Below are 52,653 nucleotides of genomic sequence, written 5' to 3' on the forward strand. Positions count from 1 at the left end.
GACGGAAGTGGTCGTCCGCGCAGGATCGACGGAGTTCCACTGCCTCTTCCGCGAGCGCCTCTGCCTTAAGCCTGGCGAGACGATCCGCGTTCAGCCCGAGCCGGGCTCGGTCCACCTTTTCGACAAGAAGGACGGCCGGCGGTTGAGCTGATCGCCGGCACCATAGCGATGCATCAACACCGGAGGATAGCAATGCAGTCTAACAGAAATACCTATACGCGGCGGACGATGGCCAAGCTGGCTGCCGCGGCGATCGCGCTCACGGCTTTCGGTCCACTGACAATGGCCGCGTCATCTGCCGAGACGCTGGTGATCAACACAGATCGCAGCGGCGCAGGGCAGAAGGAGGCGATGAACAAGATCGCCAAGGATTTCGAAGCCGCCAACCCGGGCGTCAGCGTCACCATCAATTACAGCGACGTCGAATCCTACAAGACCTCGATCCGGAACTTCCTCGTGGCGAGCCCGCCCGACATCGCCTTTTGGTTCACGGGCGCTCGCATGCGGGCCTTCACCCAGCGCGGCCTGTTCGAAGACCTAACAACGTTCTTCGAGCAGAACGGCCTCAAGGAACCGATGGGGCCGTTCATCGAGGCAGTCACGGACGACGGCAAGCAGTACATGATGCCGACGAACTTCAACATCTGGGGCTTCTTCTACAACAAGTCCGTATTCGAGCAGCATGGGCTGCAGCCGCCGAAGACCTGGGACGAGCTGATGTCGGCCTCGGCGAAGCTCAAGGAGAACGGTGTCGTCCCGTTTGCGATCGGCACCCGCGATCTCTGGGCGAACGCCCTGTGGTTCGACTTCATCACCAAGCGGACCGCTGGGCTCGACTTCTACATGGAACTGATGAACGGCAAGGCAAGCTACACCGATGACCGCATCAAGCGCGTTTTCGAAATCTGGAAGGAGCCTATCGACAAGGGCTATTTCCTGGAGAACGCCTCGTCATACGGCTGGCAGGAGGCAATCCCGTTCCTGAACCAGGGCAGGGCGGGAATGTATCTGCTCGGCCCCTACGTACTTACGTCGCTTCCGGCCGAAGCCCGGGACAACATGGGCTTCTTCCCCTTCCCGACCATCGATGCCGAAGTGCCTGACTATGAGCAGGTTTCGATCAACGGGGTCGGCATCCCGAAGGGAGCCAAGAACAAGGAGCTCGCGAAGAAGTTCCTGGCGTTTCTGGCGCAGCCCGACCAGCTCGATGCCTTCGCAAAGGGCGGCTCCGTCGTTCCGGCGCGAACCGATGCCACGCTCGACCCGAACGACTTCGCTTCGGTCCAGCTCGAACTCGTGCGCGCATCCGCCGGTTCCTCGCAGTTCTATGACCGGGACACCAACCCCGACATGGCGCAGCAGGGGATGAAGGGCTTCCAGGAGTTCCTCGCTAGGCCGGATCGGGCAGATTCGATCCTCGAGCGGCTCGAAGCGACACGTAAGCGCATCTTCAAGTAGCGTTTCCAGCGGGCGCGCCGGCCTTGCTGCCGGCGCGCCCAGACCTTCGACCAGCGATCCACGCCTGGCCCAATTCGAGGAAGCGATGCCGAAACTCTGGCAAAGAAACCAAAGCTGGCTGACGCCGGTGATCCTTTTGCTGCTCCCTGTCGGCCTCTTTGCTCTGATGATCGTCATTCCTATCGTGCAGAGTATCTGGACCAGCTTCTATGACTGGGACGGGACCGGCGAAGCGACGTGGATCGGCCTGGCGAATTACCAGGAACTCTTCGATGATCCGCAGTTCTTCGTCTCCTTGAAAAACAACGTCATCTGGATTTTGATGTTCCTGCTGGCGCCGGTATTCGGGCTTGCGCTGGCCCTTTTCCTCAATCAGCCGCTCAAGGAGCTCCGTTTCATCAAGGCGGTGTTCTTTCTGCCGCTGGTCCTGGCCCCCGTCATCATCGGTGTCGTATTCACCTGGTTCTACGATCCGACCTTCGGGATCCTCGCAATCGTGTTCCGCTTCTTCGGCTTCGAGCCGATCGCGATTTTGTCCGATGAAAATTTCGTTACCTTCGGCATCATCGCAGCCGCCCTGTGGGCGCAAATCGCGTTCTGCCTCGTCCTCTTCTTGGCGGGGCTGTCGCAACTGGACGCAGAACTTATTGCGGCCGGCCGGATCGACGGAGCGTCGGGCTGGAGCCTGCTGCGGTATGTGGTGCTGCCCCAACTGCGCTCGGTCTCCTTCGTCGCGACAATCATCACGGTCATCGGATCGCTCCGAAATTTCGACCTCATCTCGGTTATGACGCAGGGAGGGCCTTACGGCAGCTCTACCGTGCTCGCCTATCAGATGTTCGACGCGACGATCTTCAGCTACCGCGCCGGGTATGGCGCGGCGATCGCGACGGTCCTTTTCCTCATCATGACAGTCTGGATTGCAGTGTTCCTCTGGTACACGCTGCGCAAAGAAGCGAAGGTGGGCTGATGTATCCCGCGCCTGTCACCGAACGCGCCTTCGGAATCCGCCTAGGCTACCGCGTCGCCATCTACATCGCCATGCTGCTCTGGATGGCACCTCTCATCGCCATCATGATGACCGCAATCCGTTCGCAGGGCGATCTTCTTGACGGCAACTATTGGGGGGCACCTGAAACGTTCAGCCTCTTTGCCAATTATCGCGAGGTTTTTGCGACCTCTCCGATGTGGACGTTTTTCCTCAATAGCCTGACGGTTACCGGCGTGACGGTCGTGCTGGTGCTAGCGCTGAGCACCATGGCCGCCGTGGCTATTGCGAAGTATCGTCTGCCCGGCGCGACCATCCTTTTCGCGATGTTTATCGCTGGGAACTTTATCCCCTACCAGATCCTGATGATTCCAGTTCGCAACATGGTCTTGGATGTCGGGCTCTATGATACGGTCTGGGGGCTCATCCTCTTTCATACGGCTTTCCAGACAGGCTTCGCGACGCTGTTCCTGCGCAACTTCATCATCACGCTACCCAACGAACTGTTCGAGGCTGCGCGCGTCGAAGGCGCCAGCGAGTTTCAGATCATAAGGAAGATCATCATTCCGCTGCTGCGCCCGGCCCTGGCTGGCCTGTCGGTCCTGGTCTTCACATTCGTCTGGAACGATTACTTCTGGGCGTTGGTACTCGTCCAGAGCGACGAAGCTAAGCCGCTCACGCTCGGCATTGCCGGGCTCAAAGGCGAGTGGCTGACGGCTTGGAATCTGATCTCGGCCGGCGCGCTCTTTGCCGCCTTGCCTCCGGTCTGCCTGTTCTTCCTCATGCAGAAGCATTTCGTGGCGGGCCTTACCGCCGGCGCCGTGAAGGGCTAAGCGGGCGGCTCCTGGTCTGCGCTGAACGGTTGGTTGGAAAACCGCCGCGACGACTGACGGCCTTTTCTACGGGGTGTCTGGACTGCGCCCGATTTCGGCCGTTCGTCAGCCTTCCACGAGTTCCTAAAAGCGGAAATAGCGATCGCTTCGTCGCTCGCTGGCGACATCCCTCCCGCGCACTCGGGCCAGACGGGCACTACCCGTCCGGCAGTGCCGCAATCCAATCGCGGACTTGCCCGGCCGGTCGCCCGGGGTACAGCCTCCATCGCGGACCGCAACACTGCCTTGGTCCTCCCCCAACGTGTGCGGTCAAATTCGCCATAATGTTCGGCGAGCGCCGCTGGAAGCGGATCTCCACGCAGCAGAAATGTTGCTGAGGCGTCCAAGTGACAGCTCGCCGCGATAGCGGAATGTGGACCTAAAAGGCTGATGGGAGAAATGCCATGCAGCAAGGCGGGTGTTCCCCGGAAATGGCACCCGTTTCAGTGCCAAGTCATCGCCACGCGCACGATCAGGACAGCGTCGACGCTTGGGCGCAGCCCCAAGTTTCTTCGCCACGCGTAGCGCCTCTGCAAGTTGTTTCACCGCGGACAGGATGGTAGCCTGTCGTCGTTGGGGGAAGCCATTCGTAGGGACAACCCCGTGAGCCCCAGGCAGACGGCGGCCGAAAGTCAAAAGGTTGAATCCGCTTTCGCACGCCCTATCGAGCGCCTGGTCGAACCACACGTCCTGGGGCCGGCCGTCGGAGCCTTAGCGGTCGCAATCGCCCTCTACGTTATTCACCAGATTACTGCCCATCTTCACCTCAATGACATCGTCACTGCCGTTTCGTCGGCAACCGCGAAGACGATACTGCCGGCGCTGGGCTTTACCGCAATAAGTTTCCTCGCGATGTCGCTCTACGACGTGCTGGCCGTTCGTCGCGTGGCTCCTGGCCGCATCCCCCTTCAGCTGGCGGTATTCGCGGGCATGGTGGGCTACGGGTTCTCGACAGCGATCGGGTTTCACGTCTTCGTCGGCGGGCTGGTGCGATATCGGATATACCAGACAGCGGGTCTCGACGCGGCCGATGTCGGTCGCATTGTCGGCATCTCGCTGCTTACTTTTTCCGGAGGCCTGGCAGCAATCCTCGGCATCACATTGCTTCTCGACCCTACCGGCGTTCGGGCACTCCAGTTCCTTTCGCCGGCCGACGACCGCATCGTCGGTGTTGCTATCCTCGCGCTGCTGCTTGCAGCCATCTTGTGGCTGCGGCGCGGGAACCGGATCATCGTTCTTGGCTGGACATTCCTCCTGCCAGCGGCCCCGAGCGCGGCCGCTCAGTTGGTCATAGGGGCGGTAGACATCGGCGCGGCGGCAGCTGCGCTTTATGTCCTCCTTCCTCCCGATATCGCGCCCGGCTTTGCTTCATTTCTGATCCTCTTTGTTGCTGCGATCATCGCGAGCGTCGTCAGTCATGCACCCGGCGGGCTCGGCGTTCTGGAGGCGACCATCCTGTACGGCCTCGGCGCTGGTACCCGCCCCGACGTTGTAGCGGCACTGGTGCTGTTCCGCCTGATCTACTATGCGCTGCCGCTCGGGGTTGCGGTGCTGGGACTGGGGGCATTCGAGATTTACCGCGTCCGCATGGCGGTCGCAGGCATGGCAGCGCGCACGCTTGTTGTCGTACGACGCATGGTTCCCCCGGTTGCGAGTGTTCTGGTGTTTGGTGGCGGGCTCGTCCTAGTCCTCTCGAGCAATACGCCAACCGACAGTTCCAGGATGGCGTGGCTGGAGGACGTCCTTCCACTTCCTTTCGCGGAAGCCTCTCATCTTCTCGCGAGCATCACCGGCGTGCTGCTGATCGTGATTGCGCGGGGCCTCTACCGCCGCATCGCGTCGGCACGCATAGGTGCGATCCTGCTGCTTCTCTCGGGAGCAACCTTCTCGCTCCTGAAAGGCATCGACTGGGAGGAAGCGCTGCTGCTCACCGTCCTTGCCGGCGCCTTGGCGACATCAGGCCCCGCCTTCTACCGCAAGGGCGATTGGCGCTCCTTCCGCCCCGACCTGAAGTGGATCAGCCTGATGGCGATTGCCCTCGCTTCGCTGACCTTGGTCGGCTTCCTTGCTTTTCGCCATGTGGAATATCAGTCCAGCCTCTGGTGGGAGTTCGCCTGGGACGGCGATGCGCCCCGCTTCCTACGCGCGACGCTGGCATTGACCATCGTGGCCGGGGCCATTGCCGCGGACGCGGTGATCAACCGCCCGATGCCAATGCCCCCGAGGGCAGGGGACCCGATCCCGGCTGCGGTGCGGACAATCCTTGATACCTCGACGGGCACACAGCCGTGTATCGCCCTGCTTGGGGACAAGTTCTTCCTTGTTTCCGACGATGGCAAGGCATTTCTCATGTATGCCGTTTCGGGATCGAGCTGGATCGCGATGGGCGACCCGGTGGGCGATCCCCAGTCCGGCATAAGGCTGATCTGGCGCTTCGCCGAGGCGGCGGACCGCGCCGGCGCGAGATCGGTCTACTACGCCGTGCAACCTGAATTCCTCACTCACTATCTCGACATGGGACTGGCGCTTCTCAAGATCGGCGAGGTGGCGCGCGTTCCGCTCGCCGGATTTTCGCTCGCAGGCCCCGCTCGCCAGCCGCTGCGATACGCCGAGAAGAGGGGCGCGAGAGAGGGACTCGTCTTTTCTGTCGTTTCGAAAGCCAATGTGCCGGCAATACTGGAGGACCTACGGGCGGTATCGGACGCTTGGCTGGAAGAAAAGCACCACAGGGAAAAGGGCTTTTCGCTCGGCTTTTTCGATGACCGCTATATGGGCGAGTTCGATTGTGCGGTCATGCGCAAGGAGGGCGTGATCATCGGTTTTGCCAATCTCTGGCGCAGCGGCGACCACGTGGAGCTCTCGATCGATCTGATGCGCTACCGGCCCGGGGTTTCGCGCGTCCTGATGGATGCACTCTTCGTCCATCTGTTGCTCTACGGTCGTGACCAAGGCTATCAATGGTTCAACCTTGGCGCGGCGCCCTTGGCAGGTCTCGCCGACCATCCGCTTGCCTCGACCTGGAACCGGGTCGGAACGTTCATTTTCCGTCGCGGCGACGAGTTCTACAATTTCGAGGGTTTGCGTGACTTCAAGCAGAAGTTCGACCCCGTCTGGACCCCTCAATACTTGGCCTGTCCAGGCGGCCTTGGGATACCGCAGGTGCTTCTTGACGTGACTACATTGATATCGCGGGGCCCGTTGGGCTTGTCAAAGAGATGAGCCGGGTTCTTGCCTGCTGGCTTGCCGTCATGGCTCTCACCACCACGTTGTGCGCTTCGCCGCCGCAGACGCTCAGCGTAGAGCGGCTGCAGAACATCCGGTTGCTCGTCCCTGAGAAACAACCCAAGGCCGTGATTGTCTACCTGTCAGATCGATCGGGCTGGAGTGCGACCGACGAGGCCTTCGCCCGAGCACTGCGAGAAGATGGTTCGGTCGTCCTCTCGGTTGACCTCTCGATATATGCAAAGGCGCTCGATGCGTCATCGGGCGAATGTCTCTACGTCGTCGGCGAGATCACTGATCTTGCCCAGACAACGCAGAGGGAACTTGGTGTTCAGACCTATCTTCCGCCCATCGTCATAGGGCGCGGCGAGGGCGCGACATTCGCCTATGCTGCGCTTGCGGATGCGCCGGCAAATACTCTGGGCGGGGCGGTGGCCATGGACTTTGCCGACCGTCTGTCGCTAAGGCTGCCCTTCTGCCCCGGCGCGACCGCGACAAAGATGCCCGATGGTGGAGCTTATCGGTATGCCTTCGACAGATCCATGCCAGGCCCCGCTACGATCTTCGTCCGTGAAAATGCTCTGGATGACATCGCCCAGCGGGCAGCGCCGCAGCCCTCTGTCACCGTTGAAGCCATCGATCAGAAAAACCCCGTAGCCCAAGTTGTCGAGGCAGTGTCGACATTGACGGCCACGATCGAGCCTTTCGGTACCCTGCCCGCTGTGGATTTGCCCTCCACGACGACTCCGCGCGCCGTGGCCATCTTCGTGTCGGGAGACGGGGGTTGGCGCGACCTCGACAAGAGCATAGGTGAATGGCTCTCAACCCAAGCCATTCATGTCATCGGCCTGGATGCGCTACATTACTTCTGGTCGAAGCGCACTCCCGAAGAGCTTGCCGACGATGTCTCCAGCCTGATCCACGACGCAGACCCGGACGGCAGCCTTCCCGTTCTGCTGCTGGGATACTCGTTCGGCGCCGACACGTTGCCCTTCGCATTTCCATATTTGCCCTCGACACTCCGCGGTCGCACAAGGCTGATCGCCCTGCTCGGTCCCGGCAAAACGACCTCGTTCCAGGTCACAATCTCGGGCTGGCTGGGGATTGACGAAGGCGGTTATGACGTGACGGGCGCGATCGCAAGGCTTCCGCCGGAACTGACCTTGTGCGTTTACGGCAAAGCCGATGCCGAAACCAGTTGTAATGACCCGAAGCTTACAGGCATCACATTGATCGAGACCGAGGGGGGACATCATTTCGACGCTGACTACATTGGGCTGGCTCGCAGGATACTCGATCGGACATCTCTGCCGTAGCGTAACGCTACCCTCTAGTGGAGCGAAGCAAGGTGCTTTACCGCCCAGAGCGGCGCCAGTGGAATCAGCTGTTGTTTTTCTGATGGGACAGCGTTGTTCTGGAAATTAGACGATAGAAATGACCCAAAGCGGCGAAGAACCGCAATGACCATCGGTGATGGCGCCGAAGGCCGCCCGGCTGCTCATGGCGAGCGACAGCATCACCGCGAGCGACATCAGGCAAGTGATACGACAGGCGCGCGCGAGGATAATCGCCGCCGAGAACCGCGCCAAGGCGGGTCCTGGCCCGTCCCGCGGCAATTCGAGTTCGGTTGCCCCGTGCCATCGCAAAACCTGGAATGATCCTCAGAGCAGCATCCCAGACAGCGACCGCATCGATCGTGCGACCCACCATATGGAGGAGGTTCGCGTGGTTAGTGAGAATCTGGCATTGGCGGACCTTATCGAGGCTCGCGAAGCCGGGATGGTTTGAGGCACGCGACAACGCGAGCAGTTCCGCCTGCCGCTCGGGCGCCTCCCAGGACCAGGATAGTCGAACGTTCGCGATATGCGACCGTGCTGCCCAAACATTGGCTCGGAAATACTCGATCAGCGCGCCATCGGTGTCGGCGAGATCACGCTTTGACAATTCGTCGAGCAGATGGAGCGCGCGCTTAGCGCCGCGCTCGAAGGACGCGTCGAAGGCATCGTCGATCAATTGCCCGATGTGTGCTAGCGCCTCGGCATCGCTCAGTTTTGTGATGCTGCGTTCGCACTGCTTGTTGAGCTCTTCGAAGCCAGGATTCGTGATCATCGCCTTCATCGTTTCATCGACGGGCGGGGAGACTGGCATTTAGGGCGAGAGCACGACCCGGAACTTCGCCTGGGTCGTCTTGAGCAGATAGAGTTCGGTCGTTGCCAGCAGTCGCAAAGCGTCATTAGTGATGGAAGAAACCGATCCGCCCGGCTGGACAAGGATCATCTCGAACTCGAGTCTCGCGCGGCGCGACTTTTCCTTGAAGTAGGAGAGATCTTTGATTTCGCCCTTCAGGAAGCGATTGTGGCCTTCGCGGGCCCAGGTTTCCTGCCGCCTTTTCAGGTCGTGATAGAGTGTCGGAAGGCCGGCATGCTTTGCTACAACGCTCTTCTGAGCTTGGCCGCAGACAATGTAAAAGTTCCGGATGTCCTGTGACACCCGCGCCTCATGGGCGCCCTTGCAGTGGACGAGGCATAGCCGGATTGTGTTGTCGTTGAGGTCCTTCAGGCACACGAGGTCAGCGGCCTCTCCGTGACCGTCATCGTTGAAGATGACGTCGAACTCGCCCTTGAGCTGCTCGAACGTCCGGTACTGAATAGTCTTCTGGTCGCCTGCCTTGTGCATCGACTCCTTGTTCAACTCGATGCCATCCCAGTTCCACGCCTCCAGCTTGTCACGCTGGTAGAGACCGGCGTCCAGCTTCACTGGAATGTGGTAGCAGTTGTACGAGTAAGTCCCGTCTGCATAGCGAACGATGAAGGGATCCTTCTGTAGGTACTCCTCCAGCGGCACCGCCGGCAGTGTGCCGTGCCGGAACGTGATAGCAGGACCGGAGACGTGGTCATGGCGGTATCCGCCTGGAATCTTCTCACTGATGACAAGGGCGTATTCGGACATCGCGCCGTCACTTTCGACACGGAAGACGATTTCGCCGTTCGGTCCGACATCACTGAGATTCACATCGACGGCAAATACCGGGACTTCTGACGAACCAAAGATGACGAACTGCCGGTCGTTGAAGCGCATTTGTGCCTGCTCGCCCCATTGGGCCGATATCGGCCATGCGGAATGCGGCTCCGCCAGTTTCTCCGGGCGAAGGAAGTCGCGGACGATGTTGCTCTCGCTTTCAACTTCGGACGAGACCTTTGCCCACGTCGCGGCGGTCCACTCGATCCAGTCCGATATCGTCCCGGATTTTTGCTGCCAGACCTTGCCGCGGCGCTGGGTTCCCCCCCAGAGGACGCGCTCTCCGTTCTCGTACCCGAGGCAGGCAAGATTGTTCAGCGAGGACTCGGCCTTTTCGATGCTGGCGAGTCCTTCGGTGACATTAGGCCCGAAATACGAGGTGAAGCTAATCGCACCGATACGGGACGACCCAAGGCTCTTCACCAGTGGCAGTTCGACATTGTTCAGAATGTTGAAGATAGGCGTGCCCGATACCAGCGTGGTGTCGTCGTTCGTGACCGCCTTAGCGAGCTTCTCTGACCGTAACGCATCGTAGTCGCTCGCATAGAGGCAGAGCGCTCCAGCAGACTTGTCCCACTTGAGGATCAGGAGGTCGTAGATCGTGTCGTACACGTTCTGGTAGTTGCCCCAGGCCACATCGCTAGAACGGCACACTACGGCGACCAGAACGCCGTCCTGTTCACTGATCGCGTACCAGCTCTCTGAGTCTTTCTGAAGCACCGACTCGAAGGCGAAAGGGTTCCAGTCCTCGCTTTTCGTCCGGAAGAGCTGCGCTGAAAGTGCCGGCCGGAGGTTCCAAAGCGAAAGGTTCGCATGGAGATCGCCGGACTCTTTAAGCGCAAGCACCACGTCCTGCAGGCGCAGTTCCTGCGCAATTCTTTCCTCGCTCAAGCGCTTGATGAGAAGATCCCAGTCGGCTCCTTCTGCGTAGAGGTCGGCGAGTTTCGCCTCGGCATCAGGGTCGGCAATGTTGGTGACAACTGTGGCCTCGCCGATTTTGTCGGCGGGGCCTTTGCGGGTGAAGCGGCCGATGAACTGAAGTGTCACGGCCAGCGACTTGTGCGTGTCGTGAAGGGCCGCGACCTTGAGGTACGGCAGGTCGAATCCTTCGCCCAGCATGTCGACGCAGATGACAATCCGGGCTCCATCGGCTCCTCGATCGAAGATCTGGGTCATAGCCTCGCGATTGATCATGGTGCGGCCGGGACCAGAGTAGACGATCACCGGTTTGAGGTCCGGCGCGAGGCGCTGGTAGATTCGGCCCACGGCTTCAGCTCGGTCCTTTGACGACGTCCGCGCCATCAGAAGGTGATCGAGCTTCAGGTCGTGCCGGTCATGTCGAAGCGTTGCAATGGCTTCCTTGGCAATCGCGACATCGCGGGCTTCCTCGTCCCCGTATTCTTCGATCGTTCGGAGGTTGATAGGGCGGTAGTAGCCGGCGGCCTGGGCATCACCGAGCTTGTAGTTGAAGATGATCTTGCCATCGACGCGCTTGCCGTCGCGCCGGAACGGCGTTGCGGTGAATTGAAGAATACGTTTTGCAGCGAAGTGCTCCCGGACGCCCTGCCACGTTCTGGCAGTGATGTGGTGGGCCTCATCTACAATGAGATCGGAGCATGCGTCTGCGAGACGGCGGACAACTTCGGCGTCCGAGGCCTCGAGGACGTTCGGAAGGGCAACGATTACGTTTGCGTTCCGGATCAGCGACTCCAGTTCGTCCGTTGACCTAATGCCGGTCGTGATGATCGCGACGCGGGGCCTGGCGAGGTCGTGGGTGATGACTTGGGCCTCAGGCAGGACGCCGAGGCTGATGAACTTGCCGGCTATCTGGCTTCGCAGTGTATCGCTGGGAACGAGGACGAGTGTGTGTCCAAGCCGCCGATAGACGAGCGTTGCCAGCATGGTTTCTGTTTTGCCGGTGCCGGTCGGAAGGACGACGGTGGCAGGTTCAAAGGTGGAGCCGACTGCAAAGTGGGCGGAGATCGCGTGCAGCGCGCCGATCTGCGGGGTGCGCAGGCCCGGAAGGTCCTGCTCTTCGTCCTCGGTTCGAAAGTCGAACCTGTTGATCCATGACTGCAGGACCTTTTCCGGCGTGTCGGCGTAGGTCGCCAATTCGCCTTGGGAATCCCATTGAACTACAAAGGTTTCAGGAAGGTTGTCGGGGTCGTCGACGCCTGGCGCCACGACCACGGGTAGCGGCGTGGATATTCGGCGTGCCCCCTTTCGGCGAAGGAGAATCTCGCGGTACGGAGGACTGAGCTCCGTGGTGATGAGATCGTGCCCCTTCATCTGTGAGGATGAGATTCGGGCCCTGGTGGAAGCGCCGCCGAAGATGCGCTGGACGATGCGATTTCCGCCGACCTTCAGGCCGCGCTCTGGAAGTGCTGGGAGATCAAGAATGCCCCTCCAGGTAACGAACAGGCTCATGTCGCAGTGTACAGAGTTGCACAGTGGGTGCAATCCTTCTCCAAGCGTTCAAGTTCGCCCGAAACCTTTGTCCTTATATCCTCCGTGGCAATGCCCCCCGCTCGTGCTTTGTGTCTACACATTTTTGCTTCGAACTGGAACCAGGGCTCGTGGCGATACACAAGATTCACCTTCGCGGACACTTTCGGCAGTTTCCCCATTTGAACGCATCTAGCTGGAAACCGCGTCTTTCATGGAAATGACTGCTGACGAGCCACGGAGCAGGTCGCAGAACGTTTGGAAGGGTGATGGGCGGGATACCTCGACGCCCAATGGCCGCTATGGCGCTGGGCGGCTGCCGCGCCCTGGTCGAAATGGGGATACAGCCGGGCAAGGACGTGGCGGTCGTCGTCATCGTCCACACGGCGCTATGCCGGTATTACTCGCCGCGGCTGACCAGCTTCCGTCCGGCGCTGGAGCCGCTTGGCCAGCGGCTTGCGGAAATGTTGTTAAAGTCCATGCCCGCCTTCGCGGGACCTGAAGGCGCGAAGGTCATCCGCGAGGTCTGGCCGCCGGAACTCGTTGTCCGCGACAGCGACTAGGCTTGTCTCGGTGGCCGAACATAGGCCCGCCGCGACGCGCGGTTCCCAGTCCGCCGGCGGCTTCTTCATGCACCATTGGTTGCCGTGGGCGCCCCAAAGCTGAATGCCGACGAGATCGCTTCCGTCGAAATTGACCGTGGCATTATCCAGCGGGAAATGCAGATCGCGGGCCTCGTACCAGAGGGCCTCGATCTTGTGCTCGCCGGATCCCTTCTCCAGGGCAGCCATTCGCGCATCGGGCGTTGGAATAGCCATGCTGTTGAAGTCGAGCGGGGATCCGTCGGCGATTTCCCGCAAAGATCGTGGCTCATGCGCAAGTAACTTTCACATGTAACTCCGGGGTTGCAAGGCTTTGCTACGGAGAGATGATCAGTTGTGAGATGCGCCTGAGAGATGGCAGCTCTGCGACAGGCTGGAAAGAGCTATCGGTGCGGCTGGACTACCGCCGAGGCTTTGGACGGGTTCTTGGCAGCGTCCAGACCAACCAAATCCCGACAAGTGGACCGGGACCGATACGGTCGGGTCGTAGCTGACTGCTGGCGTGCTGATGGCAGCAACGTCAATGTCTGGCTTCTCCGGAGAGGTCACGCTCTCGACTGGCCCAGATACAGCCGCGGGAAATACGCGACGGAACAAGCGGCCGCTCGACGTGAGAAGGCCGGGGTTTGGCAGGGCGATTTCATCGAGCCCTGGGAGGCGAGGAAAGCCAGATCGCAGTAGCCCCGGCTGCGGCGTCTAAAGCGCCGGGTATTAGGAGGGGGGAAGCAATGGGAGTGATTTTCGTAGTTCTATCGGCATCGTTGTCGCTGTTCAGCGTCAGCAGCGACGTCCCTTGGACAGAGCGGCCGACTGAGACGGCGCAGTCATGGTCTTGCTCGCCGCGTCGAACCTGCAAACAGATCGCCTCATGTGACGAGGCGTATTGGTACCTGCAGAACTGTTCCTGGGGTGGACGGCTGGACCGTGACGGTGACGGTCGCCCGTGTGAGAGCCTCTGCTAGACGACAGGCTCGGTAGGGCCGCTACCGGCCGTTAAGTAGCCTCGTGCAAACTGTGATCGCGATATTGGCGGGGGAGGGCAGGAATGCGGAAATTCAGGAAGGCAGCCGCATACTTAGTGGTCATTGCAAGTGTCGCAGTTGCGACGTCGCCGAGCTTTGCGCAAGCAACGATCCGATCAGTGGATCCAGGACCTCGACTGCTGGAATCCTACATCGCCTATATCGGCCCACAGGATCTCTACAACTCACGAGGCATTCGGCTTACGGAACCTTGCAAATCCTGCGGCAGGACCGAGCGAATTTTCATCGATATGGCAAAGCTGACCGAGCCGACCAATACGACCTCCTTCTTCGCGGATGAACGAAACCGCGCAGCTATGGAGGTCATGCTGATGCGGGGCACCATCCAGGCACGCGCTGCCCGTGATCTCGTGAGCGGCGGCGCGATGATTCTGGTCGAAATCTATGGCCGAGGATCAGTAGGCGAGTACATCGACGTCTCGGTAATGCGGTGATCGCCGGCTGGAAGCTACAGGAACCCATCCCCAGCATGATCGCTGTAGCGATCGGCGCGCCTTACATAGGTCTCGACCGATCGAGGATCCCGATGTCGGCTCACCTCCATGATCCGTCTGATCGAGGCGCGGTTGTCGGCGGCCGAGGTTATGACCCCGGCCCGCAGCGAATGCCCTGACAGCTTGTCGATGTCGAGCCCCGCCGCGTCGGCATAGTGCTTCACGATTAGCGCTCCGATTGAGCGTTGAGTTGTTCCGGCTTCAGGCGGTCGCCACGGCCGACGCCGCGGAAGACCGGTCCTTCGATGATCCCGGCTGCGGAAAGCCACTCCTGCAGCCTCTGGAGGGGGAGCAGAGCCTTTCCGTTCAGGATGGCCACTGACTGCCCCTTGCCCTCCCGGTCGGTCTTGGAGCGGCCCAGGAAGACATCCACGCCTTTCTCATTAGACGTCAGATCCTCGACCTTAATCCCGACGAGCTCGGAGCGGCGGAAGGCGCCGGCGAAGCCCAGCAGTAACAGGGCCCGATCGCGTTTGCCCTTAAGCGGCGCCGGTGGCGCTTTTCGACGAGCAGTCGCGCTTCGTCGGGGCGATCGGCATACGCGACGTGCTTTCGGCGGTCCTGCGGAGGGTCGCCGCCACCTCATGCTCAGATGTCCCGTTCGAAGCCGAGAAGACGCGAGTAGGCCTGATGTGACGCATTGTCGCCAAGCTTTGACGCGGATGGAGGATAATGGCGCTTTCCACTATCGCCGAAGGGTCACGAGAATGTCAGCTTACCTGTCCGCCTTGCCTGAAACCGGACAGTCTGAAGCCGGCCCGTTCACGTCACTCATTTCTCTCCATCGCATGGGCGCTGGGGTACCTGACCGTCACCTGAAGTTCCTTGGCTTGACCTCCAGCCTGTCGATGTGAAGGTCGGCAATGTAGATGTCTCGCATCGGCAGTCCTTTCGGAGGCAAGCCACGCGGATCCAGCGCCGGGCTGCCGCCATGGAACTAGTCGCCCCGGCCGTGCGGAAGCGGGAAGGGCGCACCCCGCTTCCTGATGCTCACCAGTTCCGCGAACAGGTCGGTCAGATGGTGAGCAACAAGGTGCACGACCTCGCCCTCGCGCTGCACGCGTCCTTTGACCGAGACCATGCCGGCCCCAGAATGATGCGCCGATGCCGCTCGAACACCTTCGGCCAGACGACCAGGTTGGCGATCCCGGCCTCGTCCTCGATGGTGATGAACATCACCCCCTTCGCGCTCCCCGGGGGTAGGCTGCCCTGAGGCTGCAGAAGCAAGCCAAGGCGGTACGATATCCCTTGGCGAAGCAGGGGGTCGAGCCAAGCTTCAGGGGGACGGGCGGCAACTGGTTTTATGACCGGAGGGAGTTCGACCGGATGCTGGAGAGGCTACCGACGCGCCGGCGATCCTTGCGCCGCGGCGGAGGGGGCGGGAACGAGTGCAGTAAGGCTGCCCGGCCCCCTTAGGAGAGGGCATGGCAGCTTCCGTTCAGGCGGGTGTTTCCGAACATTGGGTCAACAGCTTGTGGCAACGCTCGGGGCGGGGCGGAAATCCCATGGTCGCGATGCGGCGTCTTCCGATGGCCTCGTTCCGAAGGTTAGCTCGGCGGGGTCGTTCAATGGCATCCTGGCTGGCGCGGCTGGGAGAGGTCTACCGCCACCGAGTTGCGACAGCCGACGCGACTGAATGATCAAATAGTTCAGATCAGGAACTGCGTGCGTATCCCTCGTTTGATTGCAATCGAGCAGAAATAGTGTTCTGAGCGGCTATTAATTCCTTTGACGAAACTGTTTTATTGTTGCCTTTGCGCGATAGCCAGCCTTCGTGATCTCCGCCGTAGCCTAGCTACGAACAATTTGGCATTGCGGGGTCGGATGTGACACAGGCAATGTTTCCCAACCACATCGGGCAGCCGGGGTCCAACTCCGCGGCAAAGGCATCAGACCTCCGCCCCCCTTCCGCCTCTGAATGCAGCGTGGAGCAGCGCACCGTCGCGACGCAGAGGCTGGCCGCGCTGGGCGAACTTACGGAGGGAATAGCACACGATTTCAGAAACCTGCTGACAGCAATCGGATCGGGGCTAAGGCTGGCGGAGACGAACTCGGACGAGCCCGGGAAAGTGCGCGCATACCTTACGGAGGCGAGAGGGGCGATCGACCGTGGGATCGAGCTGACCTCGCAGCTTCTCGCATTTGCCAGGCATCAGGAACTAGATCCCCACGCAGGCAACGTGAACGAGTTTCTGCAAACGTTCGAGCCTTTCCTGAGATACGGGGCCGGACCCGACGTCCGCGTCGTGTTGGATCTCGCTCCCGACCTCCCAAGCTGCCTCATAGACCCCGCGTTCTTCGATGCCGCGGTCCTCAACCTGGTCGCGAATGCGAGGGACGCTATGCCGGGCGGCGGCCAGATCGAGATCAGCACAAGCCGGATCGTCGAGATTGCCGGACCAGAGCTCTCCGCTCTCGGAGATTATGTACGGGTCAGGGTCAGGGACAACGGGCGGGGAATGCCGCCGGAAATATTGAAGAGAGTGTTCGACCCGTTCTTCACCACCAAGGGCGACAAGGGAACGGGAATAGGCCTTCCTCAGGTACGGGCGTTCACGAAGATGGTGGGCGGTCAGATCCGCATTGACACCACGCCGGACGTGGGCACGACGGTAGACATCCTTTTTCCGGTTGTGGTGGAAAAGGATTAGCCGGAAGGTATCTCCTTCCCGGGACGGAAACGTGCCGTCACAGACTAGATGTTAGCGCTGGTGGCGGGCCGCCGCAGCATGGACGGTCGGTCCGTGACGTGCTGCGGCGGCCATCAACCGTCGATCTAGGTGGCTCATCCCGTCTACCTGTTGGCCACCGCGGCCGCCGCCCTTGCGCCAGCGCCATTGCACGTTCTCAGTGAAACCATCGGCAAAGTTGAAGGTTGGGAGCAGTAATCGCGGCTCAGCCCCTAGTTGGTGGAGTTGAACGAGGCAGTTCATGAGGACGCTTTATGCGGCCACCGGCGACGCATTCGCCTGCATCCGCGACGACGGGGGCATATGGAGGGCATCGCTGTCGTTGCAAGGCAAGGGCGTGCAATGCCTTGCGCTGGACCCGCTCAATTCTGCCAGCGTCTATGCTGGAACGCGCGGCAATGGCGTGTGGAGGAGTCGCGACGGCGGCGTTAACTGGCGCAACATCGTACTCCCTCAGCCGGATGTATTCTCACTCGCGGTAAGTGCGGCCGATGGAGCGGTCTATGCCGGCACCGAACCAAGCCATCTTTTTGTTAGCCGCGATGGCGGAGAGACCTGGCGGGAGCTTCACGCGCTGCTTGAATTGCCTTCCTATCCGGAATGGCGCTTCCCGCCGCGGCCTTGGACGAGCCACGTGCGCTCGATCGCGCCCTCGCCGCACGACGCCGGCCTGCTCCTGGCCGGTATCGAGCTGGGCGGCCTGATGCGCAGCCTCGATGGGGGCGAATCCTGGCAGGACCACCGCCCTGGCGCGCAACGAGACGTCCACGCTCTCGCCTGGCATCCAAACGTACCGGGCCGTGCCTATGAGGCGGGTGGCGGCGGCGCCGCATGGAGCCGCGACGGCGGTGATAAATGGTTCCTCGCCAACGAGGGGCGTGACCGTGATTACTGCTGGGGCCTGGCGGTCGATCCCGACGACCCCGACACTTGGTTCACCTCCGCGGCAGCAGGGCCGCGCCGTGCCCATGGGCAGCTCGCCGCGCATGCTGCCATCTATCGCTGGCGTGGTGGCGGCCCTTGGGAGGAACTCAAGGGCCGGCTGCCGCAGCAGCCGCTGAAAAACATGCCGAGAGCCCTTGCCGCCGCGCGTGGACAGCTGTTCGCTGGCTTTGACGATGGTCGCATCTATGCAAGTCAAGATGGTGGTGACGACTGGAACGCGCTTGCCATGCACGGCGATCACCTGTCGCGCGTTGAGGCGCTTGCAGCTGCTGATTGATGCACCGCCGAGCGCGTGACTGGCATTAAAGAGCAGTCCCACGCGAAGATCGGCAACTAACGTCTTGCGGGCCGTAAGACGGTGGCGCGGCACGAATCCGGGCAGGGGCGCTGATCGGGCCGCATCGCTCGCGGTTGGTGGCCTGTGGAACGCGACCGCTATCCTGGGCGTTTCCAGCGATCCGTTGACCGGGTTGCGCGCAACCCGGACCGTTTCGATAGGTTCGCTGAGGACGCTGCAGTGTCGTCCGAACAGATGATCGCGCTCGCCGTTCTCGGCATCACGATGGTGCTGTTCATCTGGGGACGGTGGCGCTACGACTTGGTGGCGGTGTTTGCATTGCTGGCAGTCGTCCTGACGGGGCTCGTTCCGGCCCAGACGGCCTTCAACGGCTTTGCCCACCCCGCGGTTCTTACCGTCATCGGCGTGTTGATCCTGAGCCGTGGCCTACAGAATGCTGGCATCATCGACATGATCGTGAAGCTGCTGGGGCCTCTTCAAGGGCACCCGGCGCTACAGCTCACCGGGCAGACCATCATCATCACGACCCTGTCCGCGTTCATGAACAACGTCGGCGCGCTGGCTCTGATGCTGCCCGTGGCCATACGCACAGCATACCGGGACAATTTCTCTCCGGCTTTGGTACTGATGCCCCTGGCATTCGCATCGTTGCTGGGCGGGACGATTACGCTTATCGGCACACCGCCCAATCTCATCGTCTCGAGCTTCCGCGAGGATGCCGTTGGCAGGCCATTCGCCATGTTCGATTTCGCGCCCGTCGGAGTGCTGGTTGCCATCGCGGGGATTCTGTTCCTCGTGCTGGTTGGCTGGCGCCTGATCCCGCAGGATCGGCGCCGCCGCGCGAATGCCTCCGATGCCCTCAGGATCGAGGATTACATTGCGGAAGTCGTTGCGCGAAAGGGGGCAAGGGCGATCGCGCGCACCGTCGGCGAAATCGAGCGACTGTCAGAGGAAGAGGCTGTCGTAGTCGCTCTCGTGCGCGGAGACGAGCGTATTCCCGAACCCCGTTACGATGAGGAGATCGTGGAGGATGACATCCTTCATCTTCAGGGCAGCCCCGAAGCGCTCAAGACCGTGATCGATGAAGCCGGACTGGCGCTGCTTGGGCACAAGGGGCGCAGCCTGACAAGCGGCGCAGCCGGCACTGCTGATGTTGTCGAGGCAATCGTCTCGCCCAGATCAAGCGCCATCGGGCACACTCCGGCCTCGCTGCGTTTGCGTGGACGGTTTGGTGCCAATCTCCTGGCCATTTCGCGCCATGGGCGCAGGATCCGCACCCGCCTGAGGGACGTGACATTCAAGTCCGGCGATGCAGTGCTGCTGCACGGAGCCAGGGCGAACATAGGCGAGGCTCTTACTGAATTGCACTTCTTGCCGCTCGCCGAGCGCGACATCGGCATCATGCGTCCGCGTCGGCTGATCCTCGCGAGCAGTCTGTTCGTGGGTGCCATCTTGGCAACAATGCTCGGTCTCATGCCCGTTCACATTGCCTTCATCCTGGCGGCAGCCCTGATGGTTGGCACCGATATCGTGACGCTCAACGAGCTTTATGACGCAATCGACTGGCCGGTCGTCGTCCTTATCGGAGCCATGTTCCCCATAGGCACCGCCCTGGAAACAACAGGCACAGCGGCCCTGGTTGCAAACGGGTTGTTGTCGGGCGTTCGCGGCCTTGCGCCAGTCTGGGCGCTGCTGCTGCTGCTTATCGCAACCCTTCTGCTCACGGACTTCATCAACAACAGCGCAACCGCCCTTGTCATGTCGCCGATTGCCGTGAGCATGTCGGGACAGCTCGGCACCAGCCCCGACCCGTTTCTGATGGCGGTCGCCGTGGGCTCGTCCTGCGCATTCCTGACTCCCATTGGCCACCAGAACAACGCGCTCATTCTCGAGCCAGGCGGATACCGTTTCGGCGACTACTGGAGGATGGGGCTCCCGCTCGAAATTGTCGTCGTGATCGTTTCAGTTCCGGCGATCATGGTCGTGTGGCCGTTCTGAAAGAAGATTCGGGCACACGAACACGACGCTCAGGATAGGTCAGTGGTCCAAGTTCAATTCCCGACCGGGCTGGCTCCAATGGCGCGACGCGGGTCAAGCCCCTGTGCGGGCGTGATGCCGGCGGTGCGGATCGGCGCACTACCTCTCTCCAGGCCCGGCTCCGACGGAAACGGCTCATGGGCCATCAGGCGCAGTATGTACCAGGTGCCCACCGAAAAGACGGCGAAATAGACGACGATAAAGGCCAGGAGGGACGAACCGACCGCCGGGGCGGCGAGCGGCGAGACCGATTCGGCCATCCGCAGCAGGCCATAGACGGTATAGGGTTGCCGCCCGGCTTCCGTCGTCACCCAGCCGGCGATCACCGCCACGAATCCGGCTGGTCCCATTAGCGTCGCGAATTGGTGTAGCGCCCGCGTGTCGAACAGGTTGCCGCGCAGATAGGCGACGAGCGACCAAACGCCGAGCGCGAGCATGAGCAGCCCCAGCCCGACCATGATGCGGAAGGACCAGAAAACCACCGGGACGTGAGGCCATTCCTCCCGCGGGACGGTCTCCAGTCCTTCCATGGGTGCGTTCAGGCTATGCTCCAGGATCAGGGAGCCAAGCTTTGGAACGGCGATGGGGTAATGGACGGTCGCCTCTTGTTGGCTTGGAAGGCCGAAGAGATAGAGCGGCGCGCCCTCGGGATGGCTTTCGAAATGCCCTTCCACGGCCATGATCTTCACGGGCTGATGCTCGAGCGTGTTCAATCCATGGAAGTCGCCCACCAGAACCTGGACGGGCGCCGTCACCATGATCATGCCCATCGCCATGGCGAACATCACGCGCGCGCCCTCGTTCGTGCGGTCGCGCAAGAGGTGCCAGGCGCCGACCGCCCCCACCACCAGGGCAGTCGTGAGGTAGGCTCCGAGCACGGTATGAACGAGCCGGTACGGGAAGGAGGGGCTGAAGATGACCTTCCACCAGTCCGCCGGAACGAACTGGCCGGCTTCGTTGGTGAGATGGCCGCTCGGCGTCTGCATCCAGGAATTGGCCGCGATAATCCAGAAAGCCGACAAAAGCGTGCCCGCCGCGACCAGCAAGGTAGCGGCGAAATGCAGTCCCTTGCCGACCCGCGTCATGCCGAACAGCATGATGCCCAAAAAACCCGACTCCAGGAAAAAGGCGGTGAGCACCTCATAAGCCAAAAGCGGCCCGATGACAGCGCCCGTCCTGTCTGAGAATACCGACCAGTTGGTGCCGAACTGGTAGGTGAGCACGATCCCGGAGACCACGCCCATTGCGAAGCTAAGGGCGAAGATTTTGATCCAGTAGTGGAAGACATCGATGAAAACGCCGCGTCCGGTCCACAGCCACAGCCCCTCCAGCACCGCGAGGTAACTTGCGAGCCCGATGGTGAAGGCAGGGAAGATGAAGTGAAACGAGACTGTGAAGGCGAATTGAATGCGTGCCAGGAGAAGGGCATCAAAGCCTTCGAACATTGCGTTCTCCGATCTCGTGGGCTCACACGATACCTAGTGCTGAGCGGCAGCCCGGCAACACATCAGACAGCAGAGTTCTCTCGCCGGCCGCACCCCATGTCTTCATCGCCACATCCTGTTGGACTGTCGCCAAGATTTTTGGACTCGAACGGTGACCAACCTCGCTGCAGGCCATCCTAGTGCCGTTGAGGCGACAAATCACGGATGCTTCATTCCACAATCATTTGCTGCCGCACCGTTGGGAACGAAAAAATAGAAGGTAGCTAGCCTCCTCTCGTCGCGGGGATTCTGAACCCTCGCCATGTGAATAGCGCGACGGACCCGCCGGGCCAAAAGGACAGATTACATGTAACGGCTGCGTTCTGACACGACCGAGCATCGGACGCGTCTGTCACGGCTGCGCTAGGCGGGGGTGTCCGCTCATGCCTCAGCCGGGCCGACCGCGACATTCTTAGCCAGTAAACGCTCCTGATCCAGCTCAAGCGCCGACCCTTCGCTTGAAGGCGGACTGCATGCCTGCAACACAAAGGGCTAGTACGGTCAAAACGTATGGCAGTGTCAGCAGGAGTTCGCTGGGAAGACCGAAGCCCTGAAGTCGATCCGTTAGGGCTCCCGCGAATCCAAAGAAGAGCGCAACAAGAAACACCTGCAGCGGGCGGTGAAGCCCGAAGATCACCGCCGCGAACGCGATAATCCCGCGCCCGGCTGTCATATTGTCCGTGAACATCGCCAGCAGGCCGAGCGCCAGCTGCGAACCGGCCATCGCGCAGCAGAATCCCGTGATCGCCACCGAAATGTAGCGCATGCGACGCACATTAATTCCGGCAGCCTCGGCCGCTTCTGGACGCTCCCCGGTCGCCCGGAGCGATAGTCCGAATGGTGTCCGATAGAGGGCGAACAGGAACAACGGCAGCAGCAGCCAGGAAAGGTAGGTCAGCGCCGTTTGATTGCTGAGGACCGGCCCGATCAAGGGAATATCGTGGACCAACGGTATTTTTATGGGATTGAGCTGAACCAGAGAGAAGATGCCGCCGCCCTGGCCCATCGCGTTGAGCATGAAGACCGTGCCGCCCTGGGCGAGCAGGATGAAGCCCAGGGCCGAGATGATCTGGTCGGCTTCAAGGTCGATGACGATCCAGCCCCAGATTAGGCTGAGCAGGACGCAGACGCACCCGCTGAGCAGGATACCGATCCAGACATTGCCAGTTAGGGTTCCGAAAAGCACGCTGAAGAACGCGCCGAACAGCATCAGGCCTTCCAAGGTGAAGTTGAATAATCCCGCCTGGTGGCTTACCAGTCCGCCCATGGCGGCCCAAATCAGCGGCGTGGCCGCGACGAGCGTTGATGCAATCAAGGAAACGGTGAGGATATCCATGCCCGGCTCCCTTAACGGCCTCTCAGCCTGCCGATGAACCAGGCAAGATAGCCCCGCAGACGGTTGGCCGAGACGAACAGAATGATCGAACCTTGGAGTATCCAGATAATGCTCTTCGACAGGCCGAGCGTCCGTTCGATCTCTGAGCCTCCAGCTTTGAGGATGCCGAGGAACAGTCCCGCTGGAATGCAACCGGCGATGCTCCCGTTCGCTAACAGAGCGACAAGGAAACCGTCGAAGCCGAAACCTGGGTCGAACTGGGAGACGAAACGCTGATTGATGCCGATGCTCTCCGAGGCGCCGATCATCCCGGCAAGAAAGCCGCTGAGACAGAAGGCGAGCACCATGCGACGTCCGATCGGAACACCGGAGTAGTGGGCGAAGGCCGGATTGGCGCCTGTCATTCGGATCTCATAGCCCGCTACCGAGCGCGCCATGAAATGCGCCAATAGGATTGCGGCCCCGATCGAAACGAAGATCATTACCGAAACGTTTCCGACGGGGAAGATGGACGGCAGCACGGCGCTTGGAGCCACCTTCACGGACATGAGGAAGGCCGCCGAAGTCGGATCACGAAAGAACTGCCGGACGAGGAAGTCGGCAATTCCGATCGCGACGTACCAAAGCATCAACGATGTAACGATCTCACTCGCCCCGAGATATCGCCGCATGATCGCAGGGATGAACGCCCAGGTGGCGCCCGCAAGTCCGCCGCCTAGAATGGCCGCGACCGGATGAAGGCCCCATGGGAGCGTGACGCCGAAGCCGATTAGGCTGCCGACAAATCCACCCGCGTAGATCTGGCCGGAAAGCCCTGCGTTGAACAGACCGGCCTTGAAGCCAATCGAGACGGCAAGCCCTGCGAGGATCAGGGGCGTCGCCCAGCGCAGCGTCGAGGAAATCCCGAACAGACTGCCAAGCGCGCCACGCAGGAGGGCTGCGTAGACATCCAGTGGATTCACCTCGATGCAGACGAGCAGAACCGAGGTTACAAACAATCCCGCCACGGTGGCTATGACCGGCATTTGCAGCGCATTCCAGGCTCGCGCCAAACTGCGGCGAGCCCGCGCTTCGGCCGCAAGATTCCCCATCTGCGACTGGACCGTCACGCTTTGTCTCCCACCCTCGGAGCCCCTTTGCCGGCCTGCATTCCGGCCATGAGCAGGCCAAGCGTCTCTGCCGTCAGATCCTCCGGCAGGGCCTCAACCATCACGCGTCCCTGGTACATCACGACGATCCTGTCCGAGAGACGCAGGATCTCGTCGAGGTCGGAGGAGACGAGCAGGACACCCGCCTTCTGACGCCGGCTCAGGAGTTGATCGTAGATGAACTCTGCGGCGCCGATATCAACGCCGCGCGTTGGATGGGCCACGACGATTATCTCGGGGTCGCCACTCAGTTCGCGGGCGACGATCGCCTTCTGCATGTTACCGCCGGAGAGGCTTTCTGCATCCGCGTCAATGTCTCCCGGCCTGACGTCGAACTCGCGTATTAGCGTCTTGGCTCGATTGCGCGCGGCGCCCTGGTCGATCCAGACACCCCGAGACACGGGTGCGGACCGGTGTGCTCCCATGACCAGGTTGTCGAGAAGCGACGCCGTGGTCGCAAGGCCAGTTGAGATGCGGTTTTCAGGCACATGGGCCACGCCAAGCCGCCTCATCTCGGCTGGGCTCGAGCTACGGCCGACATTGACGCCCTTTATTCGCAACGCGCCGGCGCTCGGATGGCGCAGGCCAGTAATGATCTCCACCAGTTCGGATTGGCCGTTTCCCTCAACCCCAGCCACACCTAAAACCTCACCGATCCGCAGACTCATCGACACATTATCAAGGCGCGTGCTGCCAAGTCCGTCCGAATAGCAACTCACGCCATCAAGCTCGACGAGCGTCTGTCCGACTTCCCTCTGAACCTGCCGTGGCTTCGCGAAAAGCTCATGTCCCACCATGGCGACGGCAAGCGCATTCGGGCTGGTCCGCGCCGTCTCGGTCTCCATGACGACCCGTCCCGCGCGCATCACCGTCACGCGATCGGCGATTGACATGACTTCCTGCAGTTTGTGGGTGATGAAGATGATGGTCTTGCCCCTGTCGCGTAGCGTGCGGAGGTTTTCCATCAGAGTGGTGGCTTCCTGCGGCGTGAGGACCGCCGTCGGCTCGTCCAGGATCAGCACCTCCGGATTGCGGTAAAGCGCTTTCAGGATCTCGGCGCGTTGCTGGACACCGACCCGGCATTCCAGAATGCGCCGGCGCGGATCGACCGCGAGGCCGTACTTCTCTGCGAGTTCCTTGACCTGCCTTTCCGCATCGCGCTTCAGGAAGAGGCCTGCGCGCTGCGGCGGGTTGGAGAGAACCACGTTTTCCGTAACGGTCAGCGAGTCTATGAGGGAAAAATGCTGGTGCACCATCCCGATGCCATGCCTCATGGCCGCCTCGGGATTGCGCAGCATTACCTCCTCGCCGCGCAGCAATATTCGCCCTTCCTCGGGCATGTGTAGGCCGGCGAGCGTCTTCATAAGCGTCGACTTGCCAGCACCGTTCTCCCCGACGATCGCATGGATCGACCCGGCCTCAATGGTGAGATCGATCGCTTGGTTGGCGACGAAACTGCCGAACCTTTTCGTAACGCCGATGAGTTGGATGATCGGTGTGGGCACGATTTGTCTGCAAGCAATTGGCCACGGAACAAGGCCCGGCGTGAGTACGCCGAGCCCTGCGGAGGGATGCTAGAGCTCCGGAGTACCGGATACTTTGATGGCTCCGCTTAGAACCTGCGATCTGAGGTTGGCTATTGTGTCGACGATCACCTTCGGCAGGGTGGAGCCGAGCTTGTGGTCCGCTTCGTTGAAAGGACAGATGTCCAACGCGCCGTCCGGCAGGCCAACATAGTGATGGCCGGGCTCGAAAGAGGATGTGCGCACCTCCTTCATAACGTCGTAGACCCAACGGTCGAGGAAGACGAGCACCGATGCAAGACAGGTGTCGGGGTATTGGAGGCACTGGTCGTTGTCCATGCCAAGCCCGATATAGCCGCCTCGTGCGGCGGCGCCGAGCACGCCATGCTGGCTCTTCCCGCCGCTTGTCCCAATGATACCCGCGCCTCTTTCCTTCAGCACACCAGCCAGTTGCGCCGCCTTGACCGGATCCTCGAAGGGCGAATTGCCGCCGATCACGTTATGGATCACCGTTCCCTTGGTGTTGGTCGTTTTGAAGCCCTGTTGATAGCCGGCAAGGTAACCATGCTGCTCGCCGTTTTCGACCGCAAGCACGACGCCTAGCACGTCACTCTCCACACCGATCAGCTTCTCGGTCGAGACCATACCCGCGAGCGCCCCCGACAGGAAGGTTCCATCCTGTCCCGCATGCCAGACCGACTTCAGATTGGGCACTCCCTCCGGGACGATACCGACAAGATTGGCGAAATGAATATCGGGAAACTGCCGCGCGGCCCTTTCAAGGGGGTCGGCCATTGGCGGGAATAATCCGAGGATCAGGTCGGGCTTCTCAGCCGCCGAGGCTTCGAGCGCTCCTTGGTACTCCCCCTGTAGCGCCTCCACGACCCGGACGTTGTAGTTGAGTTCTTCGGCACCGCGGTTCAGCCCCCGGACCATCGCATCGACCGGGCCAAGATCGCCGGCCCGTTGGATGGTTATCATGACGCAGTCAAGCTTCTCGCCCTCTGCGGCCTTCGCGCCTCTAACGCCGGCACTTGAGAGCACCGCACTCGGATTCTCCACAGCGCCGACGAAGGCATAGGCGGCGGCCGCCGACAAGCCGAGCTTCATTGAATCCGCGAGCAATTGTCGGCGCGAAAGCCTGCCCTCTTTGAACTGCTGCTCCAGAGAAAGCCATTTATCAAACATCGTCTGTTCCCCATTTTTGCGTCGTATGACTCGCGCCCGCCCTGTGCCTTCATCCAGAGGTGAGGCAATTGTTATTCTGTGTACAGAACGGTAGTCGATGTATAGGACGTTATCCGATCTCGCGGATGCGTCAAGCACCAACTTTCGCGTCGCGGGATCGCCGGTGCGCCTGGCCGACCAAAGCGCGGCCCTTGCCGGAAACCTGATGAACGGTCAGAACCTCTTTCGACGACAAAGGACGTATGAATGCCCAAGAACCCGCCACAAGAGCAGATGGCAAGCCAGTCACTGGCTTCCCGCTCCGGCGCCAAGCTGCAATACGAGGGCGATCATTGGATGCTCGCCGCGGGCGGCCAGTTCGTTTCCGAGCGCAAGGCCCCCGGGATCGTGCCTGCTCTCGAGAACGGCATCGCCATCATCGCCTATCTGAATAGGAAAGCGCCAAGGCCTGCCGGACTGGCCGAGATATCCTCCACGATCGGCATCTCCAAGAGTCACTGTCATTCGCTGCTGAAGACGCTCACACATTTCGACTGGCTGAGCTTCGATGAGGAGACCAAGACCTATCGCCTGCATTCCGGCATCATCAGTGACGCATCATCGCTGCTGAATTCTCCGATCATCAATGTGATTAGACCGCTGCTGTCCGAACTCGTCCAACGCCTAGAATTGCCGTGTGTCCTATCTGAGCCGATGTCTGACGACTCCTTTGTCGTCATCGATCGGATCAACGCCCACCACATTATGGAAGTGTCCTTTCCGGTAGGTCATCGGTTCTCGCGCAATGCGGCTGCCCAGATGCGTGCTTATCTCGCCTGGCAGAATCCGGAGCGCATAGATCGCTGGATGCAGGACTGGAATCCCGTGGCCTACACGGAAACCACTGTCATTGACCCAGCCACGCTGAGGGCGGAGATCGGGGCCACCCGGCGCCGCGGCTGGGCTCGTTCGGTCGGGGAATTTACAGAAGGGCTGATGGCGCTGGCCCTTCCGATCTTCGATCGCTCCGGACAGGTGGCCTATATTTTCAACCTATCGTCACTGGTGAACACCTTGCTGCCCCGCGAGGAGCAGGTGGCGCGCGAGATGCAACGCACCGCTGCCCAGATACACCGCGCCCTGGCGGCTCGGGTTCCGCTTGACTTCCCCACGTGATCGCGGGCGGCTCCATTCACCGCCTATCCCCAAGCAACCTTCACAACGAGCTGCGGTGATAAGGGCGGCGCTTTATGAAATTCCCGGTTCCCGCCTTGCCGACAAAATGGCGATTCTCCACGATCATCTCACCGCGGCGAACCACCGTCAGCGGCAAACCGTGGACCTGCTTACCCTCATAAAGTGTGTAGTCGACCTTATGATGGAGGTCCGCCTGGCGGATGGTTGCAGTGGCATCCGGGTCCCAGACGACGATGTCCGCGTCGCTTCCCACGGCAATGGTCCCTTTTTCGGGGAATAGTCCGAACAGTCGCGCCGGATTTGTGGCAACAAGTTCGACGAAGCGGTTGATGCTGAGGCGACCCTCGTTCACCCCCTGATAAACCATGGTGAGACGTTCTTCGATCCCCGGCGCTCCGTTGGGGATCTTGGAGAAGTCGCTCCTCCCGAGGGTCTTGTGCTTCTCGTACGACCAGCTCGCATGGTCCGACGACACCGCCTGTAATGTTCCCTCGCCAAGCGCCCGCCATAAGGCATGCTGGTCCTGCTCGCTGCGAGCGGGCGGCGTGAAGACCCACTTTGCTCCCTCGAAGCCTTCTCGAGCCAAGTCTTCCTTGGTCGCGTAAAGATAGTGCGTACAGGTTTCCGCCCGCACATCGACGCCGCGCCGCCGGCCTACGAGGATCTCCTCCAATGCTTCCGTGCAGGTCAGGTGAACGATGTAAACAGGCGCGCCAGCGATCTCGGCCATCGCGATCGCCCTGGCGGTCGCTTCGCTCTCCACCCGGGGAGGACGGCTCAACGCATGGTATTTAGGTGCCGTGTTTCCAACCTTGAGGTTCTCCTCGATCAGGAAGTCGGCGGCGTCTCCGTTCTCAGCATGGACCATCACGAGCGCGCCGGATTTTCGCGCCTGAGCCAAGGTGCGCACAAGAGTGCGGTCGTCCACCATTTGCGCGCCCTTGTAAGCCATAAACACCTTGAAGCTGGTGATGCCTTGCTGCGGCAAGGAAAGGAGCTCCTCCTCCACGGCAGGGTTGAAGTCGACCACGATGATGTGGAACCCATAGTCGACTACGGCCTTGCCCTCGGCCTTGCGGTGCCAGTCGGCCAGCGCGTCCTGCAGCGACTGGCCCCGCCGCTGTTGGCAGAAGTCGACGATAGTGGTCGTGCCCCCACAGGCGGCGGCAATGGTTCCGGTAAGGAAGTCGTCCGCGGTGTTGAAGCCGTCGCCCGGGGCGTCGAGATGCGTGTGCACATCGACGCCTCCCGGAATGACATACTTGCCCGCAGCATCGATCCTGCGCCGCGTCTCGCCTAGCTCTCCTCCGATCTGAACGATCTTGCCGTCCTTGATTCCCAGATCAGCGCGGGAGGTGCTTGCCGCCGTAACCAGCAGACCGTTTTCGATAACCAGATCAAGCACGAGCCGTTTCCTTTCATCTGTGGCCCATGGATGGCTCTCCGGGCCGCTTGACAACATAGGAAACCAGCCTAGTGTGTTCCTCATATAAAAATCAATCCTGTATACAGAACACAGAGGGTGAATCTTCGTGTATGAGGAAGTAAGAGAGCTATACGAGCGCAGCGGCTTTGGCGGACGCGTGGGGTTCGGTGAGCGACCTGCACTGGTTGTCATAGACCTGGCACGTTCCTGGCTTGACGATGAATCGCCCCAGGGGTCCTCCCGACTCGAGCCGGTCTTGCACAACACGATCGAGCTCTTGCAGGTCGCGCGGAAACACGATTGCCCCGTGTTCTTCACAACCATGGCCTTCACGCCCTGGGAAACCGTCGGCCCATACGGCCGCAAGATGCTTCACCTCGGCGAAAGGGGCTCGCTGGAGGCCGGCTCAAAGATGGTAGAGCTTGATCCCAGGCTGGAAAGGCGGCCGGAAGAGCCGCTTCTTGTGAAGCCAAGGGCGTCAGCGTTCTGGGGAACGCCCTTCGACACCTACCTGATCGGCCGGAACATCGACACGTTGATCGTCACTGGCTGCAGCACGAGCGGCTGCATCCGCGCGACGGCGGAGAGCGCCCATAATCTCAATTTCCGGACGATCGTCGTCAGGGAGGCCGTGGGCGATCGCTCGCCGATGGCGCATGAGGTGAATCTGACTGACATCGATCTTCGCTATGCTGATGTTGTCGGTCTTGAAGAGACGATCGCCTATCTCGAGGGAAGGGCCACGAGATGAGCACCGACATCGTTCGCCTAAGCGAAAACCACCGTATGAGCCTAGCCGTCGAGACAAGCGGCTTCGTCTTTCTGGCGGGCCTCACCGCCGTCGCGACGCGTGGTGCTTCCGTCACCGAGCAGGCGAAGGAGATCCTGGAGAGAATCGATCATCATCTCGCCGAAGCGGGGACGAGCAAGAAAAACGTCGTCAGTGCGCAGGTCTGGCTGACCGACATCGCGACCTTCGACGAGTTCAACCTTGTCTGGGACGCATGGATTGCTGATGCAGGCAAGCCCGCCCGCGCCTGCGTGGAGGCCCGTTTGGCCGATCCCGCGCTGACCGTAGAAATCATGGTCACGGCCCGGCGCTGACGCGTCGGACCGCTTCCTCACATCAGGAAGGCAGGCAGATGCCAAGGATCAATGCTGAGCGGTTGCTTTCCGAGCTCCGCCGGTTCGCTCGATTCGGCGCGCACAAGACGGGCGTCCATCGGCCCACCTACTCCGCTGAGGACATGGAAAGCCGACGCTGGCTCGCCAGCCAGTACGAGGCGCTCGGTCTCGACGCTCACATAGACGGGGTCGGCAATGTGTTCGGCATGCCGCGCTCACCTCGGCGCTCACTGCTGATTGGATCGCACGCCGAATCGCAGAACCATGCAGGCTGGCTTGATGGAGCGCTTGGTGTGATCTACGGCCTCGAGGTGGCGCGCGCATTCGCAGAGACTCCGGACTGCGCCGAACTGCCCATTGCCCCTGTCGCCTGGGCTGACGAAGAGAGCCACTATATCACTCTGCTGGGAAGCCGCTCTTATGTCGGCGACATCAGCGAAGCCGAGATCGCCAACGCCGTGAACGTCTATCACGGACAACCGCTTCGGGACGCGTTGAAGGCTGCCGGCCTTGCTGGCATTCCGCGGCGGCAGGCCGAACCTGAACGGCATGTCGGATATCTGGAAGCCCATATTGAGCAGGGAGACTCGCTCGAGGCCACGGGCAAGCGGATCGGAATTGTCACCAGCATCGTGGGGATCTGGCAGTACCGCATCGCCTTCGATGGTGTTCAGAACCACGCTGGAACGACGCGGATGGCGATCAGGAAGGATGCGGGTGTCGCAGCCGCCATGCTGGCGATGGCGATAGCGGAGCGCTTTCCACAGGTCGCCGCTGAGCGGTCTGTCTGGACAACTGGGCGCATCACCCTAGAGCCTGGCGCGCCGAGCATCATTCCTGGCAGAGCCGAGATGCTGTTCCAGTTTCGCGATGCAGACGTTTCGGTTCTGGAGCGCATGGATGTGGCTCTCAGGGACCTTGTCGAGCAGACGTGCGCGCGCTCCGGCTGTTCGGCGGAGGTCGAGAGGACTGCGACCGGCCGGCCGTGGGTCATGGATCAGGCGTTCCAAGAGGCACTTGAAGCTTCCGCCGAGCGGCACGCTCCTGGCATGCACGTGCGGATGCCAAGCGGCGCCAGCCACGACGCTCAGCTGGTGGCCCGCAAGCTGCGGGCGGCGATGCTCTTCGTTCCCAGCATCGGTGGTATCAGCCATCACTGGACCGAAAACACCGACGATGCCGATCTTGTGCTCGGCTGCCAGGTATTGGCGGACGCGGCCGAAACAATTCTGCGCACCCAGGGTGATTAGAGAACGCTTGGCCAAGCTGGGCGCGGGCGGACTGCGACCACTACTTGGAGAAGGTAGGAAGATTACGGAAGCAGCATCCAGATCGAGGCAGAGCCAAGCCGCTCAAAGTTGGTCCAAGGAGACCTCCTCGCCTAGCTTCCAATACGCACCATCGATTGAACTCACACGTACGTTGGAGCCGCATATTTCGACACACTGAAAGGGACGGCAGTTCCGATGGATCGTACACACTCCACGCAATCCCAACGCACAGCCGCGAATTACTTGGATTCTTCGAAGACGGATCAATGTCTGCGCTGTAGCAGAACGTGATCGGCCTATCAGAGACAGCGTACGCCGTATGCAACAAAGGCCAACACGAAAAAGGCGGGGCATATCCCGCCTTCCGCAACCCTGCACGCTAGCTCCCAGAGCCCAAGGAGAGGCGCGGGCGTAGTGCCCGAAGCGCGTGGCGTGGCAGACACGGCACCCCTCGGGATAGTCTTGCGGTTGTCGAGGAAAAGTCCACCAGGCCAGTGTGCCCGTCAGGCCGCAGGGCTCCCCACTTCTCCGGTGAGCTTGGCCTGAAGGGCCGGAACAGGAAGGTCCGAAAACCTCCCCTTTGCATATATAGCCGCCTGGCGGCCTCGCCGCAGGGCTCTGCCCTAAGCGATGAAGATGCTTCGCTAATGTCTCGGCCTAATCGGCAGCAATGTCGCCGAGCATCTTCCAGGTGCCTGTGCTGACCTTCACAAACCTCAGCGTGATTTCGCGTTCGATCGCCACACCTGCATCACCGATTCCAGCTCCCTCTCAGGGCTTATTTCGATCATCTCCGTCTCTTCAAGGTGAAGAACGGAATGGCCCGCAGGTGAATAGAATACCTCTCCAGCCTCAATCGTCTCTTCGCGATCGGGGTATCTGACCAGTAATCGTCCGCGGATCACGTAGCCCCAGTGAGGGCTTTGGCAGAGGTTTCCAGCAAGCCCGCGGAAATACGGACCCGAATCAAAGCCTTTAGGAATTCCCGAATAATAACCAATGTTCATGCCACCCCATCGGACATGTCTCGCCTCCCATCCGGCGTTCGAATCACCCAACGGCAGCTCACCAAGTCTGAAATGGTACGGCACTTGACTAGACATAACCTCTCCTTTGCACAAAGAATAATCTCCGACTTGATGGTTGTCGGAGCTTCCCCGCGAGCAGGACGTCCGCACGCCTTAGAAGGCTGAGACAAAATCGGCGGGGAAGAAAGCTGAATTTTCTGAATAGACGAATTCAGTTCCGCTGATGCTCGGCTGTGGGGCTACAAATCTCAGGCGCGTCAGAATGATCCCTAACCACATTCAATTTACTGGAGGCGAGACCGCCCCAAGTGCAGCCGTTTCGATTGCGATGTGCGCTGGTTCGGACATCGCGAGGGGCCGGATCACGAGGATCTGCAGTGGCTCCGTTGTGGGCTCGCAGCGCAGTCGGCGTAGTGTCCCCTTCGCGACCTCGGCCTCATAAAGCCGCTCAGGCAGATAGGCGAGCCCCAGTCCGGCCGTGGCCATCATGGCCGCGGTTCGGAAGGAATTGCAGATAGTGAGGTCCCGAAAGTGAACGGAATTGGTGGTGAGCCACGTCAAGGTTGAGCCACGGAACTGCCACTCTCTTGAGGTGCCGATGGTTGGTAAATTACAGAGGCTCTGCGGCGTAAGGACCTCGGGAATGCCGGGGAGGTCGGGGCTGCACATCCAACTGAACGCGACTTCATGGAGGGGCGTGGACAGGAAACGCGACGGAGGCATCTCGCAGGTCGCGAAAGCCATGTCGAGCGTTCCAGCGTAGAGCTTTTCCTCAATGAGGTGCGAGAGCGTTATTTCGAGCTCAAGGCGAATCAGCGGGTGTTCTGCGCGGATGCGGCGGACCAGCTCCGTGAGCCAAGTCAGCGCCACCACTTCGGCGACTCCGAGGCGCACATATCCCGCAATCTCTCGCTTCTGGGCCGCGGCCCTGACCATACGGTCGGTCGCGAGCACCACGTCCTCCGCCATAGGCAGCAGGAGTGCACCCTGGGCGGTCAGGCGCGCCGTCCGGCCGGATCGGTCAAAGAGGAGGGTGCCGAGCCGGCTCTCCAACTCCTGGATTCGCATTGAGACGGTCGACTGCGTCGCGTTGAGGCGAGCCGCGGCGGCCGCGAAACTGCCGAGGCGGGCAGCCCAGAAGAACGTCTCGATCTGCCGCTGATTCATCACGGTCGGCTCCTCCGCTTGTACAGGGTTCTCAGTTCAAGATTCTTGAAGGGACTTGTTCCAGATAATTCGCTTTTATTTCATTATGACCCGTGGCTCCCATGTACGCAACGGAACCCCGTCGTCCCGCTCAGGACAGCACCGCACCCCGGGCGCACATGTTTCGGTGCCGAGATGCGCGCCGGAGGTTCAGCAGCCGACGACGCCTGGAGCGCAGATACTATGCAGAACACCGCATCTCCCCTTATCGAGATTTCTCCGGAACTGGTGGAACGATACGTGTTGGAACTCGCTTCCTATGGCGCCGTCCAGGCTACGGGCGTATCCCGCACGGTCTATTCGCCCGAATGGGTCGGTGCGACTGAGCGTTACGTTGAGTGGTGCACGGAAGCCGGTCTCGAGGTGAACCGCGATGCGGTTGGCAACGTCTGGGGGAAGCTTAAGGGAAGAGAGCCGGGTAAATCGATCGTCTCAGGCTCTCACATTGACTCGCAAACGCCGGGGGGGCGCTATGACGGCGCCCTCGGCGCCGTCGCGGCGCTGATCGCCTTGCGGGCGCTAAGGGAGCAGTTTGGTGCTCCGAAGCGCACGATCGAGGCCGTTGCATTTTGCGAAGAGGAATCCAGCCGCTTTCCGAGCGCGAACTATTGGGGCTCTCGCGCTATCACCGGGCGGATCGCACCAGACGACCCGGATCGGGTCATCGGATTTTCAGGCGAGTCGATCGCCGAGGCCATGCGCGACGTCGGACTCGATCCCGCGCGCATCGCCGAGGCCAGCCGCGACGACATCGAGCACTTCATTGAACTTCATATCGAGCAGGGACCCATCTTGGAGCAGGCAGGTCTTCCCGTGGCGATCGTCAGTGCGATTACAGGTATCCGCCACTACCGCGCAGAGATCAGGGGGACACAGAACCATGCCGGCGCGTTTCCGATGGATCTTCGCCGCGATCCTTTGGCCGGCTTCGCCGAGATCGCCTCGGGCCTGATAAACACGGCGCACCGCATGGGGCGGCCGGCAGTGACCACCATCGGGCGGGTGATCGTCGAGCCGAACTATCCCGGAATTATCCCATCGCGCGTCGAGTTTACGATCGATGCGCGCCACCCGGATCCGGAGGCCCGCCGTCGGCTCTACGCGGCGCATGAAAACCTTATGACGGAAGTTGCATCGCGGCGCGGGCTCGACATCCATTGGGAGACGATGCTCGACCATGAACCTGCCCCCTCGAACTTGGAGATCGTGTCGGTGCTGGAGCGGGTAGCCCGAGACCAAGGCGTTCCGACAATGTTGATGGCCAGTGGAGCGGGGCACGATTCGCAGCAGATGGCGGCCATCGCCAAGGTGGCGATGATCTTCGTGCGGTCCAAGGATGGCCGGAGCCATACGCCCGACGAATTCTCTTCGGTGGAGGACATCGTGGCCGGAATTCGCGTCCTAGCTGCGGGGCTTCACGCCCTCGCATATTGATGGAAGGGAGAACCGACTGATGTATCCTCGCGATCTTGCCGGCTATGGACGAAATCCCCCCGACGCTCGTTGGCCCAATGATGCACGTTTGGCCGTCCAATTCGTGATCAATTTCGAGGAGGGCGGAGAGCATTCGATCCTGCATGGTGATCGGCACAGCGAAGCGTTTCTCGCCGAGGAGCCGACAGCAGCTTTCTACAACGTCCGCAATCTCGGCGTTGAATCTCAGTATGAATACGGGAGCCGTGCGGGCTGGTGGCGCCTTTATCGGATGTTCACCGAACGCAACATCCCTGTCACAATCTTTGGGATCACGAAGGCGCTGGAAAAGAATCCGGACGCCGTCGCCGCGATGAAGGAGGCGAAGTTCGAGATCGCTTCCCATGGCCTGCGCTGGATCCACTACGCGGAGATGCCAGAGGAGCAGGAAGCCTTACACATCGCCGAGGCGATGCGAATTCACACGGAAGTCACCGGGGCGCGACCGACGGGTTGGTACACAGGCCGGATGAGCGTAAATACTCGGAAGCTTCTCGTGCTGGCAGGCGGGCTCGTCTACGACTCGGATTCTTTTGCAGATGATCTGCCTTACTGGGTTCAAGTCGATGGGCAGGATCACCTCGTTGTGCCGTACACGCTCGACAACAACGATGTCCGGTACGTCAACTCTTACGGATACCAGTCGCCAAGTTTTTCCGCCTACCTGACCCAGGCTTTCGAGTTCCTCCGCCGCGAAGGCGAACGAAAGCCGAAGATGATGAGCATCGGCCTTCACACACGCCTCGTGGGACGGCCTGGGCGGGCCGCCGATCTCGAACGGTTCCTCGACCACGTCGCGGCCACTTCGGACGTGTGGGTGGCGCGGCGGATCGATATCGCAGAACACTGGCGGGCAGCACATCCGCCTGCGTCTCAGTACTGAGGGAAGGTTCCCGCGATGCAGAAGGGAGGTCAAGGCTCATTTGTTTTGGTCAGTGGCGCTTCTGGCTTCATCGGCGCAGCCGTTACGCGGGCCCTGCGCTCCGCCGGAAGAGGGGTCTTGGCTATCGACATCCGCGGTGACGAAGCGGAGGAGGTGATCCATTGCGATCTACTCGAGGCTCACCGCCTGCACGAGCTCGCCCGGGAGTGTGATATCGAGGCAATTCTGCATTGCGGAGGGGTTTCGGGCCCGATGCTCTACGCAGACCGCCCCGGCATTGTCGCGCGAACGAATGTCGAGGGTACGCTCAATCTTCTCGAGCTCGCTCGTATCCATCGCATCTCGCGGTTCGTGTTCTGTTCGTCGGCCTCAGTCTACGGCCCGCGCGCAGCGGACGATCTCGTGTGCGTGGAGAGCGCGCTGCATCCGCGTTCCGCCTACGCTGCGAGCAAGATTGCGGGCGAGGCGCTGGTGGAAGCCTATTCAAACTGCCACGGCCTAGACGGAATCAGCCTGCGGATTGCGGCCGTCTATGGCCCTGGCCGCCGCACCGATTGCTTCATCCGCGAGATGATCCTGGCCGGGTTGAACAACCGTCCGCTGTCGATCGGGGCCGGTGGAAGCCAGCGGTATCATTTCGTCCATATTGATGACGTCGTGTCCGCTCTGACCGCGGCCCTTTGGGCCGTGAGCGCGCGCAGGACCCATACGATCGCTGGGGGGCCGGGGCTCACGCTCAGGGAACTGGCGGATGTCGTCCGCGCGATCGTGCCCGGCCCAGACATCATCGTCGGATCTGCGCTCGACGGCCTTTCCGATCCGCAAGGCATTTACGATCTTTCGTCGTCCCGCGCCGACTTCGGCTGGACGCCATCAGTGCCGCTCGAGGATGGGATCGCGTCATACGTCGAATGGCTCAGTCGGGATTCGGATCAAGTCTCGGAACCTGCGGCTGATCCCGCTTCGACCGGAGAGGCCCCGGCCGAAACTGGGTCGCCGCCGACATCACGTTTTTCAACCGGCGATGCCTAGGGGCACGCTGTTCTTGGGAGGGAAGGGAAATGAGAAATAAAACTGGTGCATTACTTGGCGCGTTGTTGGCCGGGTTGAGCATAGCGGCATTTTCGACCCCGGCTGCGGCGGTCGACCTTGAGGCGATGAAGGCGCACGTCGCCGATCATCAGAAGCTGCCGGAGTTCCAGGCGCCTGGCGAACCTTTCGACGCCCGCGCCTGCATGAAGGACAAGAAGCTCATTGTCGTCCCGTTCTCCAGCTCGGTCGAATTCACGGGCGGCGTTGCCAGCCGCATGGTCGAAATCGCGAAAGATATCGGATTCCAATACGACCACTATCGGACGCAGGGCCAGCCGTCCCAGTGGATTCAGGGGATCAATCAAGGCATCAGCCAGAAGTACGACCTCATCGATGTGCTGATGCCGGATCCGAGGGCACTCGTTCCCCAGGGCATGCAGGCGAAGGAGGCGGGCATCCCCATCGTCGCGGCGCACGCGGCCGGACTTGACACGAAGCCGCCCGAACCCTTCCTCATGGTGCCGATCGACTATACGCAGGCCGGCCAACTGATGGCCGAGTGGGTCGTCACGAAGACCGAAGGCAAGGCCAACGTCCTCTTCCTGACCGCCAAGGACTCGTTCTCCGCGGAGTCGGTCATGAGCGGCGTGCTGCCTACGCTCGAGCAGTGCGAGGACTGCAAGGTGAAGCAGCAGAACGTCAACGTCGTGGACTGGGGAACCCGGCTTCAGCCGACTGTCCAGGCCGAGCTCCTTCGGGACCCGTCGATCGACTACATCATCGTTATGTATGACGGCATGGCCCAGTTCGTCGTTCCTGCCGTCGAACTGACCCAGTCCAAGGCCAAGATCGTGACCTTTAACGGTAGCCCGTTCGTCCTTGATCTCGTCCAGCAGGGGCGGGTCGAAATGGATATTGGCGAGAGCATCGACTGGGTTGCACACGCGATCCTCGACGCGGAGATGCGCATCCTTTGCGGCCTACCGCACGTCACCGATCCCAAGGCCCCACTCTACATCTTCGACGCGTCCAATGTGGACACGGCCGGAACGCCGCCGCAGGTCTCGACCGGCTATGGAGACGCTTACGTCGAAGGCTATCGGAAGCTCTGGGGGCTTCAGTGATCTTGGAGAGGGGCACGCCGGTGCTCGAGGATTCAGCTACCCCGAACCTCGTGGTCCAAGGGATCAGCAAGTCCTTTGCTGGCGCCCGTGCCCTTGATGATGTGACCCTCTCCGTCGGATACGGCGAGATTCACGGCTTGCTCGGGCACAATGGCTCGGGCAAGTCTACCCTCATCAAGATACTGTCCGGCGTGCACGCCCCGGACAGCGGGCATGTCCGGATCGGCGAGCGTGACCTGCCCCTACCCCTGCCGCCAGGCGAGTTCAATCGCTTCGGAATCGCCGTGGTCCACCAGGCTCTTGGCCTCGTCCCGTCGCTTTCCGTTACCGAGAACCTCTTAGTCCGCCGTCTCGTGCGGGACGCGAACCCGATGATCCGGTGGGGCCGGGCGAAGCGCGAGGCAGAGGCTCTATTCTCCCGATACGGCCTCTCGCTGGACCCGGATGCGCTGGTGAGCAAACTCGCGCCCGTCGAGCGCGCCTTGCTCGCCATCATCCGGGCATTCTCCGAGCTAGACGACACGGCGGGTGACGGAGGGCTCCTGATCCTGGACGAGCCGACTCCGTTCCTGTCACGAGCCGACGTGGAGCAGCTTTTCGCGCTGGTCCGGGCGCTCGCCGACCGCGGCACCAGCGTCATCTTCGTCTCTCACGACGTTGACGAGGTAATTGATCTCACGGATCGCGCGACCGTGCTTCGCAACGGGCGCGTCGCGGCGAGCCTGACGACGCGAAATGCGAGCAAGTCGGATTTCATTTCGGCCATTGTCGGCCGGTCGCTCAATATGACCCGCCCTCCGCCGCGGACGATCGGGGCGACCCAAGCGGCCGTCGTCACGGATTTGCGAGCCAGCGGGCTCGAACCGTTCAACCTCACGCTCCGGCGCGGCGAAGTCGTCGGGCTCACAGGGCTGCTTGGCTCGGGATATGACTGGGTGCCCTATCTGCTCTACGGGGCGAAACCGGCGGATGGTGGAACCTTGTCTGTCGGCGGAGCCGAAGTGGCGATCGCAGATGTCACACCTTCCGCCGCGATGAGGCTAGGCATGGTTCTCGTGCCCGGGGATCGCCCGGGGGCGGCGGTCGCCGATGGACTCTCCGTGGCAGAGAACATCGCGCTGCCGGTATTCGGGAGGCTGTTGCCCCGCTTGATGGTAACGGGCGCGCGGATCAACCAGCATGCTGCCACACTCGCGGAAGACTTCGACATCCGCCCGCGCGAACCCGAGAGGGCGGTGCGCGATCTGTCCGGCGGCAACCAGCAGAAGGTTGTTCTAGCCAAGTGGTTGCAGACCGGTCCCGACCTGATACTGCTGGATGAGCCCACGCAGGGTGTCGACGTGGGCGCCCGTCAGCAGGTCTACGAGTTCATTCGCAAGGCGGCGGACCGGGGTGCGTCCATCCTCTGTGCGAGCAGCGACCACGAGCAACTGGAGGCAATCTGCGATCGAGTGCTGATCTTCAGCCGCGGTCGGGTGGTCTCCACCCTCTCCGGCGATGAAATCACGAAACATGCAATTACCGAGCGTTGTTTGAACAGCCTCGGGGGAAACTTGCAAGGCGAGGCGGTCAATGGGTGATGTCATTGCGGGCTCACAGCCAACGCGGTCCACGGTCAATCAAATCCGACGAGGCCGCCCGCGGTTTCTAGCGGAGTTGGAGCGTTTCGCTCTCGTCCTCGCGTGGCTTGTGGTCATCGTGATCTTCGGCGTGCTCGCGCCGGAGTCCTTTCTGACTTGGCCGAATTTCTCAACCATCTTCGGGTCACAGGCGGTCCTTGTCATTCTGACGCTCGGGCTGATCATCCCACTGACAGCAGGCGACATCGACCTGTCCGTTGCGCAAGTCCTCACTCTATCGTCGATGACGATCGCGGTCCTCAACGTCGGCCATGGATGGCCGATCGGCTTGGCCATCGCTGCTGCGCTCGCGATCGGCGTTGCCACCGGAATCCTCAATGCATTTTTCACGCTGTTCTTCCGCATCCACTCCCTCATAGTCACGCTGGGAACGGGTACATTCCTTCATGGGATTACTTTGTGGATCAGCAACTCCAGCACGATCGGCGGGATCGACTGGACGCTCGTCCAGGCGGTGATCCTGACCAGGCTTTTCGGTATCCCTCTGGCCTTCTACTATGCGGTCGCCATTGCGCTCGTGCTGGTCTACGTATTCGAGTTCACTTCGCTGGGCCGCAAGGCGCTCTTCGTCGGCCGTGGCCGCGAGGTGGCGCGTCTTGCAGGCGTGCCAGTGACGCGCGTCAGGCTGATCTGCTTCATCGCCTCCGGCGTACTGTCGGCCATAGCCGGAACGCTCTATGCTGGCACATCGGGTTCGGCTGACCCGACTTCCGGGACGCAGCTCATGCTGCCGGCTTTTGCGGCTGCGTTCCTCGGCGCGACGTCGATCACGCCGGGCCGCTTCAATCCGCTCGGCTCCACGATTGCCGTGTATCTCCTGGTCACGGGAATCACCGGACTCTCGATTCTCGGAATCGATACCTACGTCCAGGACCTGTTCTACGGCGGTGCCTTGGTCCTGGCGGTTGCTCTCTCACAACTGGTGAGAGGACGCGAAGAATCGTTGACCGAGCTTTGACGGGAGCAGGATGTGCTGAGACTTGAGGGAAAGAGCGCGCTGGTGATCGGTTCGGCGACTGGGATCGGGCGGGCGGTGTGCCTCGCCTTCGCTGCCGAGGGTGCCACCGTTTTGGCGGCCGATCACGGTCTCCGCGACGACAAGCGCACTCTGCTGGAGGCGATCTCGTCGGCCGGCGGTCGGGCGTTAGCGTGCGACTGCGACGTGACGAAAGAGGCCGATGTGCGGGGCGCGGTGGAGGCGGCCGTGGCGGAGTTCGGTCGGCTCGACATCATGGTGAACAACGCCGGGATCGGGCTGCCGATGCGCAGCTTCGTCGAATGTGACTGGGAGGACTGGCAACGCGTCTTCGACGTAAACCTAGTCGGTGTCGCCTGGGGGATGAAGCATGCCCTTCCTTACATGCTGGCGCAGGGATACGGCCGGATCGTGAATACCGCGTCGCAGCTCGCCCACAAACCGGCGCCGGGCGCGGCGGCCTACAGCGCCTCCAAAGCGGCGGTCGTGGCGTTGACCACCGCCGTTGCGATGGAAGTCGCGGAGAGGGGGGTCGTTGTCAATTCTGTCTGCCCCGGGCCGACGGACACCCATACTTGGCGCGCCAGCGATCCCGACTGGCGGGCATGGAAAGCGAGCCAGCTCCCGATACGCCGCGTCGGTGAGCCCAGGGAGATCGCGCCAGCATATGTGTACCTCGCCTCAGACGAGGCCAGCTATATGATCGGGCAGAGCATTTCTCCGAATGGCGGGGACGTGAGTTGGTAGCCGCGCTTCAGCCCCCGGCCGAGGACATGGGGGGAAATGCAGGCGTTCGCCGTCGACCTTGCGGGGCGCGGGGAGGTGAGTCAGAGTCCTTCATCCAAACACAACAACTTCTCCCCGCTCACCACTGGCGCTCAGCCGTGCAGGGAGCGAACGGGCTGGGGCTTCTGCAAAAAGGTCGGAGGGTTGAGGGCCGTGAGGCGGTGTTATGCGGCTTACATTGGACGTCTCCTCAACAGAGGCGTTCGAGGTGGGGCGGCGGGAGAAATCGCTGTCATGGAGGTCAGTTCTACCAACCTGATCGACCACGCGCTCGAAGGCGCTCTCGGTATCGATGGTGATCTGTTCCGGGAGGAGATGGTGACAAGCAGCTCCAGATGGACCTCTTGAGGTGAGCGGGGAGCGCGAAAGGCCCGTGATGCTCGTGCAGCTTCAGCCGATGCTTGAAATCGTCGAAGCCGCACTAAGCCGTCGTTTTAACGTCCGTAAACTTTGGGAAGAGCGCTGGCTTTCGACCGAAGACGCATGCCGGGTACGCGGCATTGTCGCCAGCGGGCACTCAGTGGTCGATGCCTCGCTATTGTCGACGTTTCCCAATCTGGAGATCGTGGCAAGCTTCGGCGTGGGCTACGATCACATCGACGCCAAGGCAGCCGCTCGACAGGGCGTAATCGTCACTAATACGCCAGACGTCCTCACCGGCGAAGTAGCCGATCTGGCCATTGGGCTTCTGATCGCGACGGTTCGTCAGTTGCCGCAAGCGGAGCGTTATCTTCGCGAGGGGAAGTGGGCGTCAGGTCCCTTTCCTCTCAGCGCCAGCTTGCGGGAAAAGAAGGTTGGCATCCTCGGGCTAGGGCGGATCGGGAGGGCCATCGCCCATCGCCTCTCCGGTTTCGACATGGCCTTATGTTACCACGCTCGACGGAGGCATGAGGACGTGAATCTTCCGTACTATGAAAGCCTCGCAGGCATGGCAAAGGATGTCGACATTCTGATCGTTGCTGCACCCGGCGGCGCCGAAACCCGGCACATCGTCACCCGTCCTATTATTGATCTGCTTGGACCGGAGGGCGTGATCATAAATATCGGGCGGGGCTCAGTTATCGCGGAACTCGATCTCGCCGCCGCATTGAAAGAAGGCACGATCGGCGCAGCGGGCCTTGACGTTTTCGAGAACGAACCCGTCGTTCCAGCCGAGATCCTCGACCATCCCCGTTCTGTGGTGCTCCCTCACATAGGATCCGCCTCGGTAAGAACGAGGAACGCCATGGGACAGTTGCTGGTGAACAATCTCATGTCCTGGTTCGAACGAAACGAAGCGGTTACACCCGTCATAGAGTCAGTGCCGCTTCTGCAGCCCGGTATCCCTCGCTGTGGTGGCAGTCTAGCAGAGCTACATCAGCACGGTTCGGGAACACTTTCGATCACCATGCCGCCAAGCCGGCAATGATGCTACCAAGAACGGCAGAAACATGCCCCTTGGAATCATGAACCGGGCAACCCACAGCCGGACGTGAATGCTCAGCAACACAGCCAGAATACCGCAACTGCCACTGGCCTGAGGGCCCGCGACCAGGGGCCAGCCGAGGTAGAGGCTTCTGGTGACCTCCATCGACTGGGGTTCTCCCTCCTGAGAGGGAGCCGCGCCGATTTCGTGGAATCCCTGAAGAGATGGATTCGAACCGAGGTTCCCGCTCCCTTGCGTGAACGCGGCTACGACATCGTGTTCAGGTCCCTGAACCGCACAAGGCGTACCTTCCTTTCTCCCCAACTGTCTGAGTTCTTCTGGAGGTCTATGCGCAAGGCGCATTCGGCCGCAAATCGCCCCGAGCAACGTACATTCACGGACGAGGAATTCGATGCCGACGATGTCGGCGTGGTCGCGTTGGCTGAACGGTTGAACATCCAACGGTATGCCGTATCGGATATCGCAAGAAGGGTCGGCGTTGACCCGAACCGACCGTCCCCCCGGACGAAGGTTGGTTACGCGCCCGACGAGGTCGAGAAGATCGAGCAATTCGCCAAGAGCCTCGTGACGTACGCGGAGGCCACCAAGGCACTTGGCCTTCCACGGTATCAAATCAAACCGCTGGTGGATGCGGGCTTTCTCCAGAGCATTCCCGGCATTTGTGGCAGTCGCAGCCTTGGATTGGTCCGCAGCGAGGTCGACGACCTGCTGCGGACAACCATGGAAGGGATTCCCGTTGTGCCTTCATCGGGAACTCACGGGCTGACGACAGCCGCGAGCCTCATGGGCATCGAGGCCGGCTTGCTGGCCACCTTCGTGGTCGCTGGCGAGATCAGGCCCGTTGGCCGCGCGGAGGGTCCACTGGCTTTCCGGAGCCTCCGCTTCACGCCATCAGGGAATCTGCCTCCCGACATCATCGGAACGCGGAAGCGGAAGCCGCGGGATCGCAAGAAGGAATTGGGCTCCGGCGTCTGGAGGCTGTCAGGCTGATGGATCAGGTAGGCATGGACGAAGCCTGTTCAAAGCTGGGTCTTCGCCGGGAAACGCTTGAGTTGTGGAGGGCAGTGTTCGCCGAGGGCGGTTTCCAAGGTCTCTGCGACCTAAAATACGAGGCCAGGCATCCCTAGACGACGCCCGAGAGCGTGGCCGTCCGGGTGAGGGCGCTTGGGAGGAAGGATGTCCGCAACAGCTGCAAACGGATCGCGGCGACCCTTGCGCGAGAGGGAATACCGATCTCATTCCGCACCGTCTGGAAGATTTTGAAAGCAGCAGGGCTGGCAACCGCCAAGGATCGGCAAAGGGCGATTGAGAGCAAGGCGCGATGAGGCAGCATGCCGCCAGTAGAGTTATCTCCGAAAGCGTGGCGCCCAGCTTTCGATCAGTCGTTCTTCGTCCTCAGCCTCATCATCCAGGTCCATGTCGTGTTCTTCAGCAACCCAGGTCATCAGCAGCGTGAGATTCCGGCCATAGGATCGATGATCGGAATTCTATCTGGAACTGGAGTGGCTTTTCCCTCCTCTGGGTAAGCTATAGGCTTCCAATCGGATGGGGCGATCTGGGGGAGCCGGGCAAATGAAGGCGAGTGCAGGATCGATTGGCGGCCAAGAAATGGCCAGCGTGCTGGACAAGGAACTCTCCGACCCAACGAAAGACGCTTTCGGCCATCAGCACTTCTCAGATGCCTTAAGGAACTTGATCGAGAGTCCTCATCGCCCGCCGTTCAGCATTGGACTGCTCGGGTCGTGGGGTACGGGCAAAAGCACCATCAAGGAGCTCTATCTCACCTCCCTCGCTAAGGATTCCAGCGGACCAAACGGCAAGCGAAGAAGGAATCGTTTTCGGCCGGTCACGTTCAACGCCTGGAGATATGGAGCGGGTGAAGATATTAAGCGGGCGCTCCTTCGGCATGTCTTCCTCCGGTTGGGAGGCGACGACGTGGAGCTTCGCCGGAAATTGTACCAGCAGGTCACTGACACGGCCCAAAGCAAGCGCAGCTTGGGGGAGTGGTTCAGAGAGGCTGCACTCCAGAATGTCGCGTCAGCTCTCCTGTTTTTGGTCCTGTTCGCGCTCATTATGGGGACGATGTGGCTGGTCTCTTACGGGCTGGGTCTCTCGGATCAATTGGGCCTTACGGTCGTCCTGACGGCCGCGGCCGCGGTCGCGGCATTCCTGGGCAAATACGTTGTCGATATTCGACTGAAGTCGCCTACGCTTTTCACAAACCAAACTGTGATTTCCTTTCCTGCGACCAGCGCGGAAGAATACGAGCGCCTTCTCGTCGACCAGATACGAAAGTTCAGGGCAAAGCCAGAAGGCCGATCCTGTGAAAGGCTGGTCATATTCGTCGATGATCTCGACAGATTGTCCGCTGTTGAAATGGTTGCTGGACTGGATGCCGTCCGAACGTTCTTGGAACTCCCACTGGGAGAGGTGTCGGACGACTTTGGCGTGATTTTCGTCATCTCTTGTGACGAAGACCGAGTGGCCGATGCCCTATCCCGCGGCCGGGGAAGGGTCAACCCAGACCTGCCAGGCTCGGTATTCACCCGTTCAGACGCAAGACGCTACCTCGATCGTCTTTTCCAGTTTCGTCTCGAGATCCCGCCGTTTCCCAAGCTAGACATGAGGCACTTCGCGGAAGAGAAGCTGCGGCAGTCCAGCCTTGCTGCTGAGATCGAAAAAGGCGGCGTGCGGCTGCAGGATCTCGTGGAGAGGCTCATTCACGTTGGCGTTCAGAGTCCACGCAACGCAATTCAAATCCTGAATGCATTTACCCAGAGTTGGTGGATGGCCGTCCAGCGGGAGAGGAGTGGCATCGGCTCGACCGCGCCGGGAGCGTTGTATGACGGTGCCGTGACAAGCCATCCGTTAGCATTGGCTGCCCTGTGCGTGTTGCGGGCTGATTTTCCAGATTTCTATGGCGAGCTTCAAAGTCGCCCGGAACTTATCCAAGAATTCAACCGAGTGGTCTTCAGGGGAGAAGCATTTGATTCGCTGGCGGTCAGCGCTCAACACGCTCTGAAAGAGTTCTTGGTCGTTGAGGATGGCAAGGTTGGCAATGACGTTCGGTCTGAGCACCGAAACCTTCGGCAATACCTTTCCAGCCTCCTTGACCTGCGGTGGCCAAAATCCCTGCAGCCGCTCCTGCTCCTCGCACAGGATGCGATCTCGCGAAGGCTTGGTGATCGGGCTGCCGAGCTAAATGACGCCTTCGTCTCCGGCGACACCCGGGGAGTCATGGAAGTGCTTGGCCATCACCTCGACAACGATGATCTGAGCCACGAGGATGTCCGCTTGCTGGAAGATCTGGCTGAAGGCCTTTCAGACGAAACACAGGCACGCCGCGTCAATGCTGCGAGAGTGCTAGCTGCCATTGCCCATCGAATCCCTGCGGCTTACCGCAACGGGCTGATGGTCCCCTTGGCGCGGCAGATGATCGGTATCAAGGATATTCGGACCAATGTTGGTCCGGCGGCTGCCAAGGAAATCATTGCTGCTCTGTCACCTGAGGACAGGCGTGAAGTTGCGGAGAGCTTCTCTGGGGACCTATTGACCGGACAGAAGTTGGAATGGCGCCTTCCGACCGGTCAGACGCCGAACCTTGAGGAGCTGGTCTCCGATGTCAGGGCCGCGGCAGAACTCGTACTCACCGTACGTGCGACCGATCAGCTTCTGCCGGTTACCGAATCCCGGGTGAGGAGTTGGCTGCTGAGTCGAGAAGTCCAATCCTCTCAAGGAGCGCAGACGCTACCCTTTGCACAACTCGAAACGTGGATGAACGAGCATGAGGAGCACCTCCTTCGGCCGCTTGGCTCGGACTACACCCAGCTAGCCGTTGACGAACTGGAGAACAATCCGGCGGGTATCCCGGATATCGATCGCATGCTCCAGAGGGTAAGTCAGGTATACAAGGCGCTCGCCGAAGCCGGTGAGGAGAGCCGCGAGGAGCTATGGGAGCAACTGACGAGACTAGTCGCCGTTCGCAGTTCTGACGGCGCATTGACGGCGTGGAAGGAAGCTGGATCCTACGCGAGCTTAGCTACACCGAAACAGGCCCGAACCTTCCTGGTGGCATTTGCCAACAGACTGCATCGGGAGATGGAGGACGGGGATCAACGGGAGCTGGACTGGCAGGCTGGGTCTCAACAGCTTCTCGATCTCGCAACTCGCTGGGAAGCCAACCTGGATCAGGAATCTGCAGCTGGCGTTTTCCCGCTGCTCCAGTCCTGGAGCGGATTCCCCGAAACCTCGGACTACATGAGCCGTGCTGCAGAAATCCTGATGCGTCGCGACCAGGATTCCTGGCACAGCTTGATGGGGTACATAACCAACAAGCCTTTCGGGGAACTGCCGTGGCCGTCCCTTGCCTACGTCGCTTCGCATCTTGATGATCTGACCGAGGAAACTCTGGCCGCTCTGGTGGGTCAGATGAACGCCGTGGTGAATGGGGACAAGATCGAGACGGATACTGCCGAGAAGTATCGCAAATTCATCGATGCGACCGCTGCAATGGGTGGCTGGTCATCGAACCCGCTTTCTACTCATACGAAGACATCTCGCGCCCGCATTCTCGCAATGTCGACTCAAGCTGACTACCTATCCGAATTCTTTCCCGCGGCCAGAAAGCTCTTGAGAATCGCCCCCAAGGGACAGATTGCCAACGTTCTGAAGCCTCTCTTCGAGCAAGCGGCAGGTGCCCCCGAGGCCTATCCAGTCCTACATCGCGAAATGGCTGGCCATTGGCCGGAACAGGACGAGCAGACGGGACCGTATGACGCCGATGCCATTGCCTCTCGTGCGATCCAGTTCATCAAGGAAAACCCGGCGAACTCAGGGTCTGGAGTCGTTTTCAATTCAATTGTGGACATGGTCTCGCGTGACCTCGTCGCAGAGAACATCCGGCCAGGAGTCTCAGATGCCGCCACCATTTTGTGGCGGTATTCGCCCGGAGCAGTGGCCCAATCGATGAGTCAGATCGCGCCCTTTATGGCGGTCACGGATATAAAAAATCTCCTGACGGGCAAGCAGCCGAACGATCCTGATCGGGAGGATATTCAGACGATCATCGACGCGATATCGAGAGAGGCCGATGAACAGCGCCAACTAGCCATTGCCCGCGAGCTTCTCGTGGCTCCCCCGAAGGAAATCAACAGCCTGCCAGATGGAGCGTTGACAATGTGGCTCTCGTCGCTTGGCAGCGGCGAGGGGGCAGTGCTCGCGACATTGCTTCAGGACGATACCCTCAATGAGGAACAGAGGGAGCGCGTTCTCAGCTACGCGATGTCCAGGCGACGGGAACTGGGCCTGACGTTCTTTCTCGAGGTGGCTCCGATCATTCTCTCAAGAACCGGAGAAGCAAAGCCGCTAGCGATCCTCGTCAATGGAATGGAGGACATCCTCGTGCTGGCGACAGACAGCGACCAGAAGAGCTCGCTGGCCGGCGCGCTTGTGCCCACCCTGCCGAACCTCCCCAAGGAGTCCCTGTTGCCAGTCGCTCGGGCCATCGGCCAGCTGGGCGGTAAGGGCATCCTGGAGCGGGATAGCGATGCTTTGCGGAGCATGGATACCGATCAGTTGGACATCCTGATGCGAGCGGTGCCAGGTTCGAAGGTGATTCGAAAACACCTGGAATCGAGCGGCACAAAGGCTACCGAATAGCCTGATCGTTCACAGGATGGCGGCACCTATCCGGCGGGTTCCGCTGGCGACGGTTCGCGGCGCCTCGCTGGCGACGGACCCCGAGAAGCCAATCTGATCTGGCGTGCCGCCAGAGGCGGATGGCGATACGTTGCAAAAGTGCAATGATTTCAGCGGGTCTGAGTCCAAGAGGATGTGGCGACAGAGATCATCGAAACATCCTCTTGAACCGTCGTTAGTATTTCTGGCCTCGCAAGTCGGTTGCCGTCGCGCGAGTAGGATGGGATTTTATCACTTCCGATCACCCGTCTCTCCGCTCCCGTCCGGGATCAAACGAATGACAATCTTGCTGTCCAACCTTACGACGGACTTAACGAGTGTTGGAGTAGCCCCGTCATAGCATTCTGGGATGTCCTCAGGTGCGGCGCAAAGCGCGCGCGCCTCCCAAGCTTGGAACTGATCCTGGGATACCGCCTTCAAAAGGCACGCGACCGGCTCCAACGCCGCACGAGAGTAAGCACACCCAAGGGAGGACTTAATCGCTCAACGAAACGGCACATGCCTTGCAAATCGTATTCAACGTCGACAGGGGATCGAGCTATGACACTGTCGATTTCTGTTCCCCGGATCACCCCTACCTCGCCTTCGAGCACACTCTCGGCCTTCCATGGGTCGCGCCACACTGCCTCGAGCCATAGCAAGGTGGTTCCCTCGTATTCCCCAGCAGCACTGAAATCACGTGTGCCGATCTCGGCTAGGCTGACACTGGCATCCTTCAATTCATCCTGCGCAGCCTCATACGCCTTCTCGTAGGTCGAGTAGAAATCCCGGAAGACCGCACTTCCATTAACGTAGCTCTCGGTAAAGAACGGTTTCTTCCTGTCCAACATCGACGACTGTCCTGCGTGAGAAATGTGAACTCATCCCATCAGCAAAGCCGGGGAGGCCGCGTTGCCATTGCCGCCCTCAGCGCGTGACCTGATTGAGCGTCGACGAATTCGGGGGTCGGCGCAACCTGCGTGTGCGCTTTGGCTGGAGAGAACGGCTTGAGTCCAAATTGAGTTGGCGATGGCCTATCGAAATCCAATCGGACGTGGCGACATCTCCAATACCGATTGGCGACCGCCGGAAAAACCTGAACAATTTCAACAGGGGTGAATCCAGACGGATGTGACGACAAAGACCATGCTCATCAGGCGGCTTGAAAGCGAGCGGTTCCACCGACTGTGGCATTGCCGTCGAGGAAGTCGCCCCTAGTTATTGGCCCGTCCAATATTTAGGGCGCGGTCGAGGTCAGAAATGAACCCGGACTTTGGCCAGACGATCGGAACGTCGGACGGAGTTCCCGCCAGCCCCGCGAGCGCCGCCACAATCTCTGGCTTCGATAGCGCACGTTCCGACCAATACGCTCTCCTCGCCTCGATTCTCCTGCGCGCAACCAATGCCGATTTCCTGACGCGGCTTTCTGGCCTGCAAGGTACGGAGAGTCCGCACCGTCTGGTTCACGTCGCCCTTGGGCAGGCTGGGGCCTGCGCTTCCGCCAATGCGGCTACCGTGGATACCGACCACGTCAGGCCTTCTACGGTTTGAACGGTTACGAGACGTTAGAGAAGTGAGGCCGCCATGTTGACGAAGCGGAAAAACGGCCAAGCGAGCCGCACGAAACTTCAAGGTCTGACGGGGAGCGCCGCGCCGGCTCTCATGGATCGTCGAACCTTCCTGCAGCGCTCCGGCCTCGTCGTCGGCGGGTTGACCGCCGTCGGCTCGCTCCAGCTCGGCACGGTCAAGAAGGCCGCGGCCTTCAGCCCGCCGCAGCCGGGAGTGCCGATCGAGCTGAAGAAGAGCATCTGCACGCATTGCGCGGTCGGCTGTACGGTCACCGCGGCGGTCCAGAACGGCGTGTGGACCGGACAGGAGCCCTCATGGGACAGCCCCATCAACCGCGGCTCTCATTGCGCCAAGGGCGCGAGCGTGCGCGAACTGGTGCACACCGACCGCGGCCTGAAGTACCCCATGAAGCTGGTTGACGGGCAGTGGAAGCGCGTCTCCTGGGACGAGGCGATCAACGGGATCGGCGACAAGCTACTGGAGATCCGGGAAACGTCCGGCCCCGATGCCACCTACTGGATGGGATCGGCGAAATTCTCCAACGAGGGAGCCTATCTCTTCCGCAAATTTGCTGCGCTGTGGGGAACCAACAACCAGGACCACCAGGCGCGGATCTGCCATTCGACAACTGTCTCTGGCGTGGCCAACACCTGGGGCTACGGCGCGATGACCAATTCGTTCAACGACATCCGCAATTCCAAGACGATTGTCATCCTGGGCGGCAATCCGGCCGAAGCGCATCCGATCGCCATGCAGCATCTGCTGGAAGGGAAGGAACTCAACAACGGCAACTTCATCGTCATGGACCCGCGGTTCACCCGCACGGCCGCCCACGCCACCGAGTTCGCGCGCATCCGCTCCGGCACCGACATTGCGGTGGCTTGGGGCCTGCTCTGGCACATCTTCGAGAATGGCTGGGAAGACAAGGAGTTCATCGCGCAGCGCGTCTACGGGATGGACGAGGTCCGCAAGGTGGTGGCCAAGTACCCCCCCGAGGAGGTGGAGCGCATCACCGGCGTGCCCGGCGAGCAGATGAAACGCATCGCTCAAATGTTCGCCACCCAGAAGCCGTCGACCATGATCTGGTGCATGGGACAGACCCAGCATACGGTCGGAACGGCGAATGTGCGCGCGGACTGCATCCTGTGCCTCGCCACCGGCAATATCGGCAAGCCGGGCACCGGCGCCAACATCTTCCGCGGCCATGACAACGTTCAGGGCGCGACCGACATCGGCCTCGATGTGACGACGCTGCCCTTCTACTACGGGCTGACGGAGGGCGCGTGGAAGCACTGGGCGCGAGTCTGGGGGATACCCTATGAGGACCTTCTCGCTCGGTTCGACTCCAAGGACATCATGGAGGCCCCTGGCATTCCGCTGACCCGGTGGTTCGACTCGGTCTTGCTGCCGAAGGAAGACGTCCAGCAGCGCGATACCATGAAGGCGATGTTCGTGCAGGGCCACGCCAGCAACAGCATCACCCGCATACCAGAGTCCATGAAAGGCCTGGCGGCGCTCGAACTGCTTGTCGTCGCCGATCCCCATCCGACCACTTGGGCCTCGCTCGCGGTCAAGGCGGGACGCAAGGACAAGACCTGGCTGTTGCCGGTCTGCACGCAGTTCGAAACGTCGGGTTCCCGCGTCGCCTCCAACCGCTCGCTCCAGTGGGGCGAACAGATCGTCAAGCCGAGCTTCGAGCAGAAGGACGACTATCAGGTCATCTATCTCCTGTCGAAGAAGCTCGGCCTCGCCGACCAAATGTTCAAGAGGATCGCGGTCGAAGGCGACCGCCCGGTGCCCGAGGACGTGCTGCGCGAGATGAACCGCGGAAGCTGGTCGACCGGCTATTGCGGACAGTCGCCCGAGCGGCTCAAGGCGCACATGAAAAACCAGGCGAAGTTCGACCTTGTGACGTTGCGCGCGCCGAAGGACGATCCGGAGGTCGGCGGCGACTATTACGGCCTGCCCTGGCCGTGCTGGGGAAAGCCGGAGATCCGCCATCCCGGAACCGCCAATCTCTACAGCACCGGCTTGCATGTGATGGA

Annotated in this window: 42 protein-coding genes and 2 pseudogenes; 30 read left to right on the plus strand and 14 right to left on the minus strand. The window is 60.9% G+C overall.

The genetic code is table 11. From position 1 onward, the window contains the following. The 6 genes and pseudogenes from HUI96_RS29525 to HUI96_RS20535 all read left to right on the plus strand — a co-directional run. Positions 1 to 151: pseudogene (locus tag HUI96_RS29525) on the plus strand (sugar ABC transporter ATP-binding protein); the annotation flags it as partial. A gap of 41 nt (positions 152 to 192) precedes the next feature. Then, positions 193 to 1,458: an ABC transporter substrate-binding protein gene (locus HUI96_RS20515; RefSeq protein WP_188256547.1), complete on the plus strand. Its 1,266-nt coding sequence runs from the start codon at positions 193 to 195 to the stop codon at positions 1,456 to 1,458. Positions 1,459 to 1,543: 85 nt separating this feature from the next. Beyond that, entirely contained in the window at positions 1,544 to 2,428 is an 885-nt protein-coding gene (locus tag HUI96_RS20520) for a carbohydrate ABC transporter permease (RefSeq protein WP_188256548.1), read from the plus strand. Next, a complete protein-coding gene (locus tag HUI96_RS20525; RefSeq protein WP_188256549.1) occupies positions 2,428 to 3,279 on the plus strand; it encodes a carbohydrate ABC transporter permease in 852 nt (283 codons plus the stop codon). The genes HUI96_RS20520 and HUI96_RS20525 overlap by 1 nt, the downstream gene beginning before the upstream one ends. 642 nt (positions 3,280 to 3,921) lie before the next feature. Beyond that, on the plus strand, positions 3,922 to 6,537 hold the full coding sequence (mprF, locus tag HUI96_RS20530) for a bifunctional lysylphosphatidylglycerol flippase/synthetase MprF (RefSeq protein ID WP_188256550.1): 2,616 nt from the start codon (positions 3,922 to 3,924) through the stop codon (positions 6,535 to 6,537). Further along, positions 6,534 to 7,856 carry a virulence factor family protein gene (locus HUI96_RS20535; RefSeq protein WP_188256551.1) on the plus strand — a complete coding sequence of 441 codons (1,323 nt, stop codon included), beginning with the start codon at positions 6,534 to 6,536 and terminating at the stop codon, positions 7,854 to 7,856. The genes mprF and HUI96_RS20535 overlap by 4 nt, the downstream gene beginning before the upstream one ends. Positions 7,857 to 7,920: 64 nt before the next feature. Here HUI96_RS20535 and HUI96_RS20540 read toward each other — a convergent pair whose 3' ends face one another. After that, positions 7,921 to 8,658 carry a hypothetical protein gene (locus HUI96_RS20540; RefSeq protein WP_188256552.1) on the minus strand — a complete coding sequence of 246 codons (738 nt, stop codon included), beginning with the start codon at positions 8,656 to 8,658 and terminating at the stop codon, positions 7,921 to 7,923. A gap of 30 nt (positions 8,659 to 8,688) precedes the next feature. Further along, positions 8,689 to 11,985: a DEAD/DEAH box helicase gene (locus HUI96_RS20545; protein WP_188256553.1), complete on the minus strand. Its 3,297-nt coding sequence runs from the start codon at positions 11,983 to 11,985 to the stop codon at positions 8,689 to 8,691. A 287-nt stretch (positions 11,986 to 12,272) separates the two neighbouring features. Between HUI96_RS20545 and HUI96_RS20550 the strand changes: the two genes are divergently transcribed. The 5 genes from HUI96_RS20550 (at position 12,273) to HUI96_RS20570 (ending at position 14,082) form a co-directional block, all read left to right on the plus strand. Further along, positions 12,273 to 12,566, plus strand: a complete 294-nt coding sequence (locus tag HUI96_RS20550) for a substrate-binding domain-containing protein (RefSeq protein ID WP_188256554.1) — start codon at positions 12,273 to 12,275, stop codon at positions 12,564 to 12,566. 75 nt (positions 12,567 to 12,641) lie between these two features. Next, complete coding sequence (locus HUI96_RS20555; RefSeq protein WP_188256555.1) at positions 12,642 to 12,887, plus strand: hypothetical protein; 246 nt, start codon at positions 12,642 to 12,644, stop codon at positions 12,885 to 12,887. Between the two features lie 72 nt (positions 12,888 to 12,959). After that, complete coding sequence (locus tag HUI96_RS30295; protein WP_425299255.1) at positions 12,960 to 13,286, plus strand: thermonuclease family protein; 327 nt, start codon at positions 12,960 to 12,962, stop codon at positions 13,284 to 13,286. Positions 13,287 to 13,333: 47 nt separating this feature from the next. Further along, positions 13,334 to 13,567 (plus strand): excalibur calcium-binding domain-containing protein, encoded by a 234-nt coding sequence (locus tag HUI96_RS20565; RefSeq protein WP_188256557.1) that lies wholly within the window; start codon positions 13,334 to 13,336, stop codon positions 13,565 to 13,567. Between the two features lie 179 nt (positions 13,568 to 13,746). After that, complete coding sequence (locus tag HUI96_RS20570; RefSeq protein WP_237684255.1) at positions 13,747 to 14,082, plus strand: hypothetical protein; 336 nt, start codon at positions 13,747 to 13,749, stop codon at positions 14,080 to 14,082. A 14-nt stretch (positions 14,083 to 14,096) separates the two neighbouring features. Here the strand turns inward: HUI96_RS20570 and HUI96_RS20575 are convergent, their stop codons facing one another. Together HUI96_RS20575 and HUI96_RS20580 are read right to left on the minus strand one after the other, a co-directional pair. After that, entirely contained in the window at positions 14,097 to 14,306 is a 210-nt protein-coding gene (locus tag HUI96_RS20575; RefSeq protein WP_337918498.1) for a DNA recombinase, read from the minus strand. A 2-nt stretch (positions 14,307 to 14,308) separates the two neighbouring features. Then, positions 14,309 to 14,515 carry a hypothetical protein gene (locus tag HUI96_RS20580; RefSeq protein WP_188256605.1) on the minus strand — a complete coding sequence of 69 codons (207 nt, stop codon included), beginning with the start codon at positions 14,513 to 14,515 and terminating at the stop codon, positions 14,309 to 14,311. A gap of 119 nt (positions 14,516 to 14,634) precedes the next feature. Between HUI96_RS20580 and HUI96_RS20585 the strand changes: the two genes are divergently transcribed. Beyond that, positions 14,635 to 14,778: a hypothetical protein gene (locus HUI96_RS20585; RefSeq protein ID WP_188256558.1), complete on the plus strand. Its 144-nt coding sequence runs from the start codon at positions 14,635 to 14,637 to the stop codon at positions 14,776 to 14,778. Between the two features lie 175 nt (positions 14,779 to 14,953). Here the strand turns inward: HUI96_RS20585 and HUI96_RS29530 are convergent. Then, positions 14,954 to 15,339: pseudogene (locus HUI96_RS29530) on the minus strand (OB-fold nucleic acid binding domain-containing protein); the annotation flags it as partial. 728 nt (positions 15,340 to 16,067) lie between these two features. Here HUI96_RS29530 and HUI96_RS20595 point away from each other — a divergent pair. The 3 genes from HUI96_RS20595 to HUI96_RS20605 all read left to right on the plus strand — a co-directional run bounded on the left by HUI96_RS20595 (position 16,068) and on the right by HUI96_RS20605 (position 20,073). Further along, on the plus strand, positions 16,068 to 16,793 hold the full coding sequence (locus tag HUI96_RS20595) for a two-component system sensor histidine kinase NtrB (RefSeq protein ID WP_337918499.1): 726 nt from the start codon (positions 16,068 to 16,070) through the stop codon (positions 16,791 to 16,793). 280 nt (positions 16,794 to 17,073) lie between these two features. After that, entirely contained in the window at positions 17,074 to 18,054 is a 981-nt protein-coding gene (locus tag HUI96_RS20600; protein ID WP_188256560.1) for a WD40/YVTN/BNR-like repeat-containing protein, read from the plus strand. A gap of 240 nt (positions 18,055 to 18,294) precedes the next feature. Beyond that, complete coding sequence (locus tag HUI96_RS20605; RefSeq protein ID WP_188256561.1) at positions 18,295 to 20,073, plus strand: SLC13 family permease; 1,779 nt, start codon at positions 18,295 to 18,297, stop codon at positions 20,071 to 20,073. Positions 20,074 to 20,126: 53 nt separating this feature from the next. Here HUI96_RS20605 and HUI96_RS20610 read toward each other — a convergent pair whose 3' ends face one another. From HUI96_RS20610 to HUI96_RS20630, 5 genes are all read right to left on the minus strand, one after another. Beyond that, positions 20,127 to 21,557, minus strand: coding sequence for a cytochrome ubiquinol oxidase subunit I (locus HUI96_RS20610; protein WP_188256562.1), 1,431 nt, complete (start codon positions 21,555 to 21,557; stop codon positions 20,127 to 20,129). A 478-nt stretch (positions 21,558 to 22,035) separates the two neighbouring features. Then, entirely contained in the window at positions 22,036 to 22,932 is an 897-nt protein-coding gene (locus HUI96_RS20615) for an ABC transporter permease (protein ID WP_188256563.1), read from the minus strand. Between the two features lie 11 nt (positions 22,933 to 22,943). Next, positions 22,944 to 24,041, minus strand: a complete 1,098-nt coding sequence (locus HUI96_RS20620; RefSeq protein WP_188256564.1) for an ABC transporter permease subunit — start codon at positions 24,039 to 24,041, stop codon at positions 22,944 to 22,946. Beyond that, positions 24,038 to 25,585 (minus strand): ATP-binding cassette domain-containing protein, encoded by a 1,548-nt coding sequence (locus HUI96_RS30090; RefSeq protein WP_188256565.1) that lies wholly within the window; start codon positions 25,583 to 25,585, stop codon positions 24,038 to 24,040. Before HUI96_RS30090 ends, HUI96_RS20620 begins: the two co-directional genes overlap by 4 nt. Positions 25,586 to 25,654: 69 nt before the next feature. Further along, complete coding sequence (locus tag HUI96_RS20630) at positions 25,655 to 26,929, minus strand: BMP family ABC transporter substrate-binding protein (protein WP_337918506.1); 1,275 nt, start codon at positions 26,927 to 26,929, stop codon at positions 25,655 to 25,657. 198 nt (positions 26,930 to 27,127) lie between these two features. Here HUI96_RS20630 and HUI96_RS20635 point away from each other — a divergent pair, with 198 nt between their 5' ends. Then, entirely contained in the window at positions 27,128 to 27,946 is an 819-nt protein-coding gene (locus HUI96_RS20635) for an IclR family transcriptional regulator (protein ID WP_188256567.1), read from the plus strand. Positions 27,947 to 27,986: 40 nt separating this feature from the next. Here the strand turns inward: HUI96_RS20635 and hydA are convergent, their stop codons facing one another. Continuing rightward, positions 27,987 to 29,585: a dihydropyrimidinase gene (gene hydA, locus HUI96_RS20640; RefSeq protein WP_237684256.1), complete on the minus strand. Its 1,599-nt coding sequence runs from the start codon at positions 29,583 to 29,585 to the stop codon at positions 27,987 to 27,989. On the opposite strand from hydA, the gene HUI96_RS20645 reads away from it, so the two are divergent. Genes HUI96_RS20645 through HUI96_RS20655 form a run of 3 tightly spaced genes read left to right on the plus strand, consistent with a single transcriptional unit; the run spans position 29,551 to position 31,768 of the window. Continuing rightward, the gene (locus HUI96_RS20645) at positions 29,551 to 30,144 is read left to right on the plus strand and encodes an isochorismatase family protein (protein WP_188256568.1); all 594 of its coding nucleotides are present in this window, start codon (positions 29,551 to 29,553) and stop codon (positions 30,142 to 30,144) included. The two genes, hydA and HUI96_RS20645, sit on opposite strands and share 35 nt — an antisense overlap. Next, on the plus strand, positions 30,141 to 30,497 hold the full coding sequence (locus HUI96_RS20650; RefSeq protein WP_188256569.1) for a RidA family protein: 357 nt from the start codon (positions 30,141 to 30,143) through the stop codon (positions 30,495 to 30,497). The genes HUI96_RS20645 and HUI96_RS20650 overlap by 4 nt, the downstream gene beginning before the upstream one ends. Positions 30,498 to 30,535: 38 nt before the next feature. Beyond that, positions 30,536 to 31,768: a hydantoinase/carbamoylase family amidase gene (locus HUI96_RS20655; protein WP_188256570.1), complete on the plus strand. Its 1,233-nt coding sequence runs from the start codon at positions 30,536 to 30,538 to the stop codon at positions 31,766 to 31,768. A gap of 737 nt (positions 31,769 to 32,505) precedes the next feature. Here the strand turns inward: HUI96_RS20655 and HUI96_RS20660 are convergent. Both HUI96_RS20660 and HUI96_RS20665 read right to left on the minus strand, forming a co-directional pair. Next, complete coding sequence (locus tag HUI96_RS20660) at positions 32,506 to 32,796, minus strand: cupin domain-containing protein (RefSeq protein WP_188256571.1); 291 nt, start codon at positions 32,794 to 32,796, stop codon at positions 32,506 to 32,508. A 300-nt stretch (positions 32,797 to 33,096) separates the two neighbouring features. After that, positions 33,097 to 33,984, minus strand: coding sequence for a LysR family transcriptional regulator (locus HUI96_RS20665; RefSeq protein ID WP_188256572.1), 888 nt, complete (start codon positions 33,982 to 33,984; stop codon positions 33,097 to 33,099). A gap of 222 nt (positions 33,985 to 34,206) precedes the next feature. On the opposite strand from HUI96_RS20665, the gene HUI96_RS20670 reads away from it, so the two are divergent. The 10 genes from HUI96_RS20670 (at position 34,207) to HUI96_RS20720 (ending at position 49,021) form a co-directional block, all read left to right on the plus strand. Further along, a complete protein-coding gene (locus HUI96_RS20670; protein WP_188256573.1) occupies positions 34,207 to 35,457 on the plus strand; it encodes a Zn-dependent hydrolase in 1,251 nt (416 codons plus the stop codon). Positions 35,458 to 35,476: 19 nt separating this feature from the next. After that, on the plus strand, positions 35,477 to 36,379 hold the full coding sequence (gene puuE / locus HUI96_RS20675; protein ID WP_188256574.1) for an allantoinase PuuE: 903 nt from the start codon (positions 35,477 to 35,479) through the stop codon (positions 36,377 to 36,379). A gap of 15 nt (positions 36,380 to 36,394) precedes the next feature. Then, complete coding sequence (locus HUI96_RS20680) at positions 36,395 to 37,411, plus strand: NAD-dependent epimerase/dehydratase family protein (protein WP_188256575.1); 1,017 nt, start codon at positions 36,395 to 36,397, stop codon at positions 37,409 to 37,411. 29 nt (positions 37,412 to 37,440) lie between these two features. Then, on the plus strand, positions 37,441 to 38,535 hold the full coding sequence (locus HUI96_RS20685; RefSeq protein ID WP_188256576.1) for a sugar ABC transporter substrate-binding protein: 1,095 nt from the start codon (positions 37,441 to 37,443) through the stop codon (positions 38,533 to 38,535). Next, positions 38,532 to 40,115: a sugar ABC transporter ATP-binding protein gene (locus HUI96_RS20690; RefSeq protein WP_210320254.1), complete on the plus strand. Its 1,584-nt coding sequence runs from the start codon at positions 38,532 to 38,534 to the stop codon at positions 40,113 to 40,115. The genes HUI96_RS20685 and HUI96_RS20690 overlap by 4 nt, the downstream gene beginning before the upstream one ends. Next, a complete protein-coding gene (locus HUI96_RS20695; RefSeq protein WP_188256577.1) occupies positions 40,108 to 41,133 on the plus strand; it encodes an ABC transporter permease in 1,026 nt (341 codons plus the stop codon). Before HUI96_RS20690 ends, HUI96_RS20695 begins: the two co-directional genes overlap by 8 nt. A gap of 12 nt (positions 41,134 to 41,145) precedes the next feature. Beyond that, the gene (locus HUI96_RS20700) at positions 41,146 to 41,898 is read left to right on the plus strand and encodes a glucose 1-dehydrogenase (protein ID WP_188256578.1); all 753 of its coding nucleotides are present in this window, start codon (positions 41,146 to 41,148) and stop codon (positions 41,896 to 41,898) included. A 415-nt stretch (positions 41,899 to 42,313) separates the two neighbouring features. Beyond that, positions 42,314 to 43,345 (plus strand): 2-hydroxyacid dehydrogenase, encoded by a 1,032-nt coding sequence (locus HUI96_RS20705; RefSeq protein ID WP_188256603.1) that lies wholly within the window; start codon positions 42,314 to 42,316, stop codon positions 43,343 to 43,345. A gap of 345 nt (positions 43,346 to 43,690) precedes the next feature. Next, positions 43,691 to 44,353 (plus strand): hypothetical protein, encoded by a 663-nt coding sequence (locus HUI96_RS20710; protein WP_188256579.1) that lies wholly within the window; start codon positions 43,691 to 43,693, stop codon positions 44,351 to 44,353. A 582-nt stretch (positions 44,354 to 44,935) separates the two neighbouring features. Then, positions 44,936 to 49,021, plus strand: a complete 4,086-nt coding sequence (locus HUI96_RS20720; RefSeq protein WP_188256581.1) for a P-loop NTPase fold protein — start codon at positions 44,936 to 44,938, stop codon at positions 49,019 to 49,021. A gap of 455 nt (positions 49,022 to 49,476) precedes the next feature. On the opposite strand, the gene HUI96_RS20725 is transcribed toward HUI96_RS20720, so the two are convergent. Further along, complete coding sequence (locus HUI96_RS20725; RefSeq protein ID WP_188256582.1) at positions 49,477 to 49,890, minus strand: hypothetical protein; 414 nt, start codon at positions 49,888 to 49,890, stop codon at positions 49,477 to 49,479. A 733-nt stretch (positions 49,891 to 50,623) separates the two neighbouring features. Here HUI96_RS20725 and HUI96_RS20730 point away from each other — a divergent pair. Then, positions 50,624 to 52,653, plus strand: a 2,030-nt coding sequence (locus HUI96_RS20730) for a molybdopterin-dependent oxidoreductase (protein ID WP_188256583.1), incomplete at its 3' end; no start/stop codon positions are given.

This window comes from Pseudaminobacter soli (ex Zhang et al. 2022) (genome assembly GCF_014595955.1).
In the GTDB taxonomy this organism is placed as follows: Bacteria; Pseudomonadota; Alphaproteobacteria; order Rhizobiales; family Rhizobiaceae; genus Kumtagia; species Kumtagia pseudosoli.

Excerpts from the sequence above, each read along its gene's own strand:
- HUI96_RS20520 (WP_188256548.1), top strand. The coding sequence starts at position 1,544 with ATGCCGAAACTCTGGCAAAGAAACCAAAGCTGGCTGACGCCGGTGATC.
- HUI96_RS20615 (WP_188256563.1), bottom strand. The coding sequence starts at position 22,932 with ATGGATATCCTCACCGTTTCCTTGATTGCATCAACGCTCGTCGCGGCC.
- HUI96_RS20670 (WP_188256573.1), top strand. The coding sequence starts at position 34,207 with ATGCAGAACACCGCATCTCCCCTTATCGAGATTTCTCCGGAACTGGTG.
- HUI96_RS20720 (WP_188256581.1), top strand. The coding sequence starts at position 44,936 with ATGAAGGCGAGTGCAGGATCGATTGGCGGCCAAGAAATGGCCAGCGTG.
- puuE (WP_188256574.1), top strand. The coding sequence starts at position 35,477 with ATGTATCCTCGCGATCTTGCCGGCTATGGACGAAATCCCCCCGACGCT.
- HUI96_RS20610 (WP_188256562.1), bottom strand. The coding sequence starts at position 21,557 with ATGTTCGAAGGCTTTGATGCCCTTCTCCTGGCACGCATTCAATTCGCC.
- HUI96_RS20540 (WP_188256552.1), bottom strand. The coding sequence starts at position 8,658 with ATGAAGGCGATGATCACGAATCCTGGCTTCGAAGAGCTCAACAAGCAG.
- HUI96_RS20710 (WP_188256579.1), top strand. The coding sequence starts at position 43,691 with ATGCGCAAGGCGCATTCGGCCGCAAATCGCCCCGAGCAACGTACATTC.
- HUI96_RS20545 (WP_188256553.1), bottom strand. The coding sequence starts at position 11,985 with ATGAGCCTGTTCGTTACCTGGAGGGGCATTCTTGATCTCCCAGCACTT.
- HUI96_RS20650 (WP_188256569.1), top strand. The coding sequence starts at position 30,141 with ATGAGCACCGACATCGTTCGCCTAAGCGAAAACCACCGTATGAGCCTA.
- HUI96_RS30295 (WP_425299255.1), top strand. The coding sequence starts at position 12,960 with ATGGCAGCTCTGCGACAGGCTGGAAAGAGCTATCGGTGCGGCTGGACT.
- HUI96_RS20685 (WP_188256576.1), top strand. The coding sequence starts at position 37,441 with ATGAGAAATAAAACTGGTGCATTACTTGGCGCGTTGTTGGCCGGGTTG.
- HUI96_RS20725 (WP_188256582.1), bottom strand. The coding sequence starts at position 49,890 with ATGTTGGACAGGAAGAAACCGTTCTTTACCGAGAGCTACGTTAATGGA.
- HUI96_RS20655 (WP_188256570.1), top strand. The coding sequence starts at position 30,536 with ATGCCAAGGATCAATGCTGAGCGGTTGCTTTCCGAGCTCCGCCGGTTC.
- HUI96_RS20565 (WP_188256557.1), top strand. The coding sequence starts at position 13,334 with ATGGGAGTGATTTTCGTAGTTCTATCGGCATCGTTGTCGCTGTTCAGC.
- HUI96_RS20665 (WP_188256572.1), bottom strand. The coding sequence starts at position 33,984 with ATGAATCAGCGGCAGATCGAGACGTTCTTCTGGGCTGCCCGCCTCGGC.
- HUI96_RS20635 (WP_188256567.1), top strand. The coding sequence starts at position 27,128 with ATGCTCGCCGCGGGCGGCCAGTTCGTTTCCGAGCGCAAGGCCCCCGGG.
- HUI96_RS20550 (WP_188256554.1), top strand. The coding sequence starts at position 12,273 with ATGGGCGGGATACCTCGACGCCCAATGGCCGCTATGGCGCTGGGCGGC.
- hydA (WP_237684256.1), bottom strand. The coding sequence starts at position 29,585 with ATGACAACCAGTGCAGGTCGCTCACCGAACCCCACGCGTCCGCCAAAG.
- HUI96_RS20705 (WP_188256603.1), top strand. The coding sequence starts at position 42,314 with ATGCTCGTGCAGCTTCAGCCGATGCTTGAAATCGTCGAAGCCGCACTA.
- HUI96_RS20680 (WP_188256575.1), top strand. The coding sequence starts at position 36,395 with ATGCAGAAGGGAGGTCAAGGCTCATTTGTTTTGGTCAGTGGCGCTTCT.
- HUI96_RS20525 (WP_188256549.1), top strand. The coding sequence starts at position 2,428 with ATGTATCCCGCGCCTGTCACCGAACGCGCCTTCGGAATCCGCCTAGGC.
- HUI96_RS20600 (WP_188256560.1), top strand. The coding sequence starts at position 17,074 with ATGAGGACGCTTTATGCGGCCACCGGCGACGCATTCGCCTGCATCCGC.
- HUI96_RS20535 (WP_188256551.1), top strand. The coding sequence starts at position 6,534 with ATGAGCCGGGTTCTTGCCTGCTGGCTTGCCGTCATGGCTCTCACCACC.
- HUI96_RS20695 (WP_188256577.1), top strand. The coding sequence starts at position 40,108 with ATGGGTGATGTCATTGCGGGCTCACAGCCAACGCGGTCCACGGTCAAT.
- HUI96_RS20515 (WP_188256547.1), top strand. The coding sequence starts at position 193 with ATGCAGTCTAACAGAAATACCTATACGCGGCGGACGATGGCCAAGCTG.
- HUI96_RS20660 (WP_188256571.1), bottom strand. The coding sequence starts at position 32,796 with ATGAACATTGGTTATTATTCGGGAATTCCTAAAGGCTTTGATTCGGGT.